37 protein-coding genes (2 of these 37 running past the window's edge) are annotated in these 57,671 nt (G+C 68.1%); 12 read left to right on the top strand and 25 right to left on the bottom strand.

Annotated elements, in window-relative coordinates; all coding sequences use genetic code 11:
- The 4 genes from ACYVN4_RS40850 to ACYVN4_RS40835 all read left to right on the top strand — a co-directional run.
- Positions 1 to 156 carry the 3' end of a hypothetical protein gene (locus ACYVN4_RS40850; protein WP_460728894.1) on the top strand. Its footprint begins 1,383 nt before the window's first position, so 156 of the gene's 1,539 nt are visible here — the last part of the coding sequence; the start codon falls outside the window, past its left edge; it ends in the stop codon at positions 154 to 156.
- Positions 157 to 242: 86 nt separating this feature from the next.
- On the top strand, positions 243 to 566 hold the full coding sequence (locus ACYVN4_RS40845; RefSeq protein WP_460728892.1) for a WXG100 family type VII secretion target: 324 nt from the start codon (positions 243 to 245) through the stop codon (positions 564 to 566).
- Between the two features lie 3 nt (positions 567 to 569).
- On the top strand, positions 570 to 1,073 hold the full coding sequence (locus ACYVN4_RS40840) for a YbaB/EbfC family nucleoid-associated protein (protein WP_460728890.1): 504 nt from the start codon (positions 570 to 572) through the stop codon (positions 1,071 to 1,073).
- A gap of 44 nt (positions 1,074 to 1,117) precedes the next feature.
- Entirely contained in the window at positions 1,118 to 2,245 is a 1,128-nt protein-coding gene (locus tag ACYVN4_RS40835) for a hypothetical protein (protein WP_460728888.1), read from the top strand.
- 28 nt (positions 2,246 to 2,273) lie between these two features.
- Here the strand turns inward: ACYVN4_RS40835 and ACYVN4_RS40830 are convergent, their stop codons facing one another.
- Positions 2,274 to 3,905 (bottom strand): nucleic acid/nucleotide deaminase domain-containing protein, encoded by a 1,632-nt coding sequence (locus tag ACYVN4_RS40830; RefSeq protein WP_460728886.1) that lies wholly within the window; start codon positions 3,903 to 3,905, stop codon positions 2,274 to 2,276.
- 188 nt (positions 3,906 to 4,093) lie between these two features.
- On the opposite strand from ACYVN4_RS40830, the gene ACYVN4_RS40825 reads away from it, so the two are divergent.
- Positions 4,094 to 5,443, top strand: a complete 1,350-nt coding sequence (locus tag ACYVN4_RS40825; RefSeq protein ID WP_460728884.1) for a nucleoside hydrolase — start codon at positions 4,094 to 4,096, stop codon at positions 5,441 to 5,443.
- Between the two features lie 437 nt (positions 5,444 to 5,880).
- On the opposite strand, the gene ACYVN4_RS40820 is transcribed toward ACYVN4_RS40825, so the two are convergent.
- Together ACYVN4_RS40820 and ACYVN4_RS40815 are read right to left on the bottom strand one after the other, a co-directional pair.
- The gene (locus ACYVN4_RS40820; RefSeq protein WP_460728882.1) at positions 5,881 to 6,456 is read right to left on the bottom strand and encodes a hypothetical protein; all 576 of its coding nucleotides are present in this window, start codon (positions 6,454 to 6,456) and stop codon (positions 5,881 to 5,883) included.
- A 7-nt stretch (positions 6,457 to 6,463) separates the two neighbouring features.
- Entirely contained in the window at positions 6,464 to 6,862 is a 399-nt protein-coding gene (locus tag ACYVN4_RS40815; protein ID WP_460728880.1) for a hypothetical protein, read from the bottom strand.
- 173 nt (positions 6,863 to 7,035) lie between these two features.
- Between ACYVN4_RS40815 and ACYVN4_RS40810 the strand changes: the two genes are divergently transcribed.
- Positions 7,036 to 8,640: a hypothetical protein gene (locus tag ACYVN4_RS40810; RefSeq protein ID WP_460728878.1), complete on the top strand. Its 1,605-nt coding sequence runs from the start codon at positions 7,036 to 7,038 to the stop codon at positions 8,638 to 8,640.
- A gap of 7 nt (positions 8,641 to 8,647) precedes the next feature.
- Here the strand turns inward: ACYVN4_RS40810 and ACYVN4_RS40805 are convergent, their stop codons facing one another.
- Positions 8,648 to 9,199, bottom strand: a complete 552-nt coding sequence (locus ACYVN4_RS40805) for a hypothetical protein (RefSeq protein ID WP_460728877.1) — start codon at positions 9,197 to 9,199, stop codon at positions 8,648 to 8,650.
- A gap of 167 nt (positions 9,200 to 9,366) precedes the next feature.
- Here ACYVN4_RS40805 and ACYVN4_RS40800 point away from each other — a divergent pair, with 167 nt between their 5' ends.
- Together ACYVN4_RS40800 and ACYVN4_RS40795 are read left to right on the top strand one after the other, a co-directional pair.
- A complete protein-coding gene (locus ACYVN4_RS40800; protein WP_460728875.1) occupies positions 9,367 to 9,681 on the top strand; it encodes a WXG100 family type VII secretion target in 315 nt (104 codons plus the stop codon).
- Between the two features lie 12 nt (positions 9,682 to 9,693).
- A complete protein-coding gene (locus tag ACYVN4_RS40795) occupies positions 9,694 to 10,212 on the top strand; it encodes a YbaB/EbfC family nucleoid-associated protein (protein WP_460728873.1) in 519 nt (172 codons plus the stop codon).
- A 1-nt stretch (position 10,213) separates the two neighbouring features.
- Here ACYVN4_RS40795 and ACYVN4_RS40790 read toward each other — a convergent pair whose 3' ends face one another.
- Positions 10,214 to 10,459, bottom strand: coding sequence for a hypothetical protein (locus ACYVN4_RS40790; protein ID WP_460728871.1), 246 nt, complete (start codon positions 10,457 to 10,459; stop codon positions 10,214 to 10,216).
- A 148-nt stretch (positions 10,460 to 10,607) separates the two neighbouring features.
- Here ACYVN4_RS40790 and ACYVN4_RS40785 point away from each other — a divergent pair, with 148 nt between their 5' ends.
- Positions 10,608 to 15,464 carry a WXG100-like domain-containing protein gene (locus ACYVN4_RS40785; protein WP_460728869.1) on the top strand — a complete coding sequence of 1,619 codons (4,857 nt, stop codon included), beginning with the start codon at positions 10,608 to 10,610 and terminating at the stop codon, positions 15,462 to 15,464.
- 14 nt (positions 15,465 to 15,478) lie between these two features.
- A complete protein-coding gene (locus ACYVN4_RS40780; RefSeq protein WP_460728867.1) occupies positions 15,479 to 16,042 on the top strand; it encodes a suppressor of fused domain protein in 564 nt (187 codons plus the stop codon).
- Position 16,043: 1 nt separating this feature from the next.
- On the opposite strand, the gene ACYVN4_RS40775 is transcribed toward ACYVN4_RS40780, so the two are convergent.
- The 10 genes from ACYVN4_RS40775 to ACYVN4_RS40730 form a co-directional block, all read right to left on the bottom strand.
- Complete coding sequence (locus tag ACYVN4_RS40775; protein ID WP_460728865.1) at positions 16,044 to 16,361, bottom strand: PE family protein; 318 nt, start codon at positions 16,359 to 16,361, stop codon at positions 16,044 to 16,046.
- A gap of 76 nt (positions 16,362 to 16,437) precedes the next feature.
- Positions 16,438 to 17,691, bottom strand: coding sequence for a hypothetical protein (locus ACYVN4_RS40770; protein WP_460728863.1), 1,254 nt, complete (start codon positions 17,689 to 17,691; stop codon positions 16,438 to 16,440).
- 10 nt (positions 17,692 to 17,701) lie between these two features.
- The gene (locus ACYVN4_RS40765) at positions 17,702 to 18,019 is read right to left on the bottom strand and encodes a type VII secretion target (RefSeq protein WP_460728861.1); all 318 of its coding nucleotides are present in this window, start codon (positions 18,017 to 18,019) and stop codon (positions 17,702 to 17,704) included.
- A gap of 178 nt (positions 18,020 to 18,197) precedes the next feature.
- The gene (locus tag ACYVN4_RS40760; RefSeq protein WP_460728859.1) at positions 18,198 to 18,554 is read right to left on the bottom strand and encodes a toxin-antitoxin system YwqK family antitoxin; all 357 of its coding nucleotides are present in this window, start codon (positions 18,552 to 18,554) and stop codon (positions 18,198 to 18,200) included.
- A gap of 93 nt (positions 18,555 to 18,647) precedes the next feature.
- Entirely contained in the window at positions 18,648 to 19,010 is a 363-nt protein-coding gene (locus ACYVN4_RS40755; protein ID WP_460728857.1) for a hypothetical protein, read from the bottom strand.
- Positions 19,003 to 19,785 (bottom strand): ESX secretion-associated protein EspG, encoded by a 783-nt coding sequence (locus ACYVN4_RS40750; protein ID WP_460728855.1) that lies wholly within the window; start codon positions 19,783 to 19,785, stop codon positions 19,003 to 19,005. The genes ACYVN4_RS40755 and ACYVN4_RS40750 overlap by 8 nt, the downstream gene beginning before the upstream one ends.
- A gap of 5 nt (positions 19,786 to 19,790) precedes the next feature.
- Positions 19,791 to 21,662, bottom strand: a complete 1,872-nt coding sequence (locus ACYVN4_RS40745; protein WP_460728853.1) for a hypothetical protein — start codon at positions 21,660 to 21,662, stop codon at positions 19,791 to 19,793.
- A gap of 46 nt (positions 21,663 to 21,708) precedes the next feature.
- Positions 21,709 to 23,244 carry a hypothetical protein gene (locus tag ACYVN4_RS40740; protein ID WP_460728851.1) on the bottom strand — a complete coding sequence of 512 codons (1,536 nt, stop codon included), beginning with the start codon at positions 23,242 to 23,244 and terminating at the stop codon, positions 21,709 to 21,711.
- 21 nt (positions 23,245 to 23,265) lie between these two features.
- Complete coding sequence (locus ACYVN4_RS40735) at positions 23,266 to 23,547, bottom strand: hypothetical protein (protein WP_460728849.1); 282 nt, start codon at positions 23,545 to 23,547, stop codon at positions 23,266 to 23,268.
- 113 nt (positions 23,548 to 23,660) lie between these two features.
- Positions 23,661 to 45,194: a hypothetical protein gene (locus ACYVN4_RS40730; RefSeq protein WP_460728847.1), complete on the bottom strand. Its 21,534-nt coding sequence runs from the start codon at positions 45,192 to 45,194 to the stop codon at positions 23,661 to 23,663.
- Between ACYVN4_RS40730 and ACYVN4_RS40725 the strand changes: the two genes are divergently transcribed.
- Positions 45,174 to 45,533 carry a hypothetical protein gene (locus ACYVN4_RS40725; protein ID WP_460728845.1) on the top strand — a complete coding sequence of 120 codons (360 nt, stop codon included), beginning with the start codon at positions 45,174 to 45,176 and terminating at the stop codon, positions 45,531 to 45,533. The two genes, ACYVN4_RS40730 and ACYVN4_RS40725, sit on opposite strands and share 21 nt — an antisense overlap.
- A 110-nt stretch (positions 45,534 to 45,643) precedes the next feature.
- On the opposite strand, the gene ACYVN4_RS40720 is transcribed toward ACYVN4_RS40725, so the two are convergent.
- The 5 genes from ACYVN4_RS40720 to ACYVN4_RS40700 all read right to left on the bottom strand — a co-directional run bounded on the left by ACYVN4_RS40720 (position 45,644) and on the right by ACYVN4_RS40700 (position 52,202).
- The gene (locus ACYVN4_RS40720) at positions 45,644 to 48,472 is read right to left on the bottom strand and encodes a WXG100-like domain-containing protein (RefSeq protein WP_460728843.1); all 2,829 of its coding nucleotides are present in this window, start codon (positions 48,470 to 48,472) and stop codon (positions 45,644 to 45,646) included.
- Positions 48,473 to 48,501: 29 nt separating this feature from the next.
- On the bottom strand, positions 48,502 to 48,996 hold the full coding sequence (locus ACYVN4_RS40715; RefSeq protein WP_460728841.1) for a YbaB/EbfC family nucleoid-associated protein: 495 nt from the start codon (positions 48,994 to 48,996) through the stop codon (positions 48,502 to 48,504).
- Complete coding sequence (locus tag ACYVN4_RS40710; protein ID WP_460728839.1) at positions 48,993 to 49,322, bottom strand: hypothetical protein; 330 nt, start codon at positions 49,320 to 49,322, stop codon at positions 48,993 to 48,995. The genes ACYVN4_RS40715 and ACYVN4_RS40710 overlap by 4 nt, the downstream gene beginning before the upstream one ends.
- A 94-nt stretch (positions 49,323 to 49,416) precedes the next feature.
- On the bottom strand, positions 49,417 to 50,214 hold the full coding sequence (locus ACYVN4_RS40705; protein WP_460728837.1) for an ESX secretion-associated protein EspG: 798 nt from the start codon (positions 50,212 to 50,214) through the stop codon (positions 49,417 to 49,419).
- The gene (locus ACYVN4_RS40700) at positions 50,211 to 52,202 is read right to left on the bottom strand and encodes a PPE domain-containing protein (protein ID WP_460728835.1); all 1,992 of its coding nucleotides are present in this window, start codon (positions 52,200 to 52,202) and stop codon (positions 50,211 to 50,213) included. Before ACYVN4_RS40700 ends, ACYVN4_RS40705 begins: the two co-directional genes overlap by 4 nt.
- 157 nt (positions 52,203 to 52,359) lie before the next feature.
- Between ACYVN4_RS40700 and dtd the strand changes: the two genes are divergently transcribed.
- Positions 52,360 to 52,803: a D-aminoacyl-tRNA deacylase gene (gene dtd, locus ACYVN4_RS40695; protein ID WP_460728833.1), complete on the top strand. Its 444-nt coding sequence runs from the start codon at positions 52,360 to 52,362 to the stop codon at positions 52,801 to 52,803.
- A 6-nt stretch (positions 52,804 to 52,809) separates the two neighbouring features.
- On the opposite strand, the gene ACYVN4_RS40690 is transcribed toward dtd, so the two are convergent.
- The 5 genes from ACYVN4_RS40690 to ACYVN4_RS40670 all read right to left on the bottom strand — a co-directional run.
- Positions 52,810 to 53,628 carry an SDR family NAD(P)-dependent oxidoreductase gene (locus tag ACYVN4_RS40690; RefSeq protein WP_460728831.1) on the bottom strand — a complete coding sequence of 273 codons (819 nt, stop codon included), beginning with the start codon at positions 53,626 to 53,628 and terminating at the stop codon, positions 52,810 to 52,812.
- Positions 53,629 to 53,680: 52 nt separating this feature from the next.
- Positions 53,681 to 53,842 carry a hypothetical protein gene (locus ACYVN4_RS40685; RefSeq protein WP_460728829.1) on the bottom strand — a complete coding sequence of 54 codons (162 nt, stop codon included), beginning with the start codon at positions 53,840 to 53,842 and terminating at the stop codon, positions 53,681 to 53,683.
- 4 nt (positions 53,843 to 53,846) lie between these two features.
- Positions 53,847 to 54,833 (bottom strand): DUF6585 family protein, encoded by a 987-nt coding sequence (locus tag ACYVN4_RS40680; protein WP_460728827.1) that lies wholly within the window; start codon positions 54,831 to 54,833, stop codon positions 53,847 to 53,849.
- A 68-nt stretch (positions 54,834 to 54,901) separates the two neighbouring features.
- The gene (locus ACYVN4_RS40675) at positions 54,902 to 56,398 is read right to left on the bottom strand and encodes a hypothetical protein (protein ID WP_460728825.1); all 1,497 of its coding nucleotides are present in this window, start codon (positions 56,396 to 56,398) and stop codon (positions 54,902 to 54,904) included.
- Positions 56,395 to 57,671: the 3' portion of a hypothetical protein gene (locus tag ACYVN4_RS40670; protein ID WP_460728824.1), read on the bottom strand. The gene runs 484 nt beyond the window's last position; the window shows 1,277 of its 1,761 coding nt (coding positions 485–1,761); its start codon lies beyond the right edge, outside the window — the gene reads right to left on this strand; its stop codon occupies positions 56,395 to 56,397. The genes ACYVN4_RS40675 and ACYVN4_RS40670 overlap by 4 nt, the downstream gene beginning before the upstream one ends.

Raw genomic sequence — 57,671 nt, 5'->3', positions numbered from 1 at the left:
GTCTACGTGCCGACGCAGCCGGGGCAGATCATGCTCGGCCGGGCCATCTATTACATCGCCGATGATGGGGTGATCGAGACCTCCTCGTCGTCGGTGCCGCCGAATGTCTTCATCGCCGGATTCACCCAGCGCTACCGTGACCGGACCGGTAGCTGAGCACGAGAACTCATGGTTCACATTGCCGTAGACGCCGCACGACGCTAGCGTCAGCCTCAATCACTGGACGGGGAGGATTACCAGTCATGACCGACAAAGTCGAGGTCGATCCCGAGCTCCTACGCAACGCATCCGCCAAGACCAATGTGGTCAACGACCGCCTACGCGCGGTCCTGACCGGGTTGGAAGCCGCAAGCGACGGCCGCAGCGGTGCATGGGGCAGCGACGAGTACGGCGAGAAATTCGCCAAGGGTGAGAGCGGCAACGGGTATCTCGCCGCACGCGACAACCTCACCGCCGTCGTCGGCAAGCTCGCGGGAAACGCCGACAGCCACGCCACCGGACAAGACGATTCGTCGAAACTGCACGACGGCACCGACAAGTCCAACGCGGACGCCTTCAAGGCGTAGCTCGTGGCCAACGAATTCCTCAAGGCCGAACTGGCCTCGATGGTCGACGAGTTCCAGGCTCAGGTCGAGATACTCAATGACATCCAGCAGAAGCGCGCGCAACTCATGGCGACCGGTTACGCCCTGCAGAAGCGGGTCACCGTCGTCGTGAACGCCGACGGGATCGTCATCGAAACCCGATTCGACGATGACCTGGAAGGCCATACGCTCGACGAGCTTTCGAAGGCAGTCACCGAGGCGGCCCAGGCGGCATCGACCGAATTGGCCCGCAAGAGCACCGAACTCACGGCCCCCATCCAGGAACGCAAGGGCCGGATGCCGAAGATGTCGGACCTCATCGAGGGGCTGCCGGACCTCAAAGCCCAAATGCCCGAACGAATCCCGGCATCCATCGCTCCCCCGAATTCGCCGGAACGCCAGCAGCACGACAAGCCTGCGATGACGTTCACCGACGTCGAGGATCTCGATGACGTCACGCCCGGACGGATTCGGGCAGACGACTGGTGAGATGGATCGCGTTGGAACCACTGAATCCGATCGAACAGCACGAGATGCTGGTCGCGATCACGAGTGAGGTGATCGGGACTCTGCCGGTGGGGTGGTCGCGGCTGAGTGTGCGTGGCGTGATGCTTGGGGGGATTTCCGAGGCGCACACGATCGTCGAGATGAGCGATGGGACGGCCGATGGTTGGGCGTTCCCGCGGGGTCTCTGGCGGAAGTTCCACTTGTTGCGCAGCGGGATGTGGTCCGAAGGGCTCGGTACCTGGTTCGAGTTCGTCTACATCCTGGATGCCCCGGACCGCTTCACTATTCGATACAACCGCGACCGGGAACCGCAGTTGGTTCGTCCGGACCCCTCGGAGAACTACATCGCGACCGAGAATCGCTGGTTTCGCCGATCGGCCGAGCACATGCCCGAGTGGTATCGCCGCGGTTTGGATGGCACATCGATGGCTGTCCCTCCGCTGCCTCCGTGGATGACTCCTTCCGATCCGGCCGAGCAGCGCCGTATCGATGAGGCAACTGCCGCTCGGATGGGGATCACGGTCGAGCGGCTACACGAGATCGATCGTCAGATGGCCGAGGATGTGCGAGCTCGCGATGCAGTTCCGGTCGAAGACCGAATTCTTGATGCCAGCCCCAAGTTCAACAGCGGATCCGCACCTTTACCGGCGGAAAATAGAAGTGCTCCAGCGGAACTCGGTCCTCGACCGTTCCTGCCGCCTCCACCACTGCCGCCGCTACCTCGGCCCCCGTTCCCGCCCGTGCCAGACCCGCCGAAGGGATTCGTGGCACCGTTGCAGCCGGTCGGGATCTACCAGGAGATGTTCCGCAAGCCGCGAACCGAACTTCCGTCCTTGCGCGATTCCTTCACCGCCGGGCCGGTCGAGGATCGGGACATGATCGTGGCGTACATGAAGGCGGCTACCCCGATCTTCGATGTGCTGGTCGATTTCACCGATCTGTTGGACGTATCGCGCTCGATCCCCGGCGGCCCATCACTGGTTTCCGACGGAGTGTGGATCTGGCGCATGGATTCGATCCACTATCTGGAGCACTACCCGCTCGAGATCCCACCGGCGTTCCTCGACCACGTCCGAGCCCGGAACTACCGGCACACAACCGCTGTCGACGTCTCCGACAAGAGATTCGACACGGCCATCGCCGCATTTTCCTGACCTGGCCGATGCGGGCGCGAAGGCGAGCCTACTTATGCTGCCCCCCACCGCCTTCGGCGGACAACCGATCGATCAGGTTGTTGCCGGCCGCCGACGCGTCGGCGTCGTTCGGGATCCAGGGCACGCTGTAGCCGACCTGGGTTCCCGGGCGGAGGCTCGGGGCCAGTTTGGAGTTGCAGGTGGAGAAGCAGGGTTGGCGTTCGCTGTAGAGGCCGGTGATCTGGTCGGGCTTGAGGCCCTTGGCGTTCAGCTTGTTGACGATGTCGTCTTCGGCGGGGCCGGTGTCGTTGTCCGGCTGGCCGTCGCCGGAGCCGACCAGCATGTCGCCGGTTTGCGGATCATTCCAGCCGGGGACGACCGCGACCATGATGTTGCGGGACGGGGGGACACCGCCGGTGGTGCGGGCGCGGTAGGCGGCTTGGCTGAGTTTGTCACTGTTGTATGGGATTTGGCTGTAGTTGCAGTTTTGGCCGCAGGTGGAGCGGTTGCGGGCGTTGTCGCCTTCGGTGCGGACGGTGGTGACCATGCGGTCGATTTCGGCCTGGATCATGGCGGTGGCTTGGATTTCGACCTGGGCGGCGAAGTGGATGTCCCAGTTGATGTAGACGTCGTGGCCCTCGGCGTTTGCTTTCGCTTGTGCCTCAATCCGTTTGGTGGCTCGGATGTCCGCAGTGATGGCGGCGACGCTGCTGTCGATGCAGCTCATGACCGAACTACCGCTGATGGGGAGGGTTTGGGCGGCGGTGCAGCCCGCGCTGGGCCTGCCCTCGACGGTGACGGAGGCCTTCATGACCGCGGAGACGTTGCCGGACAAGGTCGCCTTGCGGGTGGAGGTCGTCGAGGTGGTGACGTTCGAGGTGACCGTACAGCTGGATTCGCTGCATTTGAGGTCGCCGGAGGGGTCGAATTGGAAGTTGATGCCGACATCCAGCGAATTGCTCAGCGTTTGAGTCTGATTGACGATGTCGTTGTAGACCTGATCGCGGTCGGCGGGCGTCATCACGGCGAACATGATCGGGCCCATTTGATTGTTCTGACCACCGAAGATTCCGCCTGCGGAATCCGGGGACTCGGTGGTGGTCGTTGCTGTCGCGCCGGTGCCGGTCGGCGGCGTCAGCCTGAGCAGGCGGTACGGCGCGGTCGCCGAAACTCCCAGGGTGCCGAGCGATGTCGGGACCTCGTAGGCCTGGTCCGCGCCGATCTGCACCGTCGGGTCGCCGACCCGGGGGAAGCCGTTCGCGTGATCGAGGGCCTGCAACAGCTGCGTGGCGAGTTCACGAGGTGACAGCACGCCAGAGGGAATCCCGTCGGCGAGATCGTCTGCGCCGGTCAGCCATTTGCCATCCACAGATGACAGTGACGCTCCATGCGGCAGATTCGCGGCAACCTTGCTCTTAGGCGGTTTGGCGTACGTCTTCCCACCGACCACGAGGACGTCGGTCGAATCGCCGCCCGAAGTCGCCTTCCCCAACACCTCCCCGCCGGAGGTGGCACGCACGTCCCAGGTGTCCCCCTGCGCGCCGGTCCCCGTGTAGTACGCGGCAGGCTGCGACATGAGATCCACGACCGCCGCATAGAACGGGGCAGTATTCGAAGCAGCCACGGGGTGCCCGGACACCGAGGTAGCACACCCGGCCACGACCACCACGGCACTCAACATGCCCGCGAGCATCCCAATTCGTCTGGTCGAGTGGCGCTTCAGCCGATACATCGGTCCCCCCGCTTCGATCATGCACTGCCGATCCGCACCCTAACTCACAGCGGACAAACCTCGCGACCCCGCAACCTGTGCTGGTAGGGGATGGCGCTGGGTACCTTCGAGGTAAGGACTCGAGGGTGGGAGGGCCTATGGCTGAGGGCGTGGATCGGGTGGGACCGTCGGATGCGGAGCTTCGTGAGACGTTGCTGATTGTCGACACCGATATCGGGGGTGATCCGGATGATGCTGTCGCGCTGGTCGTTGCGGCGCGGAGGCCGGAGTTGGCGCTGGTTATTACGAGTGATGAGTGTGGGGATCGGCGGGCCCGGCTCGCTCGGCATCTGCTGGATTCGTTGGGGCGGACGGATGTGCCCGTGGTCGCCGGGCGGGACCTGGGGAACGAGAAGTATTGGGCGGCAGAGGGGCTCGTGCCGGAGGATGTTGTGCTGCCCGGCGGGAATGTGGTCGGGGCGGTGCGGTGGGTGTTGACGCGGGCCCAGGGCTGGGTGCGGTGGCTTGGGCTCGGGCCGATGTCGAACCTTGCGGACGCGATCGAGGGGATTCCCGATTGCGTTGGGCGGCTGGTGGTTACGCAGATGGGTGGGAGTCTGGATGATCACGGGCGGGCCGAGCACAACTTTCGGCTCGATGCCGGTGCGGCGCGGAAGGTGTTGCATGCCGGGGTGCACCTGCGGATCGTGCCGGCGGATGTGACCTTTCATCCGGAGAATGAAATCAACTCGGGCTCAGCGGAATACATGATTCTGGAGAACTCCCGGCCTTCGGGGCAGCTGATCCGGGCGCACCTGGATCAGTGGTTCGAGAACTTTCATCCGGGCACGATGCAGCACGATGCGATGGCCCTGAGCCGGGCGTTGGGAGCCTCGTCACTGCAATCCGAGCAGGTCGGAGTCGACATCGACGAGAGCGGGAGGATGACCCGCGGCGAGCATGAGGTTTCCCTGACACGCTCCGCGGACTATCCCGCGTTCAGGTCGTGGTTGCTGTCGTGGCTGGACGACACCTTGGCGGAGGACAAGCCATTTCACTTGATCTGGCTGCGTCAGTCACCGTCGTTCCATCGATTCCGCAACGGCACCATCCGCCTCGAGGAGCGCTGGCAGGGCGACGAGACCGGCCGGAAGTTGAAGATCCGCACGGGGACATTCGAACCCGCCACCCACGACGACATCACCGAAGTCCTCCGGCCCACAGCCGATCTCGACTACGCGCGACTCTCCGAGGAACGGTTCATCTGGGAGACAGAAGAAGCGCGCCGCCTGTACCTGCGAGGCGACGGACCGATCTTCGAGATCTACCAGCAGATCGACCAGATACTCGCGCCGATTCGTCGAAAGCGACGGTCGATGACCGAGGAGGAGAGCGCGACAGTCAGAGCACTGTGGCAGAAGACCTTCGGAATGTGGGAAGAGGAATTCGCCCGGCGTGCGATCGGCGAAGCGCCCTCGTTCCGCTACTCGGGAGACGGGTCGTACTGACGAGGGTGTGTGATCTCGGTCGGAGCGGCTATCAAGATCAGGGAGTACTCACGGTGGCGAAACGGGCAAATTTCCGCAGTGAGTACACCTTGATCTTGAAGAGTCGAGTGAGGTCGGCTGGACCCCAGCGGAGGTATTCAGGTGCAGGAGTTATGTACTCGGGAGCAGGTGGCGGAGTATCTGCGGCGGGCACATGTTTTCGCGCAGGACCGGGAGATCGGGATGTATCAGACCGAGTTCGCTTGGGTCTGCTGGATGCCGATGACGTCGGCGGAGCAGGCTGCGGCGAGGCGGACTCCGGGAACGGGGGGCTGCTACATAGTGGATGTGGCGACCGGGGTGGTGACGAGTTACGGCAGTGCGATGCACCCGCTCACCTGGGGCAGGAGGTATGACCAGGCGGTTCGGGCGGGCGAGGAATTGCCGGGCTCACAGATCTATCCACGCCCGTCCGACCCCGGCGAGCACGCCTGACGGGTTCGTGCCGCCTTAGGGGGTACAACTGCGGTATGGGTAAGCAGACGTCGGTCGTGGTCTATGTGGTCGTGATGGTGGCTGTCATTGTCGCCCTCGATGTTCTCGTCTTCAGGCATCATTTCTGGCCTCGGCTGATGGCCAATGCGGGGATTGTGCTGGTCTTCGGGGCTTTCTACCTGCGCTTCCATTCGCGGACGTAGTAGTCGTCGTTCCAGGAGAGGTCTTCGTGGTCGGGGGGGATTGCCCTGCCATGAGAAGAACCATTCGATCCAGGCTTCGGTGGGGAGTTCGCTGGAGGTGCCGTCTACTGCCAGACGGCGGGAGAAGGCTTCTGCGGTTGGGCGGTCGACGATTTCCCAGCGGTCGTCGTTGCGGAAGTCGGAGGTGAAGCGGATTACTCGGCCGGGGTCGTACTGCCACATTTGGATGCCTTGGGCCCAGACGAGGGCGTCGTCGGACTTGTCCGAGGTTACGAAAATCGTGAAGGGTGGGGACTTCTCGTATTCGGCCTCGTAGACGGCTCGGTAGTAGAGCACGAGCGAATCACCACACTCCGTTGATGGAGATCCAGATGGCGGCTAGGGAGGCTAGGTAGCCGAGGATGCTGCAGACTCCGATTGTGATCAGGGCCTTGGCGATTGGGTTTCCCTCGCTGAGTTCGGGGTTGAACTTCACCAGGGTTACGAGGGGGATGTGGTGGCCTGCGTTGTCGCCGCCGTCGGGGAGGGTGAAGGCGGCGGTGAGGAGGAAGAGGTCTGCGAGTTGTAGGTAGTGGTACTGGTCAGGGGTTGCGAAAGACGCTGTGATCAGGAGGGGTGCGCAGGCTATCCAGAGGGGGAGGCCGAGGGTGAGGAGCGTGAGGTAGAGGTACCAGCCCGGGGCCAGGACTCGGATCAGGGGGATGGCGAGGACCAGGGGCCATTGCCACGAGACGATGGTCATGTGCGCTCCCCCGACATAGCGGACACGATAGGGGAATTCGGGCGCGTTGGCGTCGGGGGTGGTGGGCAATTAGGGTCGGCGGCAGCATCGGACGGGGAGAACCGCGAGTGGGTTGGGTACGGGCTGTTGCGGGGTGGCAGGGCACAGCTCGGTAGGGAGAGGGACGAAAACGCATGGCTTACACGCGGAATGATGGCGGCGGGAGTGTGCCCGGGCAGGTTGCCGGGCGAGTCACCGGGTTCCTGCTGATCGCGGTGGCGGTGTTGACGTTCGCGATGTTCTGGTTGCCGATCACTACCTACCAGATGCGAAGCGGGACGTTCGAGGAGTACGTCTGGAAGACCTCGATGCATGGTGGGGGCATCCGACTTGCCGACTGTATCTACGCGGTGCCGTATGTGCTCATGATGGTGGTCGCCGGCGTCGTGGGAATACTGCTCGCGGTGGGGATGGGGACTCGGCGCGGTGTGTTGTTCTGGGCGGCGGCGTTCGGGGGCGGGCTGACTTGGGAATATGCGTCCGGAGATGTGGCCGGTGCTGCACACAGTTTCGCTCTCGACGAGTCACCGGGAGCTGGATTTTGGGTCATGACGCTGATAGCGGTTGTCGCCATCGCGGCGCTGGTGACCGGGTTGCGTAGCGCGGCGGTGTCGAAACGTGTTGCGGCGCAAGCACCCGGTGGGATGGCCGGTGGCGGGGCGGCGGACCGGGCCGCGGGAGTGTTCCTCATCCTCGCGACGCTCTTCAACCTCGGAAGTTCGTGCTACGCACTGGCCAGAAGCGACCAATTCACAACCGTGTGGCGCACAGAGGACGGCACTGTTCCCTGGAACGGTGCGCTTTTGGGCCTCGAATCGATCGCGGTACTCGCCCTGGCCATCGCACTGCTGGCGGGTGCCGGTGTTCGGAATCCGGCCGTGCGGGCGGCGAGTGGGGCTGCCGCCGCGTTGATTGTTGCGAACGCGATCGGCGGCCTGAGCGTCTCGTTCGGCTTGATGGGGCTCAACTTCTGGGAATACGCGGGTAAAGGGTTCTGGCTGACGCTGCCTACCCTGCTGCTGGCCTTCGCCGCGACCATCGCGGGGCTGGTGGCGCAGTTGGCGCGGCCGGGGCTGACGGCTCAGCCGAGAGCGGGGTATGCGCCAGGGTTTGCGCCCGCTCCCAGGGCGAATCCTTTTGCACCCGTGGGCCAGCCCGTCGCATCGGGTCCCAATCCGTTCGCGGCCGCGGCTGCCGCGCCCAATCCCTTCGCGCCATCGGCACCTGCGCCCAACCCTTTCGCACAGCCGACTCCCGCGCCCAACCCGTTCGTGTCCGGGCCGAATCCGATGGTGCAGAATCCGTTCGCGCCTGCGCAGGGCGGGCCGGGGGTGGAGGCGACGGTCAGGATTGATCCGGAGCCCGCTCGGGTGCAGCCGCCCAGGATGGCGAAGGTTTATGACGGGAAGGATGACCAGGGGCGGCCGGTGGTGAATCGGCCCGAGCTGGAGGGGAATTCGCGGGTGGCCGTGCTGGCCTATTTGGAGTCCGCGCCGATTGTGCTGGCGGCGAGGAGTTTCGACCAGGACGAGTTCACGCCGGCGGATCGGGATGTGCCGTTGACGTTCCGGACGGATGGGGTGTGGGTTTGGGCGGGGGCGGTGTCGCACTATCTGAACAAGCACGGGTTGACGCCGGAGCCGGAGTTGGTGCAGCACATCGTGAGTCGCGGATTCCGGGTCGGGGACGTGGATGAGGCGGCCAAGGATGCGGCGATCAAGGTGATCACCGGCGGGTGATGCGGGGTCAGGCCAGGGTGATGGCGGCGTAGGTGTCGCGCAAAGCTTCCAGCCGCGGGCGGGTGAAGCGGCCGGGTTCGCGGGTGTAGGTGGCTCGGCCTTCGGGGGAGGTGAAGGCCGATTCCGGGATGCGGTCGGAGGTCGGGGGGATGAATTTGAGGGTTTCCTCGACTGCGGCCAGGGCGGTGGCGAGGGCGTGGCGGGCGGCGCGCATACCGCGATCGTCCAGGCCGGTGGTGGAGGCGGGGACCTGGCGGGAGCAGAGGTCGGAATACCAGAGCCACACACCGGGATCCAGCAGTTCGGAGGGGTTGTCGGCACCGAATCGGACGGCGCTCGCGGGTGGCGGGAGGATTTCGACGGGGAGGCGGAATTCGTAGGTGCGGGGGGAGCCACAACCGGGGCATTCGCCGGCGTAGCGGCTGGCCAGCACATCGTCGACGGTGATGACGGAGCTGCGGAAGGTGCAGCGCGTTTCGCCGCAGGTGGGGCAGGGTTGCAAGCTGACATAGAGGCGGGCTTCCGCGTTGGTGCGTGCCAGTGGCAACGTGTCGGGCATGCCCGTCCCTTCCCCGTTTCGGCGATGGGCTCGCCGGCTGATCACGAGGATACGAACAATTCCGGCGACCGGCCCGACGGGGGTTGGTCGAGACTGTTCACGTTGCGTTCACCGGATAGCCGTGGGACAGTCGATCTTCGACGATCGGCTGACTCGCGAGGGGCGTCATGGCGGGAAGATTGAACGCGGACCCGGACCAGGTGCGCAACGCGGCGGGGATCGCACAGGAGATTCGGGATCGTTTGCAGCGCATGGCGCATGATGCGCGGTCGGCCGTCGCACCCGGGGAATCGGCATGGGGTGACGATGATTTCGGCGGCAAGTTCGCCAATGGCGCGAAGGGGTTCGTGACCGGTAGCGACAACCTGACCACCGGCACCGACAATCTGGCGAACTCGTTCGACAACCTGAAGCAGGGGCTCGACAAATCGGCGAAGGATCTCGACGCCATGGAGCACGGCAACCACGACAACTTCGCATAGGCGGCGCTCCAGATGTCCAGTGACAAGGGCGATGCCGCGGTGGCCGCCATTCTCGAAGGCTTCACCACACAGATGCGGGAGATCGCCGAGGCCTCACAGCAGCGGGCGCAGCTCATGGCGTCCGCCAGCGCCGCGAATGGCCGGGTGACCGTCACCGTGAACGCGGACGGGGTCGTGATCGCCACCCGGTTCGCCGCAGATTTCCACGAGCTCAGCCATGACGAGCTCGCCAAGGCGGTGACCACCGCCGCCCAGCGGGCTGCCCAGGATGTCGCGAGGAAGTCCCAGGAACTGTTGCAGCCGTTGCGGGATCGGCGGGCCACCATGCCGAAGCTGTCGGAGCTGATCGAGGGAATGCCGGATCTGCAGCAGGCTCGCCTCGACCCGCCGCCCGCCCCAGTCTCGGCACCCAACTCGCGCGAGCGGCTGACCAGCTTCACCGAGCCCGCACCGCGATTCAGCAATGCCGTCGACTTCGACGACTGGGATTCCGAGCGGCGGAATCAGGGAGCTACCGACTCCAGCTGGTGAATCAGAGCTCCGGGTAGTAACCGAGCTGGTACGTCGAGAGGTCGGAAATGGCCAGCTCGCCCTCGCCCCGGCAGATCGGGCATACCCGCTGGGCATGGCACAGTGGGCATTTACGCTTCTTGCCCGCGTTGTCGAGCCAGCCCTCGCCGTGACAGCGGGGGCAGCGGCCCTCGCCGTCGCACTCGTAACACAGCACGTAGCCGGGAGTGACGGTCTCGGCGGTGCGCACCGGTTCAGCGGGCGTCATGCGGTCTCCTCTCGGCCGGACCCTATCATCGCCCGGTGGCAGCCGCCCGGCCACTCCGAACTCATTTCCCGTTCGTGTTGAGTTCACCTGCTCCCGTGTGGCACAGTCGGTCTCGCCAAGATCTGAACCGACCGGCGTGAGGTGGCCTGTGGCGCTGGAATTTCCATCCTGGCTCGAATGGCTGAGCTGGCTGGTGGGTTCCGAGTGGCCGCACGGCAACGAGGACCGGATGTGGCAGATGGCCCGCGACCTGGAAGCGGTTGCGGGACAGTCGGATGCGCTCATCGACGAGCTGACCGGCCTGATGGACGACATCAAGAAGGCCTACCCGGACGGTGTCGGCGGCGAATCGGCGCTCGCCTGGCTGAAGCCGCTGCGCGACGGGGACGGGTCAGGGCACGGGTCGGTCAAGGAGTTCGGCGACAACTATCGTCAGCTGTCCAAGGCCGCCGACCAGATGGGTGATTCGCTCCAGGGCGCGAAGATCAACTTCTATATCGCGGGCGGATTCCTGCTGGCCGAGCTCGCCTGGGCGGCCGCGACCGGCCCCTTCGCGGGCTTCTTCGAATCCGAGGCGCTGATCGCGGGCCGGACCGCCTTCCGCGCGCTGGGCGAGATGCTCGAAGGGCGCATCGCCCGGCTGATCGGGGATCGGATCACCGACCAGGTACTCAAAGAGATCGTGGTCAAGGCCATCTACGAGGTCGGCAAGGGCGCGGTCATCTCGACCGTGCAGGGCGTGGGCCAAGAGCTCGCGGTGCAGACCATCCAGAACATGGACGGTCACGGGCACGGGTACGACTGGAACGCCATCGCGAAGAACGCTGCCGTGTCGGCATTCTCGGGCGCGGCGGGCGGTGCGGTCGGCTTCGGCATGAACCGGGCGCTGCCCACCGACATGGGCGGGTGGCGCGGCGCGTTCAACGGTGCGGTCACCGGTGCCGCCGGTGGTCTGGGCGGAGCCGGGGCCGGGTGGCTCGGCAACGGGATGGTCAACGGGAACTGGGAGCTGGATCCGCGGTCGCTCACCGGCGGCGCGTTCGGAGGGGCCGCGCCCGGCGGGTTGTACGGATCGGTCGGGCTGACCAACCACAACGGCCCGATGGATGTGCCGACCCACGACGGCAGCATGCACGTGCCCGAGCCAACCGGCACCCGCACCTTCGACGAGCCCGGCGCCAACGGAGCAGCGCCCGACGGCCACGCGAATGGGGCTGCGCCCGACGGCAGCACGAACGGAGCCGCGCCCGAGGGTGGACGGGACGGCGGTCCGACGCTGCATCCCACCAGCTCGCCCGATGCCGGGAGCCCCGATCACGCCCCGCCCGCGGAGCACAACGGCAACGACTCGCCGCCTGCCGACAATCAAGCGCCGGGCGGTGTGGACACCCGGCGCGAGCGGCCCGAGGCCGATCCGCAGAACGACTCCGGCGCCGCGGATTCCGGCCCGCAACGAAGCCCCGACACCCACGCGGCCACACCCGATTCCACCGCGACGGGCGACGGACACACGGGCGGCGACGGGCACACCGCGGGCGACTCGCACACCGGCGATCCCGGCGGCCACCCGGGTGAGTCGCGACCGGACGCCGATCCGGCCGCCGATCCGAATCGTCCGGCGGCAGGGCCGATCTCGACGGCCGACTCCGGTGCACCCGCCCAGGCCGCGCAGAACGGTGCCGGTGGCGAGCCCGGCCGGGCCACCGGTCCGGGCAGCACCGCGCCCGGATCCAGCCCCGGCGCGACCCCGGCCACGACGCATGCGGGCAGCCCGGCCGCCGATATCCGCCCGGCCGCCGACCCCGCCAAGGCCGCGCCACTCCCCCGCGATCTGCGCGCCGCCGGGCCTTCCGACGGCACCGCGCCCAAACCCGTTGGCCCCGTGCCCGACTCCCGCGCGGCCGCCACCGACAAGCCCATCCGGTCCGGCACCGACCCCGTCCAGGCCGCCAAAACCGGCGTCGAGGCCGCCCGCCCCCACCCGATCGACCGCACCGCCGGTGAGCCCGGCAGCACCACCGGTGCGCACGACGGCACCGACCCACACGCACCCGGCGACCACGAGACCGCACCGCATCCGGGCCTGCCCGATGCCGGGCCGGTGCCCGTGCACTTCCCGCACGAAGGCGAGAGCCCTCGAAGCCCGTCCGACAACCGCAGATCCGGCGTGCCCGCGGCCGCGCCGGTCGGCGACTTCCACGGCGACGCCCGCCCGGACGGCAAGGCGCTCGAGCAGAAGTACGTCGACGGTCAGATCGACGACAACCTGCACCTGATCACCCCCGGGGACGTCGCGTTCAATCGCGATACGCGGGAGTTCGTGCTCCCCAACGGGGAAACGGTCCGCATCAAGATCGCGGACACCGAGCCGCCACCCGACGGCGGCAAACGCGATGTCGCCCAGATCCACGAGCGCGAAGGCGGCGGATACGACATCCACCTCTCCCCGCGGGCCCGCAACGAGGATGTGGTGCGGGCAGTGGCGCACGAGCTCGCCGAGATCCGGCTCGCGCAGGAAGACGACATTCCGATCTCCCGCCCGGATATGCGCGAGGATCGCCCCGACGCGATGACCCCGCACCTCGCGGGCCGGTTCGCCGAGCTGAAGGTGCTGGCCGCGCATATCGACCGGGCCGTCATGGATCCGGCGGCGAAGGCGGAAGTCCTCCCACGACTACGCAACGATCTACGCGACCTCACCCGGCAGCTCGGATTCGACGACCCCGCGCACAAAGCGACAGTCGAACAGCTACTGCACGACCACAATTCGGCTCTCGCCCAGCGCATAGGGCTGGAGGAGCACGACATACTCGGCCACCGGCCGAAATTCGACCCTTCGCTCGACGAGCACACCTTCGAGCAGGGCACGCGAGACCATCTCGACCAGCTCGGGCAGCACCTCACCGGACCGCACGCCCCTGACACCCTGCGCGCCGAGGAGCAAGGCCTGCACGGCCGCATGCGCGAGGAACTCTCGCGGCGAATCTTCGACCCGATCTTCGATCCGGAGACCCGGACGGCACGCAAGACCTGGGACGATCTGAACGACGCGCTGAATCCGTTGAGCGACATCATCAACGATCCGGCACTGTCCCCGAGCCAGCGCGCGGACGCGCTGCATCAGGCCATCGAGGACTTCCGCGCGCACCCGGACATGACGCCCGAGGTCCGTAATGCCATCGGCGACAGCGGCTTCCAGCACATGCACGATGCCGCACAGGCGCTGGCCGAGGCTCCGGACCACATCACCGGCGTGCTCGACACCAATACCGGACGCCTCACCGTCGACGGCCGGGAGACCACCCTCGGCGAGTTCCTACAGGGCATCGACCAGGCCAATCGCGGGGCCACCGAGAACGGGCTCAACGTCGAGTACACGGTCGTGCTGCACGACCCGGTCAACGGGCACTCGGCCGTGGAAGTCCTCCCCCGTCCCCGGCCGCAGCATCGGCTTCCGTTGGAGCAGAACCGCTTCGGGCCGAATCACGACACGATCCCCCGGGACCTGCGGCCGTCGGTTCCCGCGGCGGTCGAGGGCGGGCACACCATCGACGTGGGTGTCGGCCGTGGCGCGTACGCGGTCGAGCTCACGCCCGAGGTCGATCGGTCCCACGGCGGGCTGGTCCTCAAGACCGAGCTGGCGTCCGAAATGCCCGGCGCGGCACAGCGTCGCCGCGATCTCGGCATCCTCGATCCCGGTCCGCTCACCGAACCGGGCACGGTCATGGTGTTCGCCGATCTGCTCACCAACGGCCATCTGCTCGGCGACGGACCGGGCGGTGAGGTCGCGCGGGTCTACATCAACAATGTCAGCGCACACCTGGACCCCTCCGACTACCACGGCATGGCCGAACGCCTCGAGACAGCGCTGAAACCGGGTGGGCGCGTGGAGGTCCAGTGGGATCCGAAGCCCGAGAACACCGAGGGTCCGCCCAAGTATCGCGGGCACATCACCGGCCCGGACCTATGGCAGGCGATCAAGGAGCGGTACGAGGGCCGCACCAACCCGTTCCGGATCGTGGAGGAAACCACGTTCCCCGGGAACGGATTCCGCAACTACGACTACACGATCGACACCGGGGCCAGCAACAACCTCAACCGAGAGCGGATGGCGGGCATCATCCCGCCGGTACCCGAACACCGGATGGTCATCGCCTACGAGCCGCACGACGCGCACCCCCAAACCCCGGTGCACGCACCCGATCCGGGTGGCACGATCACCGCGGCCGAGCGGGATGTCAGGCGGAATGCCCTCCCGGAGGAGTACTACCTCTACGGCGGCAACGAGGCACGGCTGAAGAGCGGCCAATCCGGACCGCCCCTGCGCTGGGACGCGGCCGCGGACCACGGGAACGGCGCCTGGGTCGAGCGGGAAGGCACGCTCGAACCGACGCCGGACACACCCGATCATCTTCGCGATGACCAGAAATTCATGCAGTACATCTACGAAGGTGATCGTCCGTCGTTCTCCGCGGCCACCAAGTACGCCGTCTACTCGGCTACCGAGATGAACGCGGACGGAACATACAAGTGCGCCGTATCCGGCAGAGCCATTCCCGTCGTCACGGGATCCGACGGTCACCCGCAGTTTCATGAGGTGGTCGGCGGTCAGCGCACCAAAACGTCACCACCGGATTGGTATACGCGGGGCGAGACTCCCCCGAGTCCGCCGCACGACAAGTTCACCATTCCGGAGCCGAATAGAGCCCATATGGGCCATCTACCGGACTACGAATACTGGCGGCAACGCGAATATGCCCTGCTCCACGAAGGAACCGTCGAGCAATTCGAGCGAGTATACGACGATCCGGGACATTACCGGCTCGAGCTGAAAGAGGAGAACGAAGGCCACGGGCACGAATCGATAGACCCCGGCTACGGTAAATACCCCCAGCTCTATCGGCATCTGTTCCCGGGTGAAACGATCAAGCCCATCCCCGCTGCACCCCCGGATGACAGCGGAATCATCAAGGGCAGGCGAAAACTTGGCGATCCACGACGATGATAGGCTCATACACCATGCCGGAAGACCCGCAATTCACTGGACTTCTCGAACATCTCGAGCGACGTCTCGGACCTGTACAGGCCGTCGAATCCGCGAATACCGATAATGGCAATCGCGGCTATGACCTGACGTTCTATCAGACCGAGGAGCCGCCCGTCACCACCGTGGTGACGAATGGGCTTCGCTTCCAGAGCCTCACTTCGATGCTGCCCGAAGAATTGGTCTGCTCACTCCGCTCGGATCAGCAGCATATCGCCCATTATCTCGTCGACTCGATCGCATCCATGATCATTCGCAATCGCCGCGGCATGGAATACGGGTCGATATTCAAGAATGATCAGCCCATTGTCGAGGGAACCGAAATCGTCGGGGTCATCGCGCACGTGAACCCGACATTCGACCAGGGCTTCAACCTCTTCCCGGAAGCGACCACTCCGGCTTTACAGCTGATCACCCTGGTGCCGATCACCGGCCCCGAGATCGACTTCGCGACCGGCGAGGGCGAGGATAAATTGTTCGAAGTATTCTGGCTCAATCGAACCGATATCCTCGACATCCATCGCCGGTCGACGGTGTAGCTCAGAGGTTCATGAAGTCGGTCGAGCTGTCGACCTCGACCTGGCCGAAGGCATCGGCCTGGCTGCGCACCACCGCGGCCAGTTTGCGCAGTTCGTCCACGCCGGAACCGCTCTGCGTGACGAACGAGGCGCCGACCGAGGTGAGTGTGTCGGCCGCGGCCAGCGACACCTTGTCCGAGCCCGCGGCGGGCACCGAGAGGGCCTGCGAGTCCGCGCCCAGTGCGGTCTCCAGCCGGTCGGCCATGGCTTCCAGGTCGGCGGCGGCGGCCCGCACCGTCTCGGCGTCGAAACGCACACCGCCCAAGTTGAATTCGCTCATTGTCCCTCCCTTTCCGCGCGAATCCTACCGTGTCGGAGCGACATCCACCGACCGGGTTTCCGCATGATCTACCGGATCACTGTGCCGGGCGCGGGCCGTTGGTGCCGAACGCGCCGACCACGGGTACGCCGGTGTAGCCCAGCTCGCCGACGACCTCGTCGCCGTGCTCGGCGGTGACCAGCTGCGTGCTGACTTCCTCGTCGGCGTCTCCGGCCTGCGCCGACGCGCCGCCCATGGCGCCCATCGGCGGCACCATGCCGCCGCCCATGCCGGCGCCACCCGTGGCGGGCAGCGGCGCGGGCACGGGGATCGGGGCCGTGGGGGTCGCGCTCATGCTGCGGGTGTTCGACAACTGGCTCAGCGGCGCGGGTGTCGAGGCGGGCATGCCCATCGGGGCAAGACCGCCGCCACCGCCGCCACCGAGCGCGGCCGAATCCTTCAGCGCGGCACTCGGATCGGCATCCGCTACCGGCTGCACATCCGAGGCCTGGCTGATCGACTGCAGTTGCTGCAACTGCTGCACGCCGGTGCTCGCCGCACTGCTGATCGGTGAGATCATGCCCAGCAGCTGCGAAACCTGGGACATCGCGTCCACGCCCTTCGGGGCGTTGGTGACCTTCACCTTTTGTCCGGCGGTGGTCATATTGGCACTGTGCACCGCCATCTCGGTGCGCGTCTTGGCCACATTCGCGGTGGCCTCCGCACCGGTTTCGGTGGCCAGCGACAACAGGAAAGCCTGACCGGGCGGGGTCGCGATGAACGGCGCGGCCAGCGTGACACCGGTGACGAACTTGGTGATGATCGCCGACATGGTCGCCGCGCCGGTGGCCACCGAGGTCGCCGCACCCGCCATGACCGTCTTCTGGTGCGCGTTCTGAGCGCCGAGCTCGACCGCGTTGCTCTGCGCCTCGGCGCCCTTCTCACCCGCGCCGGTCGCGCCGGAACCCTGCCACTGGTTCGAATTGGCCATCGACATGACCGACTGCGCGATCGACATGATCTGCTGCAGCGCGCTCGATACGCCCGAGAGCACCTGCGAGGCATCCACGCCCTGGAGCTGCCCGGTGCCGAAGGAGGAGGCCAGATCGGTGAGTGGCTTGGTGAGCGCGGTCAGATCCAGGGTGGGCAACGGCGGCATGTCCGGCAGCGGGGGCATGCTCGGCAATTGCGGCAGCGCGGGCAGGCCGAGCGTCTGCAGGACATCGCCGACCGGACTGTCCAGCAGGGGTGCGAAGTTGGTGTCGCGCAGGGCATCCGCCACCGACTGGCCGCTCGCCGCGGTGGGCGTGGCCGCGACGGCCCCGCTCGAGCCCTCGAGGGGCGTGCTCACGGGTCCCGCCTCACAGGTCCCGCGAGAGCGACACGAAGTCGACGCCCGAGGCCGAGTCGGTGGCCTCGTAATCCGCGGCCGCCTCGTAGGCGGTGACGGCGGTGCCCGCGTGCACGGCGGCCAGCTCGGCCACCGAGGACAGGTGATTGCCTTGCGCGCCCGCGTAACTCAGCAGGAAGTCCTGACCGATCAGGCCGAAGACCGGGACCAGCCCGGCGACCGTGACGGCCTGGTCGACAGCGGCGGCGCCGGCGACGGTACCGGCCATCGCGGCGGACGCGTCTCCGTAGGCGCGAATCGCGTCCGGTGTGGCAACGAGGTTGCTCATAAGACCCCCATCAGGAAGATCATTTCGAATCGAACTATACAGAGCGGATATTCACCCGGCATAGCGAAGACTTCACGAACTGGCGAACAGCACGGTGAACACCCGGTATTCCGCAGGTTACCGTGGAAGTGTCGGATGATGTTGCCGCACTGTCCGATTCGGCGTTCTCATCAGCGGATCACGATGCGGGCCGAATGTGCTTGTCCATGGTCTGCTCACCGGCGGCGTTCCAGCGCTGCCTGACCAGCACCCGGCCGTGCTCATCCAGCACCACCCGCTCCGACAGCCGGCCGTTGGCATGCCAGTACTGCCACTCCCCCACCGCGACACCCATATCGGTGACGCCCTCGATCCGCTTGGTGCCGTCCGGCCACCACCCTTGCTGGTGGCCGCTCTCGACACCGTCGATGTAGTTGTAGAGGTGGACCAGTTGCCCGTTGTCCGCGAACCTCTCGACCTCACCGGTGTAGGGCTCACCCTGGTAGCAGGTGAACCCGTCTTCGTCGAGCTCCACCTGATCACCGCTGATTCGCATCGTCTACTCCGTCGCGAGGTCATGACACAGCCCGTAGGGGTCCGGTCGAACGGGAATACAGTAACCGGATCGGCCGCGGTCTCCGGATTCGGTTCAGATCGGGCGCAGCCAACTGTCTGGTTCCGTCTCGTACTCCTGTTCCTCGGCATACTCCTGACGGGTCACCTCCGCCACCGTCGGCAGACCGGTCAGCGCCAATAGCTCGGGAGCCAAACCGGCGGCCGCCAACTGGGCACGACGCTCGGTGCCCGCACGGGCCGCGGACTGGCGGCAGAGGCGCAAGATGTCCGCCGCCAGCAACTCGGGGTCGCCGCGGAGCTGATCGCGTTCCACCGAGATCGCCCGGGGCAGACCCTGTTCCGTGGTGGTCACCACGATCGAGCCGGTCCGCGAGGACAGGGTGAACAAGGTCGGGAAGTCCGGGGATGCCACGGGTTCGCCATCTCTCTCACTCATCGGCCATCACCTGCACCACCTCGGCGATGTGGGTGTCCAGGGTCGTGATCATGCGGCGGCGGTCGGCGGCAACGGCCACCGGCGGATGGTCACCGGTCACCACGTACCGGCCATCGTCCTCGAGATCGCGCCACTGCCATCGATAGCGCGCGATGCCGCGCGGGCCGAACAGCGAACGCCCTTGCACCACATCGATTGTGCCCGTGCTCGGCGCGGGGGCGGCCAGGAATTCCGCGGCTCGTGTGATGACGGTGCCATCCAGAGTTTCGTGCGCGGGCGACATGCCGAAGTCGTAGTCGGTCTCGTCGACGTCCTCGGTCTCGGCGAGCACCAGATCCCCCGAGAACTCCCGGCCCGCGGGTGTGTCCGGTAGTGCCGCCACGATCCGCTCGGCCAACTCCTCGGCGTAGAACTCCGAGAGCGTGAAACCGCCACTGTGTGCGTAGGTTTCGCCCGGCAGCTGGACCAGCAGATATCCGGCCTCGCCGGAGCGGATGCCCAGCAGGCGAATGCTGGCCGACGCCGAGAGCCGATCACGGCCGTCCCAGCCGTGTACCTCGACCCGCACCTCCGGCATGAGCAGGGCATGCAGCACCTCGGTGTAGTCGAGCTCCCGGGTGCGCAGGCTCTCACGGGCACGGGTCAGGTTTGCGAGATGGTCGTCCCACCACCGGGTGCGACTGACAAAGGTCAGCGGGCGCGGCAGGAACTCCTCACCGAGGTCCTCCCATAACGCCAGGAACTCGAGATCGGTGAACTTCCAGGTTCGAAGCACCCGATTCAACCCTCCACCACGGGCTTCGCGACAATCGGCGCGTTGCCCATGGCCTCGTCCAGGTACTCGTTGGAGTCCAGGAACTCGGGGCGCTTGTGCTCCTTGCCCTGGCCGCCGTGCGCACCACCGCCGCCGTGGCCCATACCACCCATGCCACCGCCGCCCATACCGGAAGCGCTGCTTCCGCCGGCGGCCACGCCCGCCCGGGCCACACCGGTGACGGTGCCCTCCAAGGCCTCCGTCGCGACTGCCGCGCGCGGGAAGAGGGAGGCCGCCTTGGCCACATCCGGCAACTTGGCCGGGGAACCACCGGGACCACCGCCGCCGGGGGAACCGCCCAGCGGCTTCTTCAGGTCGTCGAGCAGGTTGGTCAGCGGCGAGTTCTTCAGCTCGTCCTTCAGGTCCTGCGACTTCTTCTGATCGGTGCTCTGCGATGTCGAACCCGTCAGCGACTGCAGCGCACTCTGCAGTCCCGACATCGCCGAACTCCCGCCGGAGCTCGACGAGGAACTCGGATTGGACGAATTCGAGTTGGCACCATCGGAATTCGAGCCGTTCGGTGAGCTGCCGGTCGGATTCTTGCCGTCGGGGTTCTTGCCATTCGGATCCTTGCCGCTCGGATCCTTACCGTCCGGGTTCTTCCCGTCCTTGTCGTGAGTGTCCTTGCCGTGAGCGTCCTTCGGGTCCTTGTGATCCTTGTCGTGCGGATCGTCCTTGCCCGGGTGGCTCCCCCCTGGACCGGTCTTGCCGCCCGGCTTCTTGGCGGCCGCATCACCGGTGGTTCCCGAACCGGTCGGCGAGACCTTGCCGTGCGGACCGCCGGACCGCGAATCGGGTCCGGTCCCGGTGTAATCCGAACGCGGCGACCACGACGGGTCCTGTGTCGGCGCCGCGGTCGGGTCGTGCAGCGTGGCGACCGAGGAGCTCGCGAAGGCCAGACCGGGGATATAGAAGCTGGTGAACGCGGCCTTGCCCTGCTTGGCGTACTGGACCTCGGTGTCGGTATTGGCCCAGGATTCGTTCCAGGCCGTCGGCAGATTCATGGCGGTCACGGTGTTGAACAGCGTGCCCGAGAAGTACAGGACACTCTCGGCCATCGCCTTGAGATCCGTAGTGAACGCGGACGATTCGGCGACGAAACGGGCAGTGGCCGTCATCGCGCCTTTCACCCCGTCTCCGCTCCAGTTGCCGCTCTCCTGGACCCTCTTCATGCGCTCGGTGAGCTGCTCGTAAGCCGCATCCACCGTGCCCGCCAACGTCTTCCACGCGCTGCTGGAATCGGCCACGGCGTGCGCATCAATGCCGTCACGGACCTCGAAGAACCACTGGCCGCGGTGACTGCCGGGGTCCTCGCTGCCGAGCGGGCCGTCGCCGCCCCCCTTGTTGTTGTACTGCGCTACGGCGTTCATGTCCGTGTAGTTCGGGTCGTCCGTGCCGGGCGGCTTGCCGGACCAATACGGGACTTCGGTGGTGTTCGGCTTGGGCAGCGATTTGACATCGACGTGCCCCTTCGCCGCACCCAGCAGGTTGTTGAAGGTCGCCTTCGAGTCCTGGTCCTGGTTGTCGTAGACCTTCCCGGCCGCGATCAGCGTGTCGGCCAGGGAGGTCAGCAGTGACACGTGGTGATCGATGATGCCGTCGACGGCCGCACCTTGCTTCTTGTACCGGTCCATCAGATTCAGGGCCGACTGCAGCTTGTTGTTGTTGCTGAAGCCGGTGTACTCGGTCAGCGGTTTCGTGTTCTTCTTCGCCTCGGTCAAGGCGTACACGACATCGGCGGCATAACCCGCCGCCTCCTTCGCGATGCCGGGCTCGATATGCAATCCGCCGTGGTGCGCCTGCCGGGACAGCTCCACCCAGGGGTTGTCGTCAGTCATGCCCCGCTCCTCAACTCGCCCATCGCATCGAAAGACTACCGGCCACTCATTGCGAATGCCGTTGGCGGAAGCGCTGTTCCATACCGGGAAGATAAACCGACGCGGGCATGCTGGAGGTGGTCGCCTCTACGACGCCGTCGTCGGTGACGTAGTACAACGCCCGATCGATCACCGGCTCGTCACCCTCGGTGGGTACGTAGACCATCCAGCCCACCGGAAGGCGTTCCGCCCGAAGCTGATCCAGCGGATAGGCGGTGGTGTCGATATCCTCGGTGCGCAGGTGGTGCCGGACCGCGTCCAGCGCCTCGGGTTGGGGCAAGGGCTCCGGTCCCAGGCGCGCCACTCCGGCCATCGCCAACTGGTAGTGGGCGGAATCCACATCGCGCGGCTCGAAGGCCGCCTCCAGCACGGCCCGTGTGACATCGCGACGCTCGGCGGCGGCCACGAATTCGGCTACCGCGGAACGCTGCTCGTCCGAGGGGTCGACTGCGATCAAGTCACAGATCACACCCGTGACCGTGGCGGTAGTCCAGATGCCGGGCACCGCGGGAGCGAGCTCTCCGGCCGCCGGGGAGGCGCCGCGATACCAGCGGCCGCGCTCCCACCAGTAACAGAAGGTGAGCATTCCGCCGCTGGCCCGGGTGTTCAGCACCGGGTTGGCGACCCACTCGGGGGCACCGGCGTACAGGTCCGGCAGCGGTGTCCCGTCGTCGTAGGCGGACGCCAATTCCGGTGCGTTCCAGACCCCTCCGGACAGCACGGCCCGGCCGCCCGGCAGCAGGTAGAGCGACGAACCCGACCGGCGGGAACCCTCGAACCAGCCGAAGGACGGGAGGATCCGCGGACCCCACTCGGAGCCGACCGCGACGAACGCGGCCGCGATGGCGGCCCAGCGTGCCCACAGCACTGGAAGATTCGGGAAATCGTCGGTCGAAATGGTTGGGATATAGCCGGATTCGCGGTAGGCCCGGGCCGCGGTCGCGGCCTGCTGCGGGGTGCGGGACTGACGGTCGTCGTGGCGCAGCATTGCGGCCAGCCAGGTCGGCAGGGTCTCGCGCGGGTATGCCCGCAGGTCGGCCAGATAGTCCTGCGGGGCGAGCATCTGGTCGGATGGGAAAGGCTCGTCACCGTAATCGTGGTCGACATCGAGCTCACCGGCCTCGGTCAACTGCAGATCCAACCGCCACCAGGGGTCACCGAGCTCGGCCGAGAGACCGCGATGTTCGGCGACCAGCGCGAGGAGTGCGGGCCACGCGGCCAGCTGCACATGGCGCTGTTGGTGGTCGGAGTATTCGATCCGGGCACGGTGGCCGGTCACGGTCAGGGCGAAGGACGCTCGCACTCGCGCCCAGCCTTCGGGGGCCTGATCGCGCAGATCCTGAGCGATCCGGTGGGCCAGGGCACGGGCCCGCTGCGGGACATCGGGTTCGGCCGCGGTCATGCTGAACCCGATGTCGGGTGCCGGATCCGTCTCGACGACCTCGGCGCCGATGACGGCGGCCAGGCTGTCGAACTCCGGGCCCTCTTCTGCCCGTTGCGGTGCATCGGAAGGGTTTTCGATGTTCTCGTGCGAATCTGTCACGCGATTGTCTCCTGTGCGCCGCTAGCTCTCGGTCGCCGAACCGAATTCGGCGATCCGGCGGGACATCTCGGCACGCCAGCGGTCGGCATTGCGGCCGTCCAGCTGACCTGCGAAGGCGCGCTCGGCGGCGGCGACCATGGGGTCCGGGATCTCGGGATGGGCGCGGGCGATCGCCCACAGGGCGTCCTTGACCGACGCGTCGAGACCGGTCGCGCTGCGCACACCGAGACCTTGCCGGGCGGCGGCAAGCGCGGTCTCGAAATTGTGACGCAACTGCTCCTCGCTCGGACGGCTACCGCGCAACGTCCACCCTCCTCCGTTTCGAAAACCAACCGCCAGCATCACATATCGCAAACGACCGTGCGGTTGCCGGAATCAAAAAAATCGGCGAACTCACATGTCCGGGCCCGCGGCGGTCATCCGAAGATGCCCGCCCGGCGGTCCGGGTCGGCGAGCACATCCCGGATCAACAACCCCAGGTCGGCATCGGCGGGCGGGGTGCGATAGCGCAATTCACACTGCACGTTCCCGGCGACGCCGACCAGCAGCCGGTTGTAGCCGTGCTGTGTGCGCTCCCAGTGGACGTCGGCGCCCAGGCGGTCGACCTCGAAGGCCTGATCACCGATTCGCAGCACCAGGCCGGAGGTCCGGTCACGGTAGAACATCACGGGCAGACCTTCCAGGTGGTCGTAGACGCCCGCCGGGGAGCCCGCGCCGACTGGTGCGGATTGCAGTGCGCCGGAGCCCGGATCGAGGGTCGCGAATTCACCGAATCCGGAATGGGATCGGAGGTAGACGCCGTGGCTGCCATTGCCGGAGGTCGGCGCCGTGGCGCGCGGGAACCGGCCGGTGTTGCGACCGCGGCCGTTGCCCGCCGCGCCCTGCTGGCCGCCCGGCGCTCCACCCGTGGGTGCGCCACCCGGGAAGCCACCGGGCATGCCGTTCGCGCCCGACCCATTGGCCGAAGCGCCATTCCACGGGCTGCCCGGGTCGGGGCTCGACGGCATGAAACCGGGTGGCTGGCCGCCGTTCGGCGCGGGCGGATAGCCACCCGGCCCGCTTGGACCTCCGGGCGCGTGCGGGCCGCTTCCCTTGGGGGCCACCGGCGGATGCGGTGCGACGCCGGGCTGGTGCGGCCGGCCACCCGGATCTTGCCACCCGCCAACGGTATTCGAGGGGTCCTGGAACTGTGGCCCACCCGACCGACTCCACGGCGTACCCGGGGACTGCGTCCAGTCGGAATTGTTCGCCGACGAGCCCGGAGCCCACGGCAGGCCATCGCCACCGTTGGGCATGCCGGGGAGCTGCGGCCAGCCGCCCGGCGGGGTCACCGGCGGGGTCGGAATATGCGGTGGCGTCGGTTGAGTGGGCCAGTGTGGCACGCCCGGATTGGTCGGCATGGGTGGACCGCCCGGCGGCATCGAGCCACCCGGGCCCGAGAATCCCGGGTAGTTGGGGCCACCCGGATAGTTCGGGCCACCGGGATAGTTGGGACCACCCGGATGACTCGGTCCCACAGGCTGATTCGGGCCGCCGGGCTGATTCGGATCTCCGTTGTCCGGCGGCAGCGACCACGGCGCGGCCTCCTGCGAAGGCTGCGGCGTGTACTGCGGGAACGTCGGGTTGAACGGATGCACCGGATGCGGCACGTGCGAGCGCCGGCCCGGGTTGCGCCATTCATCGCGCGGTTGCCACCCGGGCCCGTTCGGGTCGGAGTGGCCGGGATCGCCTGGAGTCGGATCATTCCCGGCGGTCGGCTCTTCCGGCCGCGCCGCGGCATTCGGCTGCGGGGCAGGCTCGTTCGGCCGCACCGGCTCCTGGAGCAGTGGCGACCGACGATGCTGATCCCCGACCACCGACTCCGGTGCAGCCCGTTCTTCGACCACAGGCCGCGGCTCGGGCGGCTCCTCGACCACCGGCTGCGACTTGGGCGGCTCCTCGACTAAGGGCTGCGGTTGAGACTGTTCCACAACGGGTTGCGGTTGGGCCGGTTCCTGGACCGGCGGGCGTTCGGGTAGGCCGGATTCGCGCAGGATCACCGGCGGTGCCGGGGTGGCGGGTGCTTGCGGCTCGGGCACGAGAGCGGCTCCGCCGTCACCGGTTTCGGGACCACCGGGCTTGCGCGGGCTCACGCCCGGAGTCGGGCCGTCACCAGGGTCCTGGTTCTCCGGCGGTGTGCCGTCGGCCTCCGCGTCACCGGGTTGCGGTGTCGGCGGCTTCGGGCCGCCGCCTTCCTGATTCAGCGCGGTCTGCTCTGATTCCTCGGCGGGTTGCAGTTCACGGACCGGGACGGCACCGTCCGGGAGCGTCCGTTCGTGGGCAGGGATGCCGCCGTCCGGCAGGGTCCGTTCGTAGGCCGGGATGCCGCCGTCCGGCAGGTTTTGTTCATGGGTGCTGGGCGGCTCGGGCTCGCCCGCCACCCAGCGGGCGAACTCGTCGGCGCGATGGACGCGCAGGACGGCTTCGCGCAGGTTGTGGAAAACGTTGTGGGGGTCGACGTTCGCGACGAGAGCCGCGCGCGGATCGAGTCCCGCGAGGGTGGCCTCGTAGCGGGACGGGGTCAGGTTCGCTTCGGAGACCTCGAGGCCGGTGCGGCGGTGCAGGTCCGCCAGGGCCGCGGTTTGCGCGGCGTAGGCCGCGGCGCGCGCACGGTCGGCGGCGGCGGGCAGGGAGTCGCCAGCCGCGACGGATTCCACTGCGAGACGACGGAGTTCGGTCTCCCACCGGCCTACCCGGTCGGCCGCCTCGTGGCAGCGGTCGGCCGCCTCGGCCAGCACGAGGCGGGCGCGTTCGTCCACCGTCATGTTCGCGCGCATCTTCGTGGCGAGTTCCTCGCGCGTTTCGCGCACCCATTCCGGGGTGAGCTCATCCAGCGCATACGGCAGGCCGGACGCGGCCAGCCCGAGATCGGACTCCGCCGTCTCGAAATCTCGTCGGGCCGTGTCGAGTTCGCGGTGCGCGCGAACGTCGGGAGTCTCGCTCGCCAGGTGCTGCACGGCGGCATCGCGCTCGGCGTCGGCGAGGAACTCCTGCGCGATCCGATGGCGCCGCACCGCGTTCCGCAGCGGAGCGGTCTCCTCGGTCCACACCGCGTGATCACCCGCGGGAACCCGCAGCAACGCCTCGACCTGGGCGATCACGCGTTCGGGACTGCGTCCGGCCGCCGCCGGGTTCTCGGCGATCTCCCGCTGCAGATCAGCGTGGGCACCATCGACCTCGCGCCGCCAGACCTCGACCGCGGTCTCCCCCGGCGCGGCCGCGGCACGGTCCACCGCGGCACCCAGTTCGGACTCGAGCTTCGCGACTCGATCCGCGGCGTGCGTGTAATCCTGTGCCGCCGTGGCCAAATCGTCGATGCGCTGCCGAGCCCCCGGCAGCTCGCCACCCTCTTCACGCGTGCGGGCGGCCAGGTAGTCGACGGTGCCGGACAGGCGGTGCGGAGTCAGGTCGGAATGCTCGATGGCCCGGTTGTGCTCGAGCCAGACCCGGCCGCGCGTGTACTCACGGTTCGCGTCGGCCTGTTCCAGCGCCGTGCGGGCGGTGGCCAGTTCCGCCGCCACCTCGCGCGGGGACCGGTGCGGCGCTTCGGGTTCCGGCGGCACGGTGAGGCCGTTGTGCTCGGCGGCGAGCCGCGCCAGCTCGTCGATATGGGCCTCGCGGGCGCGTACCTCCTCCCGCATGGTGTCGATGACCTTGTCCATCTGCGACATCTTCAGCCGCTCGTGCTTGTCGATCTTGCCGTCGCGGTAGGCCTCGTACACCTCGGCGTAGCGGGCATTGCGCGAGTTCTTCAGCAGATCCACGAACTGCTCGCGCGAGAGCGGCTCGCGCCCGGCGGGCATGCTGTCGCGGTAGGCCTGATAGCCAGCCCCGAAGTCAGCGGCCTCGCGCCCGGTGTGCAGCGCGTCGCGCAATTGGGCCGGGGACATCAGTTCGTGCAGATCGCGCGCGTGCGTCTCGTAGAGCTTGACGGTGCGGTCGATGCTGAAGGTATCCACTCCGAGCAGTCGCGACCACACGCCCGCCGCCTGCGACGGGTTGTCGGACAGGGGCGGCTCGCCCAGCGATCGGTGCAGCAGTTCCCGCAGGCGCGCCGGAGCTTTCGAATCGTGGATGGGCAGCACGCCGTCTGCCAACCGCGGATCACGGGACGGATCGAAGCCCAGATTGTCGCGGAAGGAATCGAGATCGCCCAGTTCCCCGACGTAGTCGGCGAGCGCCGCCAGCAGTTCGGGCCGGTCCTCGGACCGTCGCAGCACCTCATTGATCGCGTGCAGCAGCTTCTTGGGGTCGGTGCTGTCCGGATCGGGACGACGATCGACGACCAGACCGGTCGCCTTGTCCTTGACGTAGCGCTCGGCGTACAGGTCCTCCGGCTCGACGCCGAGCCGCACGGCCAGCCGGTCGCGAGCGGCCAGCACGGCCTTCTCGTCGCCGTCGCGCAGCACGTTCGCGTAGTCGACCAGGTCCTCGATGCCCTGCTCGCGCCGTAGCTTTCGCAGCCAACGCCGCGCGGCGTTCACGTCGGGGTCGGTCAGCGCCTGCGCGATGCGCTCGGGCGTGAGATCGCGGGGATCACCCAGGCGCAACCGGTTCGCGAGCTGGCCGAGCGGCTGCTCCCGCGCATGGAAGTTGTCGATGGCGTCGGTGGTGCGGACGAAGTCCGCCATGCCCTCGATCTGCGCGGCCCGCAAGGCATTGTCGTGGCGCAGCGCCTCGATCGTGGCGGCCAGGTGCTCGGGACCGAGCTCCATGAAGTCGATCGAGAGTCGGGCCGCGATCGCATTGCGTTCCGCGCGAACGACATCCGGATCGCGCACGACCGCATGCTCGGCGGGGTCGATCGAATGCGGCCCTGCGGCTTCCAGCGGATGGGACACGATGCGCCAGGGCTCGTCCCCGTCTCGGAGCATGAGCACACCCAGTTTGCCGCCAGCAGTGTCGATTTCGTGGTAGCGGGCCTGCGGGGTCGCCAGCGCGTCCAGCTTGGCGGTGCCCTGCCCGTCCACGTCGATGGCGAAGTACTCGGGACGCAGCTCGCCGGAATTGAGGCGTGCGGCGAGCTCAGGGTGCTCGGACAGGGTCTCGATCAACTGGACATCATGATCGCGAACACCGCGAATCACGAGCAGCCGCTTGGGATCTCCGGCACGCTCCCCCGGAGCGAGACCGACACCACGGTCGACCATGCCGCCGTCGATCGTTTCCATCCACGCGCGGATATGTCCGTCGGCGAAGTTCGTCGCGCGGTCGACCATGACGGTGTCGGCGTCGAGGAAGTGATCCACCGTGTCCGACAGCCGGTTCAGCCGATCCAGATCGTCGCGGGCCTGCATGCGCAGCTCGGCGAGGGTGTGCTCGAGGTGCTCGGGGGTGAGCCGGTCCAGGTCGACACCCAGCAGCTGCGCCCAGTTGCCACGTTCGTCACGAATCTGATCGCGCTGCAACGCGGCCTCGAACAGCCGGCCCCTGGAGCTGCGATTCAATTCCTCGTCGGCGTTCTCGAAGTCGCGGCCGGGCTCACCACCATTGGCCGCGCCCTGCCACTCGAGCGCGGTGGTCCGTGGCATGCGCGCTCGCGCTTCCAGCCCCTCGATCTGCTCGGGGGTCAGATTCTCGTCGGCGATCCGCTCGCGCAGTTTCGCCACCCGCTGCTCGGCGCGGGGCTGCTCCTCGGCGTGGTACAGCTCGCGCTGGTAGCGGCCCAGCGGATCCTTGTCCAGGAAGCTGACCGGACGATACGGGACGCGGGCGTCCTCGAGGTTGAACCGCTGCGCGGCATCGCGCAGTGCTTCGATCGCACCGGCGCGGCGCATGAGCTCATAGGTTCGCGCGTCCACGAGCCGACGCAGGGTCTCCGGTTCCGCGTCGGGCAGACGAATCCCCTGCTCCCGCACCAGTTTCACCAGATCGGTGAGGGCCTCGTCGCGGGCGAGAATGGCCTCCGCCACCGGCTGCGGCAGCTCGGGGCCCAGCTCGTGTTCGGTCATCGGCCGCAGTTCGGGGCGCTCGACGACCGGCAGCACCTCTTCCACATGGGCGTACTCCGGATGCCCCTCGAGGAACAGGCGCACGCTCTCGTCGTGTTCGGAAACCTCTTGCCAGTGCCGGGAGTTGTCGGTCTCGGTCAGCCAGGGCTGGTACTCGCGGCCGTCGCGGGTGTGCATCGGCAGGACATCGGGCGAGATATCGGCGACCAGGCGGCTCAAACGCCGTACGAACGGCAGCTTCTCGCGATCCTTCCACAGCGTCGCGGTTTCCTTGACGATGCGCATCGGGTTGAACTTGTCCTTGACCTCGAGCAGATGCTCGTTGTGCGAGGCATAGCCGACCTCGACCGCCCAGAACGCCTGGTACTTACTGTCATTGCCGGAACCGGAGGGGTACTTCGGGGCATGCCCGACGTAGTCGCCGGTCAGCTTGTCCCACAGCTTGCGCAGTCGGCCGCGGGTGTCCGGCTCTCGGGGTGTGACCGGCGCTTCCGGCTTCGGCAGTTCGGGCCGCGGCACAGCCTTGGCGACCAGGTTGCCGTCGGGACCTTCGGCCATGCGGACGAAGACACGATCGCCCTCGGCCTCCAGCACCAGGTGCGGGCCCTTCGCCGAGTCCGGACGGACATGGGTGACCGCCACCAGATCCGCGACATCCGAGGCGCGGCGCAGGGTTTCGCGCATGAGGTCGTTGAGGACGTCGACGCGGGTCCGCGGCTCAAGGAAGGTGGTCTCGACACCGAGCAGGCGGGCCCAGTCGTCGCGGGCCTCGGCGAACCTCGCGCGTTCCTCGGGTCGGGTCGCTTCATCGTGCAGATGCAGGGTGTGCGCCAGCGCCTCGACCGCACCGGCGCGCAACGCGTTTCGATACTGCAGCTCCCCGGCCACGCGCGGCAGATTCGCCACATCGTCGGCCGACAGGCCGAGCCTGGCGATGAGTTCGGACCGCAGTTCGTCCAGCGACATCATGCGGGCCTCGCCCGCGGGACCGCGCTCCACCCGCGACCACGGCTCCAGCGGCAGATCGCGGCCGGGCGGCGGAGGTATCACCGGATCGCCCGAAGTGAGTCGCGGACGCTCCGATTCGTGCGCCCCGGCGGCGTCGAGCTGCTCGCGGGTCATGGGGGCGGGCGGACGGTTCTGCTCCGGATTGCCGAAATGCCCGTTCTCACGCGCGGTTTCGGCTAGCCGCTGCAGCGCACCGAGCGGATCGCGCTGATGCGACAGCGCGTCGAAGAGACCAAGGGCATCCGCCAGGCGGGCAGCGTAGGCCCCCTCTTCCATCCCGCGCGGCCGCCCGGTCGACTCAACCACATGCTCGCTCAGGTGCTCCGCCACCGCCGCCAGCGCAGGCGAGGCCACCACCGGGTCGACCACCCGATCGACCTCGTGCACCGCAACCGGCACAGTCTGCGTCGTCGCCTCGTGCACCGGAACCGGCGTGGTCTGCGTCGTCGCCTCGTGGACCGACGGGGCCTGGCTCTGCTCCTCCCGCACCACAGGAGCAGCGGGGCCCTTGGGCTCACCTTCCGCCCCAGAGGCCTTCGGCTCCGACTTCGCGCCCGGCGCACCGGGTTTCGTCGGATCCGGCTCCGGCTTCGCGGGCGTGCCGCCCGTAGGCGGCTCCTCGTCGCCACGCTCCCCCGGCTGACGCTCGAACGGCCCCTCGCCCCGAGACCACAGCTCGCGCGGATCAGCACCGCGCGGCTCCGGCGGACGCGGCGCGGCCGGGGATGGTGTCTTGACCGACTCCGGCACGGGCTTCGCACCCGAGGTGTCCGGCTTGGACGGATTCGGCTCCACCACAGCGGGTTTCGCGCCGCTGGGCGGATCGCCGTCGCCACGTAGGTTCGGGTCGCGCCCGGTGAGATCCTCGCCGCGTGACCACGGGCCGCGCGGATCGCGCGGGGTGGGGTCGAGGGGGTGCGGTCCAGAATCGCTCGCCGGGCGGACGGTCTGGACGGTGATGGTGCCGGCGTCATCGACGTGGACGATGCGGTATTCGACCGGGACGCCCTGTGCGGCGAGATTCTCGCGGATCTCCGGTCCGATGACCAGGTCCGGATCTTCGTGGTGGGTGACCACCACCAGCCTGGTCGGGTCGGTGGCCAGGCCGACACCCGGACCCCGCCGGTCGGTGGTGGTGTTGTCCAGCACATCCTCGGCGGCCATGTAGTGCGCCTGCTCGCGCAGGCGGAGTGCCTCGGCGGTGTGGGCCCGATGGGCATCGCGGTGCTCGCCCGTGATGCGGCGGATCTCGGTCAGCTCGGCCCGGCGGGCATCGGACGCCGCCACCTGCTCCCAGTAGTTCCCGTGGTTTCCGGCGGGAATGCCCTCGGCCCGCAACATCTGCTGGATCGCGGCGATTTCGGTCTTGTCGGCGTCGAAGATGTAGTCGGAGAGCTCGTTCGGCGTCATATCGGCCAGGCGGGTCTCCAGCTCGCGCAGGCGGTCGCTCCGCTGTTGCGACGTCAAGGTCTCGTCATTGCGCAGAGTGGTCATGCCCATCTCACGAGCCTGGTCCCGCAACACCTGGTGGGCCGCCGCGGCCGCGCGGTCCTCCTCGAGCGCCTTGCCCATGAGCTCGGTGATCCGCGCCTCGACCCGGGCGTCGACCGGCACGTGCTGTTCCGGTGGACCGACCGGCTCCCACACCGTCTCCGGATTCGCACCGTGCTGTGCCCCACCGGACTCCGCGCCACCACCCGCGGGGTCCGCCGGATCGGACGGATCGGCCTGCGCCCCCGAATCACCCGAGTCGCCCGGGCTGTTCGGATCGGTTTTCACACCCTGACCACTCGGGTCGCCGGGGTCGTTCGGATCGGTCTTGGACGCCGACCCACCGGCGTCGCCGGGATCCGACTCGTCCGGCTTGCGGTACGCCTCGCGCGGATCGGTCGGCTTTACGCCCGACTCGGGCTCGGGCGTCTTCGCGTAGGCCTCACGCGGATCGGTGGGCTTGGTACCCGACTCGGGGTCGGGCGTTTTCGCGTACGCCTCGCGTGGATCCGGTACGGGGTCGGGCGGGGTGTGGTCGTTGATGAAATCGGCGAAAGATTCGGCCCGGTGGTAGTTTTCGGCTGCTTCGCGGAGCGTGGTGAGGGCGCCGTGCGGGTCGCCGCCGGGCTTGCGGATGGTGGAGTTCTCCAGATCCGAGAGGGTTTGCCGGTAGTCGGCGGCGTGCAGGTCGGCCTCGGTGATGTGGAGGCCGGTCTCCGGGAAGAGTCGGGAAACGGCGTCGCGCAGGGCGATTCGTGCGTCGGCGAGCGCGCGGGCCGCGGCGGCACGCGGGGTGTCGGCGGCGATGGCCGCCTCGGCCGCGAGATGCTCGACCTGAGCCTCCCAGCGGGACACGCGCTCCTGAGTGTCGAGGTGACGTTCGACGGCGTCGGCCAGCGCCAAGCGACCACGCTGCTCCGGCGAGAGCTGTGTGGCAGGCTTGCCGCCCAATTCCTCGCGGGTCGCCTCGACCCACGAGCGAGTGAGCTCCGGCTCGGTGACGGGCAGGCCCGCCATCGCGTTGTCACGCGCCAGCTCGGCGAGATCCAGATCCTGTCGTGCGTAATCGAGTTCGCGAGTCGCCCGGCGCTCGGGCGTCTCCGCCGCACGGGCCGCCACGAGCGCCTCGTCCTGGGCCGCGGCGAGGAATTCGCGCGCGGTCTGGTAGCGGTGGACCGCATCCCGGACCGGGATCTGCTCATCGCTCCAGAGACCGCCGGATTCGCGCGGAACATTGGAGATCCGCTCGACCTGACGGACGACTCGATCGAGATCACCGGAGTTCCGATTACCGGGCTCGGCCTCGATCGCGGCTTCCAATTCGGCACGCGCGCCGTCGACTTCGCGTTGCCAGGCCTCGACGGGCGTTTCCGGCGCGCCCGCACCGGCCTCGACAGCCGAGCGCAGCGTCGACTCCAGGTCCCGCACACGGTCCTGGGCCTGGTTGAATTCGCGCGCGGCCCGTTCCAGGTCATCGATCCGCGGCTCGAAATTGGGCAGTGTCCCGCCCTCGTCGGCATTGCGGGTACGCAGGTATTCGGTGGTGCCGTGAATCCGTTCGGGCGTCAAATCGCTCTCGGACAGCGGCCGGTTGTCCTGCAACCACATTCGGCCCATGGCATGCGCGCGGTTGTCACTCGCGATGAGCAGCCGGTGGCGAGCCTCGGCCAGATCGGCGGCGAGTTCGCGCGGAGTGCGCGGCGATTCGGGGGTCCACGGGGTGGTGAGGTGGTTGTGCTCGGCGGCCAGCCGGCCCAGCGCGTCGATATCGGCTTCGCGGGAACGGATCTCCTCGCGCAGGCCGTCGATGATCCCGGACAGTTCGCCGGGCTTGGGGTGTTCGTGCTTCTCGATCTTGCCGTCGCGATAGACCTCGTAGACCTCGGCGTAGCGATCGTGCCGGATCTCCGTGACCACCTCGAACAGCTCGTGCTCGGAGAGCGGCCGCTGCCCGGGCTCCATGCTCGCCACGTACTCGGCGTGCACCGCGTGCTTTTCGTCGTCGGTCAGCTCGCGCCGCTGGCCATCCGCCGTTTCGCGCTGCTCCACCCCGCGCAGCACATCGTCCATTTGGGCGGGCGAGAGCCGGTCGTGCAGACCGGGCAACTCGTCGCGGTACAGCTTCCCCAGCCGCTCGACATCGTGGACGTCCACGCCGAGCAGCCGCGACCAGACGGCTTCCGCCCGTGACGGATTCTCCGCGACCAGCGGCTCACCGATGGCACCGCTCATCAGCTTCTTCAGCAGTGCGGGAGCGTTCTCGTCGTAGATCCGGACCACACCGTCCGCGGCGCGCGGATCCGCGCTCGGGTCGTGGCGCAGCCCCGTGCGGAAGGGATCCAATTCGGCGATGGTGTGCGCGTATTCGGCCAGCGCGGCCAGCAGCTCCGGCCGGTTACCCGATCGCTCCAGTACATCGTTGATCGCGTGCAGCACGGCCTTGGGCTTGGTGCTCTTGGGATCCGGCCCGTAGCCGACGATCTCCTTGTTCTCGTCCTTGACGTGCTTCTTGCCGTACAGGTCCTCGGGATCGACACCGAGCCGCTCGGCCAAGCGGTCGCGCGCCGCCAGCACGGCCTTGCCATCGGTGGTGTCGCGCAGTGTCTTCGCGTAGTCGAGCAGATCCTCGAGCCGCTGGATGCGCGCCGCCTTCTTGACGTTCGGATCGGCCATGGCCTCGGCCAGCCGCTCCGGCGTCAGGTGCTCGGGATCCATGCCGATGGAGTGGGCGAGGTTGTTGAGCCGGCGATCGAGGTCGTGGAAGTTCTCGATGGCATCGCCGCTGCGGATGAAATCCGCCATCCCCTCGATCTGCGCGGCGCGCAGGGCATTGTCGTGGCGCAGTGCGTCGAGGGTGTCCTGGAGGTGCTCGGGGCCCAGCTTCAGATGGTCGACCGAGAGTCGTGCGGCGACCTCGTTGCGTTCGGAGCGAACGACATCCGGATCGCGGGGTGCGGTCTGCTGCGGCTCGGTCACGACCGTTTCGGCCTCATGGACCGCCACCGGATCGTGCGTACCCGGCTCCGGCTGCACCACCTTCCACGGCTCGTTGCCTTCGCGCACCAGGAGCACCGGGGTGCGTTCGCCGTCGAGTTCCATCTCGTGGAAGCGGGCCTGCGGCGGCTCGGCCTCGCGGACCACGACATGGCCGTCGCCGTCCACCCCGATGACGCGGTAATCCAGTTGCAGCTCACCGCGATTGAGCAGCTCGCCCAGGTCCGGGTGGGCGGCCAGCGCGTCGGCGAGGCGGACCTCATGGTCGTCCGTGCCGCGAATCACGACCAGGCGGGTCGGTTCGCCGGGGTGCTCGGGCGGACGCAGGCCGACACCGTCCTCGAGCATGGCGCCGCCGTGGGCGTCCAGCCAGGCGTGCGCGGTGCGATCGCCGAGCTGCTCGGTCAGGTCTCGTGCTTCGGCGTCCAGCCGCAGGAAATGCTCTGCGGCCTGTGCGAATTCGTGGATTCCGCCGGCGTCGTCGCGCACCTGCATGCGCAGGTCGGCAATGGTGTGCGCCAGCCGATTCGGATCGTTCGCGGTCGGGACGAGCTCGTCCAGGCCGACCCCGAGCAGCTGCGCCCAGTTGGAGCGCTCCTCGCGAATCTGATCGCGATTCAGGGCTTCCTCGAAGAAGCGCCCCTCCTCGCTCTGCGCGAATTCCGATTCGGGATCGTCGAAGTGGCGGGCCCACTCACCGCCATTGTTGACGCCGTGGAAGTCCAGCGCCGTCGTGCGGGGCTTGCGGGGGAGGTAGTACGGGTCCGGATCGTCGGGCGAGACGCCGTCGCGCGCGCGACGGGCATCGGCGCGCTGCTGCTGGATCTCCCGCTCCCGCACCTCCCACATCTCGCGCACATAGCGGCCCAGCGGGTCCTTGTCATTGAACTTGGCTTCCCGGAAGGGGACCCGCTCCGCCTCGGCGTTGTACCGCTCGGAGGCGTCACGCAGGGCCTCCACGGCACCGGCACGACGCATGAGCTCGTAGGTGGCGTGATCGACCGCGCGGTGCAGGGTGGCCGGGTCGGCATCGGTGAGATCGATGCCGTGACGGTGGGCCAGCCGCACCAGGTCGGCGAGGGCGGCATCGCGCGCGTCGACGGCGCCGACCAGCGGCTGCGGGACGTCGTCGGCCAGGTGCCGCTCGGGCGGCGGCTGCAGCTCGGAGTTCGGATCCCGTTCCGGCGCGGGGGGAACCTCGTACTCGTCGGGGTGGTTCTCGCGGAAGAGGTCGATGCTCTCCTGGTGGTCGAGTCGCTCCTGCCAGCTCCGCGAATGATCGACCTCGGTATTCCAGGGCTGATACTCGCCGCCGTCGCGGGTCCGCATCGGGATGAGGTCGGCGGCGACATCGGCGATCTTGCTCGTCAGGTGTTTGAGCAGCGGCATCTGCTCGCGCACCTTGAGGATGGTGGCCGCCTCCTTGGCAATGCGCGCCGGGTTGGCCTCCTCGACCTCGTGCACCTCGACATGGGCCAACTCGTGGACGACGTCGCCGACGAAGTTGATCAGTTCGCCCTGGCCCTTGCTGTCATTGCCGGAGCCGGACGGGTACTTCGGATAGTCGCCCTTGAAGGGGGCCATCATCCGGCGCATGACGCGCTTCACCAGACCCGGCTGCTCGGGCTCCGCCGCGGGCGCCTTGGGCGCGGCGGGCAGGTCGGGGCGGTCGACCACCTCTACACGACGGTTGCCGTGCTCGTCCTCGGTGACTCTCGCGTGCACCCGGTGGCCATCGGACTCCAGCACCAGGTGATGACCGGCGGCCGGATCCTGCACGTGGTGGGTGGCGGCCATCAGGTCCGCGACATCCGAAGCGCGGCGGAGCGTTTCATCGCGCAGCTCGCTCAGGGTCCGGGCCGCGTGCTCGGGGAGCACCCGGTCCGGATCCACGCCGAGCAGACGGGCCCACTCGTCCCGGGTCTGGGCGAAGCGTTGACGCTCCTGCGGGTTACCGGCATTGGCATGCCAATCGACGGCGTCGCTGAGCGCCTCGATCGCGCCGGCGCGCAGCATGTTCCGGTACTGCATGTCACCGATGACCTCGGACATGCGCTCGGGGGTCAGGTCCTCGGGACGAAGGCCCAGCTCGGCGGCGAGCTCATGGCGCAACTGGTCGAGGGTGAGGGCGCGCGGCTGATCATGGGCCGGACCGCGATTCACCTCCGACCACGGCTCCAGCGGCCGCGGGTCCGGCCTCGTGCCCGGCGGCAACTCGGTGCGCTGCCGGGAATCGAAGCGCTCGCTGTTCGAGAGCGGCCGGTAATCCTCCGCGCGCATGGGGCGTGAGGGCACATCACCCTCGGGGTCACCGAAATGTCCTCGGGCGCGGGCCTGCTCGGCGATGTCCCGGAAGGCCGACAGCGGATCGCGGCGGCCGCCCACGGCTTCGCGCACACCCAGGGCCTCGCTCAGCTGGCGTCCGTACTCGCGCTCGGCGGGCGCGTGTGCACGGGCACCCACCGGGTGCTCGGCGCGCAACAGGTAGTCGGCGGCCGCGCGGAGGGCCGGAGAGGCGTCGACCGGATCGCGCGGCACCGGGCGCGACTCCTGCTCCGGGGCAGTCAGTTCCACCGTCGGCGCCTCGCTCGACGCCACCGCGGTGTGCTGCTGCGCGGGCAATTCCTGCGTCTGAGCATTCGGATCGTGCTGCGGCAACTCCTGGGTCGCGGCATTTGGATCATTGCGCGGCAGCTCTTGGGTCGCCGCATTCGGATCGTTCTGCGGCAGTTCCTGGGTCGCCGCGTTCGGATCATTGCGCGGCAGCTCTTGGGTCGCCGCATTCGGATCATTGCGCGGCAACTCCTGGGTCGCCGCATTCGGATCGTTCTGCGGCAGTTCCTGGGTCGCCGCATTCGGATCGTTGCGCGGCAACTCCTGGGTCGCCGCATTCGGGTCGGATACCGGGGACTCGGGTTGCGGGAGTTGCTCGGTCGTGGCGTTGGGGTCGGTGGCGGTGCGGGGCGGCTCTTCGGGGCGGCCGCCCGCGACTTCCCAGGCCAGGTCGGCGTCCTGGGCGAAAATGCGGGCGCGCGCGTCGGCGTCGGCGATATCGGCTTCCAGCTCCAGCCGGTGCGGGGTGCCGGGCTCGAAGGTGGCGGCCATTTCACGCAGCCAGTCGGCATTGCGCTGGTATTCGCCCGCCAGCCAGTCGGCATGGATGGCGCGCTGGCGATCCAGCCACGAACCACTGTCGCCGGGGGTGTTGCCGTCGTCGTCGGGGAGACCGCGGCGCTGGGCGGGTTCGGCCGGGTGGGCGCCGCCCTCGGGGTGGAAGTTGTCCTCGCCGTGGGCCGTTCGCTCGACCTGGGCGTGGTGGGCGTCGATCAGGGCCTGGCTCAACACCTTCGACTGTTCGGAGGCGGCCGCGCCATTGAGCACATCGTCGGTGTATGCCTCGGCCAGGGCCTCTTCTGGATCCCAGCGGCCGTTGCGGTCGAAGGCGATTCCGGGCTGGTCGTTGAACCACTCCGCGAAACCGTCGAGGCTGCCCCGGGTTTCGGCGTAGTGGCGCATCATGGCCTCGAAGGCGTGATGCTGGGCCGCGAGGCCACCGGAGTAGTCCAACATGTGCGCGAACTCGTGCACGATCGTCGAATACACCGGGCGCGCAGCCGATCCGGGAGCGAGATGTCCCGCCTCCTCGGCCCGCGCCACCTCCCGTGCGAGCGCGGCGGGATCCTGGGCGAAGCGGCTGTCGAGGGTGATCCGGTCGGTCTGGATCCGGCCATTCTCGATGCGTCCGGGGGTCGTCTCGGCGAAGACGCCCCGCTCGTCGATCGGCCCGACATGAACGTTGCCCACCCGGGCATCCGGGAATTCGGCGAACCTGGCTTCGAGGGCGCGGCCGTACTCACGCAGCGCCTCGATGTCGTAGTGATCCGCGAAACCGTCGACGACGGTGCCCGTACGCTCGTCGTAGCTGCTGACCGTGACGTCGCGGTGGATCTCCCGCAGCCGATCGGCGATGCCCTGGTGGTCGAGGGCCGACCACGCGTCGTCGGGGTGCGGCGACCAATCCGGCACGGCCTCGAAAGGCTCGGAATCCGGTGTCGCGTGCTCGTTTTCGTGCCCGGCGGCGGAATCGTGAGCTGCCGAATCGAGGGTCGCCGGATGCGGCTCCTCGAACGGGCCGCGGCGCTGCGCCGGACCATCCGGACGCGGCTGCTCGGCCGGGGCCTCGACAGCATGCGGCCCGGCCTCCGGTCCACGACCGGTGATCCGGTCGGTCACGCGCCGCCACAGCGACCGCGGCTGCTCCGGCTCCGTGGGCCGCAGCGGGGCCGAAGGGTCGTGCAGCACATCGCGAATCCGGTTGGCCAGCTTGACCGGATCCCGATCGCTCATGCCCTGGAAGCGCTGGGCCAGCGCGTCCGAGGCCTCACCGCGCCCGGTGGGTCCGGGTACCCGCCAGCCGCCTTCGCCGTCACGCTCCAGCCACAGGTTCAGGGTCGTCGAGCCGACCTTGAACTCGTGCAGGTCGAAGCGATCCTCGGCACGGTAGCGGTAGCCGTCCGCGCTGGGCGATCCGAGAGGCACCTGCCGAGTCATCAGATCGCGGGCGACCGCCGCCGGGTGCGGATGGGTCGAACGATTGCGCTCGGCGACCCGGTGGCCCGCTTCCATGAAGTTGTCCGACAATTTCAACGCGCCCGGATCCGCACCGCGCGGGCGCGCTCTGCCCGGGCGATGGGCGAGTTCGAAAGCGCCGTCACCCAGGCCGCGCATCCACTCGTCGAACCCGACGTGGACCCGGCCGTCGGCGCGGAAGTTCAGGTAGTGGGCGAGCATCTCGCCCACGGCTTCCCGAGTATCCGGGCGGCGCATCGGCCCCTCGGCGGTGACCGAGTCGATATCGCGTACCCGCAGCCCGCCCGCACCGTCGGAGACGATCTCGCGGTACTCGAGCCGAGTCCACGGATCCCACAGTGCGTCCCGCAAGCGCGGATGCGCCTCGGCCAGCTCCCGCAGCGCGCGCATGTGCCCGCCCTCACCGGCGTACACCCGGTAGACGCGGGCGCTTCCGGTCGAGTTGTAGATCTGGACCACGTGATCGGTGAGACGGGTCGAATTACGCCTCTGCGCATCGATTTCGGAGAACTGCCTCGACACCGCGCGATCCCGGGCCTCGTCCAGCCGCGGCTCACCGCGCACGGGTTCGTGCACGACATTCGCCGGGCGCAGCAGGTCACGCACATTCGGATGGCCCCAATGGCTGTCACCGGGCTGGCCGAAGGAGCGCGCCACATCGAAGGCGACCTCGGCGTCGTGCAGGCCGGTGCCTTCCAGATAGCGGCGCAGCGCGGTCAGGCCCGCCTCCCGCACGCTGGACTCGGAGGCGTGCGGGCGGGCCGCGGCGGCCTCTTGCGCCGCATGGTACACACGCTCGGCCGGCCCGATCGGCATCGGTGTTCCGGCCGCGCGCATCGCACGCAGATGCTCGATCTCCTGTGCGTATTCCGCGGCCCGCCGGGACCGCGCCTCCGGGGTGTCGGCCTCCCGGCGCGGCAGCCGGGCAGGATCCACACCGTCCCGAATACCGTGCGCCCGATCCCAATCCGCGGCATGGGCCGCGGCCGGGTCACGGCCCTCCACCCGCGGGCCGTCGCCGACCAGCCGGGCCAGTACCTCGCGCACACCGGCCCGGTAGGCCGCGGCCTCGAGCATCCGCTCGTCGGCGGTGTTCCTGCCCTGGTAAGCCTTGCGCGCGGTGTCCAGCGCCTCGTCGTGGGCGCGGCGGTAGACCCGTTCGAGCGGATCGGCCGAACGCGGGCGCGGTCGGTCTTCGGTACCCCCGGTGCGGTTGTGTTCGTAACCCAGGGCCAGCGCCTCGGCCTGACGAGTCAGCATGGCACGCACGTAGTCGTCGCGGGTCAGTGCGAACCGCTCCAGCGGGCCCTCGACCCGGCTGTGCGCCTCGAACTCGGAAGCGGCGCGCACCAGCTCGACCGCGTGGTCGGCCGGTGACGACTGGCTGTGCAGCACAACGGTATTGGTGGCCGGGTCGTATCCGGCCATGGGGCCGCGCTCCGGTCGGCCGGCGCCGTCGACGCCGACCGCGGCCGCCGGATCATCGGTGATCCGGACGTGGACACCGTTGCGGTCCAGTGTCTCGAGGGCCCAGCGCGAGAGTTCGCTGCCGTGCTCGCGGTCGAACGCGGCCTGGATCGCATCGGAGACGGCATCGACGGCGGCCTGGGCCCTGGCGCGCTGCGATTCCGTCGCATCGGCATGGGACGGATCGGCTTCGGGTCCGGTGCGATCCTCGGTGCGAGGCGATGTTTCGGCGTGGGCCTCGGTTGGCTGGCCATAATGCTCGGCGAGCGAGTCGACACGGGTCTCACCGGTGAAACGGTTGTCGGCGAGCAGGGTCGCGACACCGGCCTCGCGTGCGACCCGGCCCGCTTCCTCGTGCGACAGTTCGGGATTCACCTCGCGGGCGCGCGCTACGGCCTCGGCGCCCGCCCGGTGGTAGGACTCGCGAATATGGTCGATGAAGGCGCTGTCCACGGGAGCGTGGAATGGCCCGCGCTCGGGGTCGTATCCCGCATCGCGCAGTTCGCGTACGAATTCGGCTTCTTCGGCGAAGGATTCGGCCGCGCGCCGCAGGTGCTCGGGACCGCCGGGCTCGACTGCCCGGTGCGGGTCGGCCAGATGGGTGGCGGCCGCGACGACGGCGGTCGCCTGGTCCAGCTCACTGCGCTCGTGCGTGTCGATGATCAGTTCACGCCGGACCGGATCGTAGGAGTGGCCGTGCGGGCCACCCTCACCGTCGGACAGGCGCAACGAGATTCCGGACTCCCGCAGGGCGAGGAGAGCGGCACGCCCGGATTCGGTGTGCGCCAGCACTTCCCCGACCGCCACCAGGCGTGGATCGACGCCCTCGGCCAGATACCGCGAGTCGACGAACGGCGTGTCGGCCACGACCGGGTAGACGAGTTCGCGCACGGCGCGCTCCGGGCGCACATTGTCCGCCACGTCCTGAGCGTCGGATGCGGGCCGGTGCGGTGCGGCCGGCTCCGAGCCACCGGTCGACGACGAACCGCCGGTGAGGTTCGCGGGCGGCTCGGCCGCGCGCGGCTCCGATTGGGCAGCGCCGTCACCGGATTCGGGCCCGCCGGGCTTACGGGGGCTCGCGCCGGGAGCCGGGTCGTCCCCACCCGGTTCACGACCGTCTGCGGCCGGGCCGGACTCGTCGCCGCCGGACTTCGGCGGTTCGGTTCCGCCATCGGACTTCGGCTCACCGGATCTCGGCGATTCGGATTCACCACCGGTCGGCGCCTCCGGGTCGGAAAGGCCCGCGCGGGCATTGCGTTCGGCCGCATCCTGGGCGAGCCGGGCCGCGACGTCGGCGGGTATCGGGTCGCGGTGCGGGAGCACCACCCCCGAGCCGTCCTCCGCCTTGATGCGGTAGTCCGCCGGGACGTACAGGTTTCGGCCGGTGTAGCTGGGGACGCCGTGCAGCATCGAATTACAGTTGGCGCACGCCGCGGCGGGATCGCCGACACCGAGTTTCTCGCTGATCCAGCGGGGATCGAAACGCAGCTCCGCGAGCACCTCGCGCCCGAGCGGAGGCGGAGTGGAATCCGCGCCGTGCTGCGCACGCCACTCGATGTCGTGGACACGCTGACGTTCCCACAACAGCTCGTTGACCGCCTTGACCTCGGCGTGCCGCAGGGGCGTGTCGAAGTGGGCGCGGCCCTGATAGACCACGTCCCGTTTCCCGACGCCCTTGATCTTGCGTTGGAGGACCTTGTCCTCGGACTCCATGACCGGGTGCTGCCAGTCGCCGAGAGCGTGATGGTTCTCGCGAAGCAGGGGATGGACGTTGTCGTTGTCGATCACGTGTGCGGCGGTACCGTTCACGCCCTCGGTGATCAGGCCGGTCCGCAGGTCGATGCCGAGGGCGCTGCAGGGCCCGTCCTCGCCCGGGGTGAAGTCCTTCGCGTGGTACAGGGCGCGATCCCGGGAGAGAGCGCCGATGTACTCGTGCACCGGTTTGCCGTCGATCGCCTTGATGAGGCCGTCGTCCCCCACCTGTACCCGGGTGCGATCGTTCAGATCGAGCTGTTCGACAACCGCACCGCGGGACTTGTCCCCTTCGAATTCGGGATCGTGGATGTGCTGCGCCGGACCGGGATCCGCGAGATCTTCCGTGAATCCGATCGGGTGTTCCATCGGCTCCCCGGCCGACGGAGCCTTGACCTGTGGCTCCACCGAGAGGTCCCCGGAGTGGTCATGGACGCCGTCGCCGGAGCCGTGCTGGACGTCCTCGCGATCGGCTCGCGCGTGCTCCTCGATCCGGTCCAGTCGCTCGCGCACGGCCTCGTGCCAGTCGGGGTGGCCCAACCGCTCGAACTCGGGGGCCAGGGCATCCAGGCGTTCGCGCACGCGTGCGATATCGGAGCGGGTGAGTTCGTGGTCGCGCCAGATGATTTCGCCGTGCTCCCCGCGCTCCATGAAATGCGCGGCGAAAAGGCTGGGGCTGTGGCTGCGTACCCCGCCGCCGAAGCCCAGACTGTGGTCGATACCGCTGACCACACCTTCGGGTCGGACCATCCAGTTGCCGGGACCTCGATCCGGCATGTCGATCAGCGCGTCCAGCAGACCCAGGCGCACACCGGCGGGCGTATCGCGGTAGATCAGGGCGGAATTCAGATCGCCCGGGTGCAGATCCTTGGCGGTCTCACCCGGCACCACCTCCATATAGACGACCCGCTCACCGTCGCGGTGCACCCGCGGCACCTCCGCGCCCGCCGCGCGGCCGACCAGCGAGGCGAGGTCCTCGGCATGGGCGTGGGCGGGGTTGGTGGTGGTCTTGCGGATGAGCTGAGTGCCGTCCTCGAAGGTGACCAGCTCGACCAGCTGGGCACTGCGCAGCGCGCCCTCGGAGATCACCTCGGAGGAGACCTCGCCGGACTCGACGGCCTCGCGGACCTGATCGGCGAACGCCCTCCGGTCCTCGAGCGGGTCGACCGGACGGCTGCCGTCGGGGAGCGGATCCTTCCCGATCCCGGGAAGGTGCTCGAGCTCGGCGATCCGGTCGGCGCGCGTCTGCTCGAGGAAATCGGAAGCGGGACGCCCGGTTTCGGGGGGCTCGGGCGCGAACCTCGGGTCGAGGCCGTGCCGAGTGCCCATGCTGAGCGGATCCACGGCCTTGCCGTCGGCGTCGAACACGATGGCGTGCGTGCCCTGCGTCTCGACCGGGACATCGGGCGGGAAACCATGCTCGCGACCGACTGCCGGATCCTTGACGACGATCTCGCCGCCCTCATTGGCCAGGACGTAAGCATGTGCACCGACGCCGTGCTCGTCGACCGGTCCGGCGTAGTGATCGACGACCAGGGCGGAGGCACCGGGGCCCAGCTCGCGCAGGCGGTCGGCAATGGCATCGTGGTCACCGAAGGTGTGCAGCTCGCCACCCGCCGCGGCCACCAACTGCCTGGCGGATATCCCCTCCGGGCCGATCTGGTGCTCGGGCACGTGAATCGAATCATTGCCGGTCAGCTGCACGAGCAGCTCCAGCGACATCGCGCCGCAGTTGCCGCGCGGCCCCGGGGCGGCCGCGCGAGCCGGATCGGCGGCGTGGGCCAGATCGGCCGCGTGTGCCAGATCGGCGGCGATCATCAATCGCGTGACGTCCTCCGCACGGTGGTATTGCTGTGCGGCCTCGCGCAATTGGGTGAAGGCCGGTCGCGGGTCGCCCTTCACCTTTCCCAGGTCGCGGCCCTCGAGGTCGCGCATGGTGTCGGCGAATTTGCCTGCGGCCAGGTCGGATTCGGCGACCTTCAGGCCGGTCACCTTTTCCAGGTTCTCGATGGCCTTCCGCACGTCGTGGCGGGCCACGTCGTGCGAGCGGGCGATCTGCGTGCGCAGGTCATCTGGCTGCTTGTCAGCGTCCGCGCCTTTGTGTCCGGTGTGGGCGGGGAGTAGGCCCTGCCGGGTCCGTTCACTGAGCGGATCCACCGCGGTGCCATCGTCTTTGAACAGGACGGCGTGCGTGCTCCGGGTCTCGGTCGGCACCTCCGGCGGGAAGCCGTGCTCGCGGCCGGACGCCGGTTCCTTGACGACGATCTTGCCGTCCTCGTTGACGAGCAGGTATGCGTGCGCGCCCACGCCGTGCTCGTCGGTGGGGCCCGCGTAGTGGTCGATCACCAGTGCGGACGAGCCGGGGCCCAGCTCGCGCAGCCGATCCGCGATCGCGTCATGACCGTCGTAGTCGCGCAGTTTGCCGCCCGCCATGGAGACCAATTCCTTGGCGGTCATCCCCTCGTGGCCGACCGGACGTTCCGGCACCCGGATCGAGTCGTTGCCGGTGAGCTGGCGCAGCAATTTCAGAGCCAGCTCGCCGCAGCGACCGCGATTCGGGTGAGCGTCGGTATGGGCGGCCCGATCTGGTTGCGGCGCAGCATGATCGGGTGCCGAATCCGGATGCGCCGAGGCCGAATGCTCCGACGGCTCCCGCACGCTGCCAGGGTGCGCCGCCGCGCCGTCGCCGCGTTCCGGCGGAACGGCCCGGCCTTCGCCGGTCCGTGCCGCGCCGCGGCGTTCCGGGGATGCCGGGCGCTCGGCGGGATGCTGCCCTTCCCCGATGCCCGCGTGCGGCCGTTCGCCGTGGGGTCCGCGGCCACCGTCGCCCGTGGGCGTAACCGCATGCTCGCCCAGGGGAATCGGCGCGATCAGCAGACCATCCTGCGGCGTGCCGTGCTCGTCCCGCTCACGGTCGTGCGCGGGCTCCCCCGGCTCGGATCGATCCGCCCCGGGGCGTTCAACGGTCGGGTCCTCGCGGCCTCGAGCCTCGGCTGAGGGCTCCGCTTCCGACCGCAGCCCGGACGCTTCCCGCGTGTGCTCGACAGGTTCCGGACGATCCACTCCGGCTGCCCCGTGTTCGGCGGCAGGTTCGGATCGATCGTGGGCTACCGCCGGGTCGGCAGCGACATCATCGCTGCGAGAACGGTTCTCACCATCGGTCGGCGCGGAGTCGTCGCCGTGAGGCCGCCCCTCGGAGCCTGGCGATTCGTCAGCGGCCTGCGGCAGCGCATCCGGCTCGTGCGGCATCGGATCCTCCGGCCGCGCGCCGCCCTCCTCATGCGCGGGCACCTCACTGCGAGGAGTCNATCTCGCGACGCTTGCTCATCTCGCGACGCTTGCTCATCTCGCGACGCTTGCTCATCTCGCGACGCTTGCTCATCTCGCGACGCCTGCTCGTCTCGGGGCGCAGTCTCATCACGCGGGGCCGTCTCATCACGCGGAGAGGTGCCATCGGGACGCGACTCGGGTTCGTGCGTGCCGTCGACCGGGTGAGCCGAATCCAGCTGTCCGGCGGGGTCTTCGTCGTGCTGCTGCGCAGTGTCCGAACGCGGCTCCGATTCGTCGCGGGGCGAGCCGGATTCATCGGTGGGGTGACTGGAATCCGGGTGCGCCTCGGGCTCGCCGACGAGCCCGGGCTCGTGGGTCGAAGCGCCTTCCGGACCGGCGGGGCGAGACTCGGCTCCGGCCGCACGAGAATCAGCTCCGGGCGCACGAGAGTCAGTGCCCGCCTGCGCGCGAGTCTCCGGCGCGGCCTGGGGACGCGCCTCCGGACCGGACTGTGGGCGGGCGGCTTCCGGACGCGCGACATCGGCGCGCGGGCCGGTGGCATCACCGGCGCGGGCGGGCGATGGACGGGCTTCCGAGACCGCCGGGCGGGGATCGGTGGCGGCCGAGCGGGCCTCGGGAGCCGACCCGCTGTGCTGTGCGGCCGCCGGGCGAGCGTCCGCGCCGGTCCCCGCGGGCGCTGCGGCAGCCGTCACGCCGGGGCGGTCCGCCGCGCCGACGGAGGCACTGGCTGCGGCCGCGGCGCTCGAGGCCGCGGCGACCGGGCTCTCGGTCGGCGTTGCGGACGGGGAAGCGGTGGCGGGCGACTCGTGCGAGCCGGTCGCAGGTGCGGCGGCCGCGGCCGAATCGTGCGGTGCGTCCGATGCGCTCTGCGGCGCAACCGAACCCGTCGATGTGCTGCCGTCCGCTGATGAGTGGGCATCGGACGTCGTCGGGGCGGAACTCTGCCGGGATCCCGAATCCGGGGACGCGGCGGAGGTCGTCTTCGCATCGGCGGCGGGTGCCGAGCCACCGGCGCGGGAATCGGACCCGGCGGGAGCCGATTGGGCCGGGGCGGAGCCCTGGTTGACAGGTCCGGACGACTGCGGAGCGGAGCCGGAATTGTTCGACCCCGGATCGGCGGTGGCGGCAGGGGCGTCGTGCTTTCCCGCCTGCACACCGGAATCAATGCTGCCACCGGTGGTTTCGGGCGTACCGGCGTGCGGCTGTGTCCCATGGGTGTCGCCCGGTGCGGTGGTGTCGGACGGACCGTGGGGCCCGGCCTGCGGAGTACCGGACTGGCCATGGTCACCGCCCGCCGCCGTCTGGTCGCTGTTGGGTGCACCGCGGTCGGCATTACCGCGGCCGTCCGCGCCCATGCCACCGACATCCTGATTCTGCGGATGTGGAGTGCTGCCGTCAGCGGCCGGGTGCGCCCCCGAGCCGGAATCGCCCGCATCACCGGCGGATCCGGCCGGGTGCAGGGTGGAACCGCCGGTATCGGAGCCACCTCCGACGTGGCCGGTATCGGAGCCACCTCCGACATGGCCCGGGTCGGCACCGCCGCCGACATGGCCCGTATCGGCACCGCCGTCGGCGTGGCCGGTGTTGCCGGACCCCGTCATGTCGGGGTGGGAACCGACGTTCGCCAGATCGGTCGGCACACCCGCCTTCCAGCTGGAGACGCGTGGCTCCCAGAAGTTGTGCGAGGCAGTGTGATTCAGACCGGACAGGCCACCGTTCGAGACACCCGCGGTGAGCATGCGCGGGTCGAAATTGGTGAAGGCGTTGCCCATGTTCTTCCAGGCATCACCCCAGCCGTGCTGGTATGCGTCGAGGCCGAACTGTGCGCCCGTTCCCGCAAGGAATCCCGCACCCGCACCGGCCAATCCGGCACTCGTACCGGTAATGGCGGCGGCCAGGTAATGGTTCACGGCGGACTGCTCGAAATGCTCGCCCAGCGCCTTGCCGACCTTGCCGCCCGCGATGCCACCGGCGGCCGAACTCACCGCGGTGACGCCGATCTTGCCCCAGTCCATGCCGCTGCGGTGCCCGGCGGCCACCTGGTAGCCCTCGATACCCGCTTCCTGCAGCACACCGAGTCCGGCGTCCAGCACAAAGTGCCGCACCATGAACTTCGCCAGCGACGAGCCGAGCATTTTGCCGACGTATTCGGCAATGCGTTCGACCGCCTCCTTGCCGATGATGCGCACCGCGATACGGGTGGCCGCCTGCGCCGCCGCCTCCGCGGCCGGGGCGGTCGGCGGGAATATCCAGGCCGCCGCCATTTCGAACGCCAGCATGGCCAGCGAGGAGTAGAACATCAGCTTCGTCGACTCGATCTCGGTGCCGGTGTCGTGCACCGAATCACCGAGCTGCTCGAAGAAGCCCGCCAGATCCAGGATGGAGGTATTGCCGTCCTGTTTCCCGCCGACACCGGCCATCAGATCGAACTGCTTGGCCATTTCGTCGCGGCCGTCACCGTCGACATACGCGGCCAGGGTGGCGGACTTGGCCGCGTCGATACCCGAGACCTGGTTACGCAGGCCGTCGGCCGCGCTCTTCCAGTAGGAGGCCAGGTCCCACATCTGGTCTTCGTTGCCCTGGGGCCACTCGACCCCGACAATCCAGCCCAGCCATTCGAGTTCCGAGGGCAATTCGATGGCCATGATCGGCTACCTCGCCCGGCGCGGTCGTATCACCATCCGGAATCGATGGCCCCGCCCCGCGGCCGCGCCGCATCGGCATTCGCATCCGAATCCCGAAAACCATCGAGACGCTCCGGAGACTTCGGCGGCGCGGTCGACACCACCGGCGCGTCCGGAACCGCGAGTTCCCTACTCAAATCAGGCATTCCGGGCACAAGATCCGCGAGGGTGGGCAGCCGCTTCCGGTTCTGCGAAACCGGTGCCATGACGTCCCGGCTGCGGCGAGCCACCTCCGCGGCGGCCTGCTGCGCGGCCTCGGTGACCGCCCGGGCGATCTCCGCATAGTCGAGATCCTCGATGTCGGAAGAGAACTTGGTCTCGATCACGGTGCCGTCCGCGTTCACCGTGACCGTCACCCGCTTGCGCACCGTCGCCGACGCGGTCAGCGCCGCGCGCTCGTGCTGCAGCTTGGTGATGAGGCGCATCTGTTCGCCGAATCCCTCGAGGATGTCGGCGAGTTCGGCCTTCTGTCGCTCGTTGCTCATTGTCCGGCTGCCTGCTGAAAGGCCTGGCGGTTGGCCTCTTCGGTGGCCTCCAGCTTGTCGGCCGAATCCTTTTGCGACTTCGAGAAATTCGCGAAGGTCCCGGCCATGTTGGTCGCGCCCTTGACGATGTTGTCCTTGCTGGCCAGATAGCCCTGGTCGCCATTAGCGAACTGATTGCCGAGCGAATCGTTGCCCCACGGCGTGCCGAGCGCGTCGGACTGGCCGTTGAAGGTGTTCACCACGCCGTTGATGCCGTCGCGGACTTCGCCGGTCTTCTCCGAGGCCTTCAGCAACAGGTCCCGATAAGACTCCAACCGACCACTCATGACAAGGACCCTTTCAGCCGCTGGCAACTACTCAGTAGCCGGAATATGAACGGAGAGTGCTGATTCGGACGGCACCCTGCACCCGCTCAGGGCATCAGACGAATTCCTCTTGCTCCCCACGCGATTCCATGTGGTCCAGAATGTGGCCGATAGTGCGGTCGACGTGGTCGGCGAACCGACGGGCGTCCACTCCGACGGCGGACTTCACGGGGCTGTCGAGATCTATCAGATACCGACCGTCACCGGGCAGATCCCGCCACAGCAGGGTCGACACCGCTACGCCGCGCGGGCCGTATTTGGAACGGCCCTGCAGAATCTGGATCGCGCCCGTCTGATCCGCGGGCGTCGACAGGAACCGCAGACCGCGGCTGTCCACCGTCTCCTCGAAGGTGTCGAAGGCCGAAGCCCGCGGTGCCTCATAGGGATCCGGCACCGTCGGCTCGCTCGGCAGCTCGATCGCCTGCGTCGACTGACCCGCCTCGGTTTCCGGCAGTTGGGCCACGAGCAAGCGGCCCAGTTCTTCCGGTTCACACTCGATCAACGTCACACCGGTGCTGTGCGCCGTCGTCTCGCCCGGATGGTTGACGAGCACACAGGCGCGGCGACCCCGTCGCGCACCGTGTACCCGAATGTGCTTGTCCGGGTTATCCATATCGGCGTCGTGCCAGCCGTGAACACCCACGAAAACCTCGGGGTTCGCCACCGTTTCGAAGATCGCCCGGAAACCCGGGTCCAGCCGCCGGTCGAGCTGCTCGCCGACCTCGAACAGTTCACGGTAGTAGGTATCGGCATCCGCCGTCCGGCCGAGATAGACCAGCGGCGAGGGCAACGCGCCCTGCCGATACCGATTGCACAGCACCTTGAACTCGACGTCGGTGAACTCCCAGGTCATGCCTCGACCACCGGATTCCCCTCGGCCGCAGTCTCGATGGTGCGGCCGAGACTCCGGATGAAGTCGACCTGCTCGGGCGCGGGATCCGCCGCGGCGGTCACCGTCGCGGTGAGCGGCACGGGCTCCCCCGGCGCCGCCGCGACACCCACCAGCGGCTGCACATGGTCACCATCGAGACCCGCGAAGCCACCGAACAGGTTGGTCAGACCGGCCAACGGCGAATCGGTCACCGCCGCGGCGGGAATGCCCGTCGCCACCCCGACCGTCGGCGGGAGGGCGGCACCGCCCATCGGGACGGTGTCACCCGGCACGCCCGCTGTCGGGGTGGGCGTGGGCGTGGTGTCCCCGGACAGGCCCAGCAGCTGCGAGAGCTGCGCCAGCTTGGTCGGATCCTTCTCGATCGCGGTGAAGGCCGTGGTCAGTTTGTCGTCCGACACCCCGAGCAGATTGGCCAGCGTCGCGGTATCACTGCTGTGGAAAGCGGATTCGAGTTGCTGCAGGATCGTGGGCAACTGGCTGGACAGCGTCGACAACCCGGACGTGGCGCCGCTCATCAACGAACTCAACGCACTGACGATCTGCGACGTACCGTCCGAACCACTGGAGCCGCTGGAACTGCCCGTGCTCTGCGGCACCGACGAAGCCGGAATGGTCGACCCCGGTGTGGTCGAGCCCGGAAGGTTCGCGGCCGGGATGTTCGGATTGGTCCCGGCCGGGTTCTGGCCGTTGGGGTTCGGGCTCGGGATCTCGGGCATCTTGGGCTGAGCGGCCGGTGTACCGCCTCCCGGCGAACTCGGCGTAGCCCCTCCCGGGGAACTGGGCGTGGCACCTCCGGGCGAATTCGGATTCGCGTTGGGATTCGGATTCGCGTTGGGATTCGGGTTCGGGTTGGGATTCGGGTTCGGGTTGGGATTCGGATTCGGGTTAGGGTTCGGATTCGGGTTGGGGTTCGGATTCGGGTTCTGCGGCGGCGCGGCCGGAGCGGGCTTCGGCGTGGGAACGGGGATACCGGGCACCGTGACCGACGTGTTGTCAGCGCCGTTGTAGTAGTGCTTCTCGTACTGGTCCTGCATGTCGCGCAGGTCGCCGTTCTCGTCACAGCTCGACGGCTGCTTCCGCTGCTTCGGCATGGCGTAGTGGGTCTTGAGCATCCACTGGTAGACGTAATGCAGCAGCTCGCCCTGGGCCTTCATATGGTCGACGAGCGGTTGCAGATCGTTGGCGTACTGGACAACTGCCTTCTGCGCGGCATCGGCACCGTCACCCTGCCACGACGACCGCACCGCCTGCACCGAGTTCGTGAACGAGCCGATCTTGTCATCGAGCTTGCCCGCCAGGAACGTCCACAGCTCACCGGCATCCGCCCAGGGGTCCGGCTTCATCGACTGCCCCAGGTCGTACATCATGTCCCACTTCATCGAATCCTTCGGATCCAGATGAATCGAGATCGACAGCTTGCTCTTGTCGATCTTGTACTTATCCAAGTCCTTCGGATAGTCGTCGTGCAGGTTGCGGCCGGGATCACCCCCGCCGCCGTAGCGGCCGGTAGCCCGGGGCGGAGTGTACTTCTTGCCCTGGGGAGCCGTCAGATGCTGATCGATCGGATCGGTCGGCATCGCAGTGTGCTGATATCGGAACGAATCCGCAGAGGCCTGGTCCTGCTTCAGGTACGCCTGCCCGGCGGACTTGAACGTCTCGCCCATATCGGTCACCAGCAGGACATGATTGTCGAGCGCGGTCAGCAGCGCCGTGCCCTGGTCGTTGAGCTCCGATGCCAACAGCTGTCCCGAGGTCCGGTCGCCGATCGCGTCCATTTTGTCGAGATGGCCGTCCGAAGCCATCTTCCGGAAGTACCGAAGTGCGCCAACCAGATCCGCCGCGGCCTGCGCGCAGCTCTCCGCCGCCGCGCCCTCGAACCTCAAACTCCCCGCGTCAGCCTGGTTCTTCAGATCCGGCCAGACTGTGTTGTCTTTGTTGTCAGGTGCCATCGCTAACTACTGTCGCTCCGCCCAGTTCCAACCCGTTTGTGCCAGCACAGCCTACTGTCGTGAACTCCCGGTGGCGCACAATGAAATTCGGGGCATGCGTGACTGCCCGAGGATAGCCCTATGGGCCCGAACCCGCCGTCTGAGAAGATCGACAACCATGCGGGTACTGGTGCAGCGGGTGACGTCGGCGCAGGTGAGCGTGGGTGGCGAGGTCGTCGGGCGAATCGAGCCCGGCGCGCACGGCGCGCCCCAGGGTTTGGTGGCGCTGGTCGGCGTCACCCACACCGACACCGACACGACCGCGAAGGCGCTGGCCGACAAGCTGTTCCGGCTGCGCATTCTCGACGGGGAGCGGTCGGCCGCCGATCTGGGCGCTCCCATTCTGGTGATCAGCCAGTTCACGCTCTACGCCAACACCGAGAAGGGGCGGCGGCCGTCCTGGAATGCGGCCGCGCCCGGGGCGGTGGCGGAACCGTTGGTGGACACCTTCGCCGACTCCCTGCGTGAACTCGGGGCGACAGTTGCCACCGGGCGGTTCGGGGCACACATGCACGTCGAGCTCGTCAATGACGGGCCCGTGACCCTCATGCTCGAGGGCTGAGCGGGGTCAGCGGACCCACTTCGACGTCAAGCCCGCGACGATGGATCCGTCGAGGTCCGACAGGCTGTCGGCGACGAACGCCCGGGCGAAATCGGAGGTCTGCCAGCGGAAGACGACCGGGTAGGCGGTGAGGGCGGAGAGGACTACCTCGGCGACCTGCTCGGCGGTTTGAGCGGTGCTGTAAGCGCCGCGGGTGCGATTGATGTAGGCCTCCAGCGCGGGGGCGTAGGGACCGGCCACACTGATCGCACTGGGGATATCGACCCGGGCATTATTGACGAATTCCGTTATGACAGCACCGGGCTCGATGACGCTGACGCCGACACCGACCGTCGCGGCCACCGGTTCGAGGCTCTGCATGAAGCCCTCGACGGCGAACTTCGCGGCGCAGTACGCCTCGTTGAACGGCTGGCCGACCGCACCGCCGACACTGGTCACCGTCACCACGCGGCCCTTCGAGGCGCGCAGCAGGGGCATCGCGGCCTTGGTCGTCTCGACCACGCCGAAGAAGTTGACCTCCATAGCCCGGCGGATATCCGCCATGGGCAGGTGCTCGACGGTGCCCAGCACCGAGACCCCGGCATTGTTGACCAGGGCGTCCAGGCGGCCGTAGTCGGCGGCCACGGCGGCCAGGCAGTCGGCGACCGAGTTCGGGTCGGTGACATCCAATTGCCGCACGTCCGCGCCGGTTTCGCGAACCGGACCGGCCTTGTCCATGCTGCGCAGCGTCGCCACGGTCCGATACCCGGCCCGCATCGCGGCGGCCGCGACCGCCAGCCCGATCCCCGTGGAAGTGCCCGTGATGAGAACAACCTTGTCGGTCATGTCCCCATCGAACCAGACCCGGCCCCGGCAGCCGAGTGCCACGCCCGACCGATCAGGATTCCCGGGCCGGGGAGAGCAGCGCGGCGGTCAGGCCGATGCCGCCCAGGGCGAGGATCAGGACCGGCAACCAGACGCTGGTGGTCAGGATCAGCGCCAGGACACCCAGTACCAAGGTGAAACCGGCGGTGATCAGGCTGCGGATATCGCGGTTCATGACATCACTTTCCGGCCGTGAAGGTGGTGGCGTTGCAGACGCCGCGGATCGACCCGGTGGCGTCGTCGAGTTCCTCTTTCTTGACCCAGTGGAAGCCGGAACCGGTGAATTTGCCGAGTTTGTCGCCGTCGGCGCGGACCGCGGACTGCTGGTCGCCGCGGTAGTTCTGGGCGGCGTCGCGGAGGTTCTTCACCGGATCGGTGAGCTCGACGCCCGCCTTCTGCACCGCGGAGTACTTGTCGCACAGCTCGGTTCGGTCCACCGGCCAGCTGCTGACACAGGCGACGACGAACGCGATCACGGCGATCACCGCGAAGGCGGTGTTCCACGTGCGCACCGCCAGTCGGCGACCGAAGACCTTGCCCGCCGACTCCGGGAGTTCCGGAACCAGCTGGTGCACGAGGAATTGGAACAGCAGGAAGTTGGGGAACTTGTCGATGCTGTCGGTGATGCGGGTGTCTTCGCCCGCCTCGATGATCACCTGGCCGGCCTTCACCCGAAAACCGCGAAACTCCTGCAGCGCAAAGGTTTTCTTGCCCGTACCCGCATGCGTGGCGGTCAGCCACCACGGCCCGAACTCCAGTTTGCCGCCGCCGCTCAGGGTTTCGAGCGCACCCGCCGCCTGCCGCGACGCGATCCCCTCCACCAGCGCCGGACCCCACTCCTCCGGACAGCACAAGGCCTCGGTGAGCAGCATCTCCGCGCCCCGCACATCCGTCACCCGATAGTGATGCGTCGTCCCGGTATGCGTGCCATTCCTGGTGTGGCGCACGATCTTCTGCGTCACGCGGGCAGTGTCGTTGCGCACCACCCGAAGCTGCTGCCCGGCCAGCACCACCACCGCGCCGTGCTCGTACAGATCCAGCCGCATCCCGATCTTGCGAGCCAGGTGATAAGTCCGATGCCCGCCGAGCTCGTACTCCCCCGCCGTCTGCCCGATCCGCCGCATCAACTCCGGGTCATTGCCCACGTCGGCACCCAGACCGGCCACAACCCACTCCTAGATCGATCCCGTTCGCGGCCAACCGTAACGGCAGGCCCGCGACCGCGCCAGCCGGACTACTTGGGAGCGGGAATGAAGGTGACGGTATCGCCGATCAACGCATAGATGGCGTGCGAGCGGGGATCTGCGGCCGAGCCCACCAGCATCTTCATCCCGGTCTCGACGGAGGTCCCGAGTGCGCGCGTCGAAGTGTCGAGGACGCGCAAACGATAACCACCACTGCCGTTTTCGACGATGTAGGCGAGGTGTCTATCCGGGTCCACCGAGATCGCACCGAAGTCGCTGCCCTCGATCGTCTGAACCAGACTGCTCGATGCCAGATCGAGGACATACATCTCGTTGATATCGGTCAACACCACGGTGTTGGTCGCGAAATCCACCGCCATCGCCCTCGGGCCGTTCGAGGGGACGACCAATCGCTTCGTGACGCGGTTCGAAGCCAGATCGAAGACGAGGACGCCGTACTCGGTGTTCCGCTCGGGGTAGTACCCACCCAGGATGTACGCCGTGCTGCCCGTCGGATCGATGACGATCTGCCCGGCATCGCTGCCCACCTCGGCCGAACCCACCACGCTCGCAGACTGCGGATCGATCACCGAAACCGTCCCCGCCGCATTGAAATTCACAACCTTCGGGTCCTGCTGATACCCCTGGAACAGATTGTTCGTGACATACACCCGATGGCTGACCGGGTCGACAGCGACACCGGCCGACTCCTCACCGGTAGCGATCGACGTGACCACGCTGTTCGAAATGGTGTCGACGATCGACAGCGAGCCGCGAATCGCGGGCTTGGCGTCGCGATTACCCTTCCCCACTCCGTACAGCATGTGCAGTGCCGGATCGATCGCGATCGCGGCCAGCACATCCGGGAAGGTGATCTTCGCGACCACGGTGCGAGTCGTAAGATCCAGGACAGCAACCGAGTTGGTCGTGTCATTCGCTACATACAACCGGTTCGCCCCGGAATCGAGCACCGCCTGCTTTCCGCCCACCTCCGGTCCCACCGCGACCGATGGGTAATCCGGAACATCAGGCTTGCCACTGCCCCCGCGTCCCACCGTGACCACCCCGACAATCACGACGAGGACGACCGCGACAACCGCCGCGATGATCAGCGTCAGCCGCGCGCCCGAATTCGAGCGTGGCGCCGCGGGTCCGACTGGAACGTAAACCTGCTGTGGCAGCGGGGATTTCACGCGCTGATCGCTGCACAGCGGCCCGAATGCCTGCTGCACCAGGGTGTTGTGCGCGGCATTGCCCGCTAGGTACAGGGCGTGCAGGTCGTTCGGGGAGGTGATGCCCGCGGTTCGCAGGGAATCCACTACCGCCGAAACCACCGCGGGCAGACCGGATGCTGTCAGGTCATGGTCCGAAACCGCTGGCAGGCTACGAGAATCGACCACCTGCGCGGAGCCGTCCGCGGAGGCGATCAGCAGAGCCGCGGTCACGGAGCCCGGGGCGAAGTCGATCACGGCGATGCGGGAACCCGGTGGGGCGGGGGCGATTCCGGCGGTGATGGCGGAGGGGTCGGGGTGCGCGTCGATTGTCATTTGTGCCAATAGTTGTCGGGTCCGGCCTTTTGGACGGCGGTCTTCGCGGGGGGATCTATCCACTCGTCGACGGAGGGGTCGCGGGAGAGGTTCATGTAGAGGGCGGTGGATTGGTAGACGTAGCGGTGTTCGTGGGAGCCGTAACCGGTGCGGCGGGCGCGGGAGGGGGTGTTGTTGCAGACGTCGGCGCCGATGCCGTCGTGGGGACACCAGAAGGACCAGTCTTGGGTTTGGCCTTTGAGGGCGGCGTACATCTGGTCGGCATCGGCGGTGGTGTTGAAGGCCAGGACGTTGACCGAGACCATGATCTGGTTGGAGTCGTCGACGTAGGAACCCGCTACCTGCTGATTGCAGTTGTAGTTGCGCAGAGTGGATTTCACGTTCCAAGACATGTCGGGGGTGATGCAGTCCATGACACCGCTGGACCGCAGGGTGTACTGGATGTTCTTGGCATCCCGGAACGATTGCGGCAGCAGCGCACTCGGCAGGAACGGAGTCTTGTCGGTGGCGGCCGCATCCAGGGTGTTCGAGTTGAACGGTGGCGTGGTGGAGGTCGGCGGGGTGTAGGAGTACGGGGTGGCGTTGTAGGTGTAGGGCGTGTACGTGGAGGTCGAGGACGCGCTGCTGTGATCGGAACTCTGCGTGGCCCGCACGCCCAGGACCACGAGCAGGATGAAGCCGATCGCGGCGGCCGCGATACCGGCGACCCGCACACCCGAGATCGGCTGCGGCTGTAGCGCACCCGGGCCACCCGGCGCGAAAGCCGGGACGGGCGACGCGGGCTCGGCGGTCTGCACACCCGGCGCCTCCACCAGCTGCTCCCATTGCGGACCGACGGTGGGCTGGGCGCGAACTCCGAGCGCGGACAACGCATCCCGGCGCGGGCTGATCCCGTCCGGTTCCCGGAATACGGCGAGCAGCACCGCACGCCACTCGCCAGCCGCCGGGCGCTGTTCGGTGGCCGACGGGTCCTCGAAGGCTCGATCGAACAGCGCACGCAGCCGCGGGTCCAGACCCGGTGGCAGTTGAGTTGGCTTGCACCACCGACCTTCTCGGATCGCGGGCAGCTCCGGGTCCAGCAGCAGGCCGCGATAGACCAGCAGTGCGACACCGAATCGGTCGCTGCAGCGGTCGTGGCCGGGGATCCCGTCGAAGAGCACCCGCGGATCCCGCCACCCCTCCGCGATCGGCTGTGGCACCGGCAACGCGTGCGCGGAACGCAGGCCCTCGCCGCCCAGCAGGTACGCGCCCGACCCCGACCACAGCAGGTTGT

The organism is Nocardia heshunensis, assembly GCF_054782115.1.
The sequence above is the reverse complement of the archived record's forward strand: the minus strand, read 5'-3'. Positions and strand labels throughout refer to the sequence as shown.

What these genes read in the sequence shown, in the direction of transcription:
- ACYVN4_RS40845 (WP_460728892.1), top strand. Translation starts at nt 243, where the DNA reads ATGACCGACAAAGTCGAGGTCGATCCCGAGCTCCTACGCAACGCATCC.
- ACYVN4_RS40835 (WP_460728888.1), top strand. Translation starts at nt 1,118, where the DNA reads ATGCTGGTCGCGATCACGAGTGAGGTGATCGGGACTCTGCCGGTGGGG.
- ACYVN4_RS40830 (WP_460728886.1), bottom strand. Translation starts at nt 3,905, where the DNA reads ATGTTGAGTGCCGTGGTGGTCGTGGCCGGGTGTGCTACCTCGGTGTCC.
- ACYVN4_RS40825 (WP_460728884.1), top strand. Translation starts at nt 4,094, where the DNA reads ATGGCTGAGGGCGTGGATCGGGTGGGACCGTCGGATGCGGAGCTTCGT.
- ACYVN4_RS40815 (WP_460728880.1), bottom strand. Translation starts at nt 6,862, where the DNA reads ATGACCATCGTCTCGTGGCAATGGCCCCTGGTCCTCGCCATCCCCCTG.
- ACYVN4_RS40810 (WP_460728878.1), top strand. Translation starts at nt 7,036, where the DNA reads ATGGCTTACACGCGGAATGATGGCGGCGGGAGTGTGCCCGGGCAGGTT.
- ACYVN4_RS40805 (WP_460728877.1), bottom strand. Translation starts at nt 9,199, where the DNA reads ATGCCCGACACGTTGCCACTGGCACGCACCAACGCGGAAGCCCGCCTC.
- ACYVN4_RS40800 (WP_460728875.1), top strand. Translation starts at nt 9,367, where the DNA reads ATGGCGGGAAGATTGAACGCGGACCCGGACCAGGTGCGCAACGCGGCG.
- ACYVN4_RS40795 (WP_460728873.1), top strand. Translation starts at nt 9,694, where the DNA reads ATGTCCAGTGACAAGGGCGATGCCGCGGTGGCCGCCATTCTCGAAGGC.
- ACYVN4_RS40790 (WP_460728871.1), bottom strand. Translation starts at nt 10,459, where the DNA reads ATGACGCCCGCTGAACCGGTGCGCACCGCCGAGACCGTCACTCCCGGC.
- ACYVN4_RS40780 (WP_460728867.1), top strand. Translation starts at nt 15,479, where the DNA reads ATGCCGGAAGACCCGCAATTCACTGGACTTCTCGAACATCTCGAGCGA.
- ACYVN4_RS40775 (WP_460728865.1), bottom strand. Translation starts at nt 16,361, where the DNA reads ATGAGCGAATTCAACTTGGGCGGTGTGCGTTTCGACGCCGAGACGGTG.
- ACYVN4_RS40765 (WP_460728861.1), bottom strand. Translation starts at nt 18,019, where the DNA reads ATGAGCAACCTCGTTGCCACACCGGACGCGATTCGCGCCTACGGAGAC.
- ACYVN4_RS40760 (WP_460728859.1), bottom strand. Translation starts at nt 18,554, where the DNA reads ATGCGAATCAGCGGTGATCAGGTGGAGCTCGACGAAGACGGGTTCACC.
- ACYVN4_RS40755 (WP_460728857.1), bottom strand. Translation starts at nt 19,010, where the DNA reads ATGAGTGAGAGAGATGGCGAACCCGTGGCATCCCCGGACTTCCCGACC.
- ACYVN4_RS40745 (WP_460728853.1), bottom strand. Translation starts at nt 21,662, where the DNA reads ATGACTGACGACAACCCCTGGGTGGAGCTGTCCCGGCAGGCGCACCAC.
- ACYVN4_RS40725 (WP_460728845.1), top strand. Translation starts at nt 45,174, where the DNA reads ATGCTCCGACGGCTCCCGCACGCTGCCAGGGTGCGCCGCCGCGCCGTC.
- ACYVN4_RS40715 (WP_460728841.1), bottom strand. Translation starts at nt 48,996, where the DNA reads ATGAGCAACGAGCGACAGAAGGCCGAACTCGCCGACATCCTCGAGGGA.
- ACYVN4_RS40710 (WP_460728839.1), bottom strand. Translation starts at nt 49,322, where the DNA reads ATGAGTGGTCGGTTGGAGTCTTATCGGGACCTGTTGCTGAAGGCCTCG.
- ACYVN4_RS40705 (WP_460728837.1), bottom strand. Translation starts at nt 50,214, where the DNA reads ATGACCTGGGAGTTCACCGACGTCGAGTTCAAGGTGCTGTGCAATCGG.
- ACYVN4_RS40700 (WP_460728835.1), bottom strand. Translation starts at nt 52,202, where the DNA reads ATGGCACCTGACAACAAAGACAACACAGTCTGGCCGGATCTGAAGAAC.
- dtd (WP_460728833.1), top strand. Translation starts at nt 52,360, where the DNA reads ATGCGGGTACTGGTGCAGCGGGTGACGTCGGCGCAGGTGAGCGTGGGT.
- ACYVN4_RS40690 (WP_460728831.1), bottom strand. Translation starts at nt 53,628, where the DNA reads ATGACCGACAAGGTTGTTCTCATCACGGGCACTTCCACGGGGATCGGG.
- ACYVN4_RS40685 (WP_460728829.1), bottom strand. Translation starts at nt 53,842, where the DNA reads ATGAACCGCGATATCCGCAGCCTGATCACCGCCGGTTTCACCTTGGTA.
- ACYVN4_RS40675 (WP_460728825.1), bottom strand. Translation starts at nt 56,398, where the DNA reads ATGACAATCGACGCGCACCCCGACCCCTCCGCCATCACCGCCGGAATC.